Below are 54,600 nucleotides of genomic sequence, written 5' to 3' on the forward strand. Positions count from 1 at the left end.
ATAGGCGCTCGGCCATCTCCTTTTGAACCATCACTATTATGCTGGCAATATGCTGGCGGCAGTCTATCAGTTTTTCCAGGATGGGAACCGTTATATTATAAGGCAGGTTGGCCACTACCCTGAATGGCCTATCGGATTCTTTTATCATTTCATCAAGATCATATTGTAGGATATCATGATTGACGATCTTGATTTTTTCGTTTTGTCCGAACATTGTTGTCAGGGTTTCTACCAGCCGGGGATCTATCTCCACCGCCCAAACTTTGCGGCACCGGTCGGTCATTAGTGCTGTCAACACGCCCTTGCCTGGCCCGATCTCCAGCACCGTCTCGTTTGATCCCAGCTCGGCGGCATTTACGATTCTTTCGGCCACCGCCGGCGAGATCAGAAAATTTTGGCCGTATTTTTTCTGGGGAGATAAGCTTTTGTTAAATGATACGCTTCCCACTATCCCACCACATCGTAATGTCTGACGCGGATAGTGACCCCCAGCTTCTGGGCTGTCTGTTCAGCCAGTTCAAGATCCACCCCTGGCATATCCATCACCGTCACCGTGGTTTTTATTCCCACCATCCGGCAACCCCTGGCAAAATCAAGCAACGCCACAAAGGCTTTATCGGAGAACCGGCTGGGGCATATCCTGTCGTAGGTCTCCTGGTCCCCGGCATTAAGGCTGATGGAGACCTCATCTATCAATCCTTTTAATTCAGGAATTATATCACGTCCGGCGATCAGGTTGCCATGCCCGTTGGTGTTTATCCGCACCTGGGCATTTTTGCTTTTAAGCCAGCCGGCCACTTGTTTAACCAGATCCAGCCGTAACATCGGCTCGCCGTAGCCGCAGAAGACCACCTCCCGGTATTTTGACGGGTCACCGATGGCAGCTATCACCTCCTGAAAAGTTGGCTCCCTTTCCAGCCTTAGGTTATGCCCCTTGATGAAATCTGTCTTCTGCCGGATGCAAAACACACAGGCATTGGTGCAGCGGTTTGTGATATTCAGATAAAGCGAGTTCCTTATTTGATAAGCGATCTTGGCCGGGTCTATTCTTCCGATATTGAAGAACTTCTTGGCATTAAGAGTGGTAACGCGGCAGATATCATCATAAGTGAGTGGGGCCAGTAATTCCGTTATCTTTTGGGCGATGATGGGCAAATAAGCCGGTTCGTTACGCTGGCCGCGATGCGGGGCAGGAGCCAAATATGGGCAATCGGTCTCCAGCATCAGGTTCTCCAGCTCAACCGTTTTAAGCACTTCGGGAAGGTGTTTGGAATTCTTGAAGGTGACCGGACCTCCAACCGATAGAAGATATTCCCTTTGCTTGGCCTCTATAGCCATCTCGGCATCTCCGGCAAAGCAATGGAGAACAACCTTGAGATCAGAGTGTCCCTTCAGGATATCCATCGTCTCTTGATGAGCGTCGCGATCATGAACTACCACCGGCAAGTTCAGGGTCTCCGCCCAAACCAGCTGTTTATTGAAAGCTTCTATCTGGATTTCTTTGGGGGATAGGTTCCGGTGGAAATCCAGCCCCATCTCTCCGATGGCCACAACCTTGGGATTCTTGGCCAAAGACTCCAACTCTTTGAATGTTTTTTCATCCAACGTTTTGGCGTCATGGGGATGGATGCCCACCGCAGCATAGCAGCAATCATATTTCTCGGCCAGCTCCACCGAAGCGATACTGGTCTTCAGGTCGTAGCCGATGTTTATGATGTATTCAACGTCTGCATCCTGCGCTCTATTGATCACCTGATCCCGGTCGTTCTTGAAGTCGCTTTTGGTCAGGTGGGCGTGGGTGTCGATGATTTTTATTTTATCAGGCCCGTTCATCAAATCTCATTTTAATATTTCAATTGTCGCATCCCGGACATGCTTGAACCGGTCTGCTCCAAGGTGCACCCCGCCATACCAGCGGGTGACGACGACACAGAGGTTCTCGGCCTTCTTATTCCGCATGATCTCCAGCATCATCACCCCGGCCCCGGACTCCTTGGAGGGAGAGTTATATCCGTCGTTCTTATATTCCATGATCCCGCCATCGCCGTTCTTGATCCGGTAAGCAACGATATTATGATCAGCCTGCCGGAATCTTTTGTCTTTCATCAGAAGCTTGCTCTTTTGCTTGAAATCATCCTCCGAAACGACCGGAAAAGAGGTGACTGCGTATTTTGATCTTCGGTCCACTATAAAAGGATTTATCTGATTTAAACCTTGTATGTGCTTCATCTTCGAATGATGGAATTAATATATTGTAAAGATATCATTATACCACCAATGGTGTCAATAATTAATAATTATTTTGATCGGTCAACGGTCTGGCTGGAGGCCGGATATACAGATTATGAAAAGCTTACGAAGATGCCTTGAGATTATCGGCCGGCGCCGATTACCGGTTAAGCGATAGGATCTATGCCTTCGGGGAGTATCATTTCAACGGTTTCGGAGAACACCTTCCCTCTGCTTACGTGGAAAATCATACCAAGCCTGCCTACCGGGACAATATTGTCCATCTTATGGCTAAAAACTATCTTACGGTCGGCTTGAATTACCAGCTGACTCCCTTGTTGAACTCCGGCACCCAACCGATCCTGAATATTGACGATACCCATTGTTTTAAACCAGCAGTTCGATTATAACCTTACCCAGAACAGTTACTTGTCTTGCGGATTTTACAAGGGTTGGGGGAAAGCGCCCGAAACCATTCCCGGCAGTGCCGGGATAATTAGATCCGAATTTGGCACCTATTCGGACCTTTATTTCGCCTCATACAGAATTTATTTTTAGCAAACCAATGATAAAAAGGGACAGGCCCAGGCCTGTCCCTTTTTTGGTTTTAATAAAAAATCACCTGAGCAGGGTCAGTCGCTTCATGAAATTGGACTGGCCGATCTTTAGGTTGACAAAATATACCCCGGTGGACAGTTTTCGGCCATTATCATCGGACCCGTCCCAGCCGGCCTCATAGGAGCCGGAACCCTTGAGGCCCAAATTCCTGGTGTGGACGGCCTGCCCAACGATATTATAGACGGTCAGATTGACCTCGGCATTGCCTGGGCCCACCTGATAGCATATTCTGGCAGAGGAGCTGAACGGACTGGGGCCGCAGGAGATAAGCCTTGATAGCAAAGAAGCAGGAGTTCCGCTGGCCACCATCACCGGCCCATAATAAGCAATACTTCCGTCGTCATCGATCTGGGCCAGGCGGTAATAATATTGAGCATTATATCCGGCGTTGTTATCGATCCATTGATACTGGTGGGGCTGGCCGTAGGCTTCGATCTCGCCAGTTAAACGATAGGGGCCTGCCGAGAGGGTCGATCTCTCTATCCTCCAGCTATCGGTGGCGGATTCATAGGATGTGATCCATTTAAGCACCACCTTCCCGTTCTCCAATGCCCCGGCAAACGAAGCCAGCTGCACCGGCAGGGGGTTGGCGGCGTCGCTGACCGTCCAGGCCGAGAACGAGGTCACGTTTTCGGTGATGGACCTGCTGGAGGAAGCATCCTGGGGGCTGAAGGCTACGGTCCAGGTGCTCCCGCCGTCCAGGCTCTTCCACAGCTGTGCGGTGGTCAGATCCCGGCCGTTATCGTCGTCGGAAACCCAGGACAGCGTCAGGCTCCTTCCGCCGGATGGTGGGTTGTCGGAGGTGATGTTCCATTTGCGGGCGATGCTGGTGTCGGCGTCGGCTCCGGTTATGCTGGCCACCGCCTGGCCGGCCGTTCCCGAGATGCGGGTCAGGTTGACCGTCCCCAGATCATCGGCCCCCGAGTTTAGCGACACCCCTGCCCCGCCGAAGCTGGAGCTCCCGGTGCCCACCGCCCTTGAGGTCAGCAGTTTCCCGATCACGTAGCGGCCTGCCTGTTCCCCGCTTAGGGTGGCGCTGGAGCCCAGGATCAGCGAGTCGATCCCGGTGTTCAGGTTGCCGTTATTCAAAGTCAATGAACTTTCGACCGTAGTAGTGGTATCCATGGTAACGTTGTTCGAGTTGTTGATTCTGATGTTGGGCATCACTGTCAGCAGCTCCTGGCGGGTATGCTGGGCGGATGTCCCGGCATATTCCAGGGTGGCCCCGTTGGCATACTGCAGAACACCGGCCACGCCGTGCCCCAGATAATAGCTGCTCCTGAACACCGCTCCGTTGTTGACCAGTATGCTGTCCCCGGCGATGCTCGATCCGTAAAGTTCCAATATGCCGTCCACTGCTATTCTGCGGCAGGTGGCCGAGCCGGACGAGGTGCGGGATATGTTTCGGGCTATCAGCGAGGCTCCTGTCGCCACCGAGAGGGTCCCGGTGGAAACCAGGCCCGAGTCGGCCCGGACGTCCCCCCCCCTGAAAACGCCGGAGGACATGATGATATCGGCGGCCTTGATGTTCTTGGAGGACGTCCCGGTGTCACCGGGGGCCAGGGCCACCTCCATCCGCCACCTGGTGCCGTAGGCTCCCCAGTTGTCGCCGAACAGGATCCGGGCGCCGCCCACGAATCTGAGTCGTCCCGAGTTGCAGCGGATCAGATAATCGTTCAGGGTCACACCGTCGGCGTTGAGCATCCCATGGACCGCCAGGGTGTAATTGTCGATGTCCAGCCTGGTCCCGTAATTGGCCCCCAGAAAAGTGGCGTTTTTGCAGGAGCCATCGGCATCGACGGTGATGGTGTCGCTGCTCCGGATGATTATGTTATTGGTGGAACAGGGCGGCTGGCTGGCGGCTCCCCAGACGGTCCCGTTGTAAGTCTCCCATGACGAAAGGTCCGTCCAGGTCCCGGTCTTCAGCGACCGGTAATCCCCGGCATCGAAATGCTCGGTGGTCAGCTGGCTGTCGACCGCCGGGCTTAAGGTCAGGTAATTCTCCGTGCCCCCCGAGCCATTGTACTCATATATTGCAAAATGATAGGTGGTGTTGGGGGCCAACCCCAGGATTGTGTCGCAGTTCCCGCTACCGGAGTAAACGGTATAGTTCCCGGTGCCGATCTCCTGTCCCATCAGATATGTGGAGCTGGGGAAATAACTGTTGCCATCCACCGGATCGGCGTCCACCGGGCTGCCCTGCTGGATCAGCACTATCCGGGCGCTGCCATTGCCGTTGGTCCAGCTGATGATCAGCTGGTTCTCGGAGACTTCGCTGAAGACGATATTGCTGGCCTGAACGCTGGGCGCCCCGCCGATGGCTCCAAAGCTGATGGTGGTGTCCGGAGCCAGGCCGGAGGCCGAGGCCTCGATGGTCAGGCCGGACTCGGCCAGGTCGTACTGCAGGTCGCTCCAGGCCCTTAATCCCGAAGCCAGGCTCTGGGTCAGTCCGGCTGCCGAGGTCAGATTTCCCGTCCCGCCCAGCAGGGTCAGAGTGGTGCTATTGGTCGCATCCAGATCGCGGTTGCCGTTGCCGTCGGCTGCCTCAACCGATAACCCAAAGTCGACACTGACGTCAACTGAAGCTGGAGGTTCTGAAGAAATGTTGAGCCTGGTGGCTGTCACAGTGATGGCATTGTTGGAAGCGCCGGATTCCACCGCCGTGCCAGCGCCGCTGGCGAAGGGGGTGCCGGCGGCGTCCACCGTGAAGCTGGTTCGGTCCACCTTGAGGGCCAGGTTGTTGTTGTCGATGGTGGCCTTGAGCGCGCCCAGGTCGCCCTTAAGCCAAAGCTTCAATTGATATGTCTTGCTGCCGTTATCTGTCACTTCGCCCAGTTTGCCTGCTGAATGGTCGATGCCGGAGAAGACGATGCTGTCGGCATAGATCGTGCCCGAGGACGAATCGGCCGAACCGTCGAACAGCTTTACCCCGTCAATCACGCCCGACCAATTGATTATATCGTTCCCGGTCCCTTTGGCAATGATGATCTTTTCGATCAAAGTATTTAAGGCGTCGCCCCCGGTGGAATCATCCTTGACCCGGAAATCGAAATTAAGCACCTTCTCGGCATCGCTGTCCAACAGGGCCGAAATTGAGGCCGGCTCGGCGCCCGCACCGATGCTGACGTCGGAGCCTCCGGAGACGGCAGGAACAATATCCGTCCATGAGGTGCCGATCCGAATACCGTCCACCGTGATCCTCTGGGCGGCGTTATACTGCCGCAAAGCGATGGTACCCAGTTCGGCAGCATCGGCGCCCACGGCACCTATGGGGCCGATGGCGGGGGTGGCCGGCTCCGAGGACGGGACCCCCGATGATATCACATAAAGGCACAGGCTGTCGTTGGTGGTCGATCCAGTATAGAACGTGTACTTCAAGACAACCAGGTATGTGGTGCCGTAGGAATAATTGTTATCTGTGTAGACTGCCGTCTCGGTGGTTTTCTGCAACCCGAATTCGAGATTGCTTCCGGCATCGTTAGTCACGTTGACCCGTCCCAGAAAGGTCGTTCCAATCGGATTGGGACCCAAATGCAGGAAATATCCCGTTGGAGCGCCGCCCGACGCCACATTGACCAGAAATGACGCATAGACCGATCCGCTGGTTATCCCCGCATCAAAGGTGCGGCTCACATCTTCCCCAGTGCTGTCCACCGAGGCGGCGTTGCCGATGCCAGAGGAGGCGTAGTCGGTATAGCTAAGGCCCCCCGAAGACACCGTAATGGGGTTAGAACCAGCGCTGCTGTGAGCGGTCCATCCGTTATCGGTCAGATTGGTGCCGGCGGTATAATCGAAATTATCTACCAGCAATTGCCCTTGGGCATACGGGGTCAGCATCAAACCGCCCAATATGGCCATCAACACATATTTTTTCATCTCCCGGGCCTCCCAGTTATTGTATTTATCATTTTATAAGTATGACCCTGCCATGCTGTTCGCTGCCGCCGGCCGCCAGCCTGAAGAAATACACTCCTGCCGGACAGGCCTTCCCGTCCTCTCCCCGGCCGTTCCAGTTGAAATAATTCTGTCCGGCCGGTCCATTGTTTTCAGAGAAAGCCCTTACCAACCGTCCGGATACATTATAGATGTCCAGTTTTACAGAACCGGACTGAGGCAAATTATATCGAAAAGTTATATTGCTTTTAAAGGGGTTGGGGCTGCAGTTCACCCATCCGCCCGGATCATTTCCGGAAATACCCGGAGTTGCCGCGGCCCTCACTGGGCCATAAACAGCCGAGTCGCCGTTGATGTCCTTTTCCAGCAGACGATAGTAATAATCAACCCCCGTCAACACGTTCCTGTCGGTCCAACCGTAGTTGTGGATCTCGTTGCTGTTGCCGGCCGTCGGCAGGGAAACCATCAATTGGTAATAATTTAAAGAATCCAGAGACCGCCAGACCTGCCATTGGTAGCTGTTGATCTCGCTGGCGGTGACCCACTTAAGCGTGATCTGGCCCGGCTCGCCCAGGGCGGTGAAATAGGCCAGCTCCACGCCCAAAGGATCGTTGGGGTTGGCCCCGCCGGGAGTGCCATAGGTGGCAGTGGTGCCGTTGGCGGCGTCTCCGTACCAGCTGGCGGGCAGGGTCCCGCTGGAAAACGGACGGCTGCGGTACTGGCAATAGTAAGTTCCAAAGGTGATCGTTGAATCCACCAAAGCGTTGCCGGCATCCCGCAGACTGAAGGTTTCTCCGCCGTTCAATATCAAAGAGCCGACCAGGTTATAGGGAATACTGTAATAGTTGGACCAATTGCCGGTTGATGACCGAACCACGACGAAGTACCCGCCGGCTGTAATCTGGTCGCTTGCTCCAAAGGTGGTGGTATATGCGCTGCCATACTGCCTCAGTTGCCATCCGTTTAAACTGACCGTACCGGCAGTGTTGTTATATAATTCCACGTATTCATTCAAGTATCCGGGGATTGAACTGTTTTGTTCGTTCACTTCATTTATCACCACGGTGAACCCGCCGGCCGCCGTGGTGGCAAAGGTATTGTCCCCGGAATAGGTGGGTCCGTTGTTCATGGGATCGGTGGAGGAAACCTTGTAATGATAGGTGGTTGAAGCCGCAAGGCCGGAAAGTTCCACCGAATGGCTGGTGACATCGCTTTCGTTCTTTGCCGTGTCGGAGTAAGTGGTGGTCAGGCCGTAGTAGACCCAGGAATTGGAGGCCTCGTCGGTGGTCCAATTAACCGTGGCCGAGGAGGAGGTGATACCATTGACTGTGGGTCCGGAGGCGATTACCGGGGCGGTGACATCGTCATTGTCGCCCAGGGTCAGGGTGAGGACGCTGTCGGCGCCGATGGCGGCGCTGCTGCCGCCGGAAACGTTCCGCAGCTTGAATATCAGGGTCTCGGTGCCCTCCTCTAGGGCATCATCTGTGATGGTGATGCTTACGTTCTGGTTGGCCGAAGATCCCGCCGGAAAGCTTAGGGTCTGGGTGGTGTAACTGTTGATGTCTGCCGCGGTGCCGGATCCTCCGGTCAGTACAACTTGCACCGAGGTGGCGCTGCCGGCGCTGGGCGCGGAGATGGAGACCGCAATGTTGAAGGGGGCGTCCCCCTCTGCCTTGGTCACCGAAGTGGCGGCGAAATACACGCTGGTGTTCAGATATTCCGGGAAGTAGCAGCGGTCCACCAGCGAGCTGTCTATCACAAAGGGGTTGGGCTTGTTCTGCTGGTAGGCGGCTATCAGCCAAGTCCTCGTTTTTTCCAGGGCATCCGATGGGTCGGTAAGATGCCAATTCCGTAATGTATATTTCTGCCCTGTCCACCAAGCCAAGGTCGTATCGGGCAGTTGATACATAGTCAGCATGTAGAACATGGCTCGAGCTGTATTGCCTTTCTGAATTTCCCGCGGTTCGCAACTGGGCGTTCCAACGTTCAGGTTTACTTCAGCATAGCCGTCAATATTTGAAGACGGGATAGATGTGCTTCTTTCAATATTCTTGTAGTACCAGTACTGGGTGCTGGCGTCAGATATTTCGGCAAAAGGAGAAGCACCCCTGTCAGCATTGACCAGTTGCCTGGTGGGGAACAGATGATGCATATCACCTGTGGGATTTGGCGTCTGTGAAGTATTTAATAAACTCTGGGGCCACGTATGTTCACAATTTATATCATTGGCAAGCGCCTCATCATCCGGATCCTGCCCCGGTTGCATATAGATGATATAACCGCTGTAAACACATTCTAAACTGTCATTGGCGGTCAAGTATATTTCACCGAACAGGGTATCTCTAGGGTCTGGTGATCCTGCATATGCAAGTATTCTGGTGCTTTTGTAATATTTCCGCAATGAGTCTATCAGCGGGCGGCCGGTGACCCCAGGGAAAAGCTCGGCCGCCGATACCGAACCAAACGCCATCGCAAAAATAGCTATCGCTGTGAGTAATTTTTTCATTTTACTTTATTCATTGGATCAAATTTTAGGCGGCAGCCACGCTGGCTACCGCCTATTTATAACACAAAACCCTGCCCCTGTCAATTAAGATTGTATTAAATATTTTCGGGCTAGATCACGTCGGAGAAGCCCTCCAGACGCTTGCTGCGGGAGGGATGGCGCAGCTTGCGCAGGGCCTTGACCTCTATCTGGCGCACCCTCTCCCGGGTGACGTTGAAAATGGCCCCCACCTCCTCCAGGGTCCTTGGACAGCCGTCGTTGAGGCCGAACCTCAGGCGGATGATGGATTCCTCCCGCTTGGAGAGGGTGGCCAGCACCTTCTCGATCTGGTCCCGCAGCATCAGAAAGTTGGCGGTGCGGGCCGGGGACTTGGCCGAAGCGTCCTCGATGAAATCGCCGAAGACGGTGTCCTCGTCGTCCCCGATGGGCTTGTCCAGGGAGATCGGCTCCTGGGCCACTTTGATTATGGAGCGCACCTTGTCGAACGGCAGCTCCATGTGCTCGGCGATCTCGTGGCTGGTGGGCTCCCGGCCGTACTCCTGGACCAGCTTGCGGGAGGCCTTGGAGACCTTGTTGATGGCCTCGATCATGTGCACCGGAACCCGGATGGTACGGGCCTGGTCGGCGATGGCCCGGGTGATGGCCTGCCGGATCCACCAGGTGGCGTAGGTGGAGAACTTGTAGCCCTTGTGGTAGTCGAACTTCTCCACCGCCCGCATCAGCCCGGAGTTGCCCTCCTGGATCAGGTCCAGGAACTCCAGGCCCCGGTTGATGTAGCGTTTGGCGGTGGATATCACCAGCCTGACATTGGCCTCCACCATCTCCTTTTTGGCATAGTCCCGCTGGAACTGCATCTTTCTGACGCTGTCGGCCAGCTCCATCACCTGTTCCGGGGTGGTCCTGGCATCCTTGGCCAGGGCGGTCATTTGCTTCTGGGCAGCGTGGACCTCCTGCCAGTAGCAGAGCAGTTTGTCTTTGGGGACCTTCAGCCTGGCCTTTTCCTCTTTCTTCAGCTTCTTGCCCGATTTCAGGATCCGGGCCATCTTGTCCAGCTCCTGGACACTCAGTTTGCAATGGCCCAAAGCGCGGTCCCTCTCCTTCTGGTGGGTCTTTATCTGGAAGGACAGGCTCAGCAGGCGGTGGACCATGGAATTAAGCAATTCGTTGCTCAGCTTCAACGCCTGAAGGTTGGTCAGGATCTTCTCCCGGCGCTGGCTTATCTTTGGTCCGGCCTTCTCCTGATTCTTGAGGGCGGAGAGATACTCAACATCCTTGTAATCCCGGTGGATCCTCTTCAGCAATTGCAGGATCTTCTGCCTTTTGCGGCTGGAGGAATACTGCGGCATCCAGCCGTCGATATCGGTCTGCACCAGTTCCTCCATGGCCAGTTCATGCTTTTCGAACTGCTTGGAAAGGCGCATGAACTCCTTCATGTTGACCGGGGCCGAAAAAGACAGGCTCAGGATCTGCCTCTGGCATTCCTCTATCTTCTTGGCTATCTCGATCTCCTTCTCCCGGTCCAGCAGGGGGACCCGCCCGATCTCATGCAGGTACATCCTCACCGGATCGTCGAAGCGCAGCCCGACGGGCACTTCCGCCGCCTCCTCCTCTTTGCCCTTGGCCTTCTCCCGCGCCTCCTTGATCTGGTTCCACTCCTCTTCGGAATTGACCACCTCCACGCCGGTCTGGGCCAGCATCATGATGAAATTCTCCAGCTCCTCAGGAGAGACGATATCCTCGGGCAGCATTTCGTTCAGCTTCTGGTAGGTGATAAACCCCTGGGCCTTGCCGAAACTGATTATCTGCTTGATCTTCTTCTTGATGTTGCGGTCCTCCATGGCCTCTCCTAATAATTGGTTATATATACTTATTGCTTATTTTCGTCTGTTTTGAGTATTTTTCGCTTTGGGGTTAAATCCCTAAATTCATTTAATAGTTTGTTTTCCAAAATAACATCCCCGGTGTTTTTTACTTTTATCAATTCTTTCATTATAGCCTCTCGCCTGGGCTTAAGTTTCAACTGACGCATTGTATCTATACAATCAAACAACGATTTATCATCCACTTCTGCACTATCTAGCGAATCATCTTGCGTTTCTTTATCCGCCAGAGCATCTAAAAGAAGGGTTTGCTCTTCGTTGCTTTCAAATTTTAGAACAATGTTGGCACCATCTATCTTTCCCTTATCTTGGTAAATTGCCTCAAGTTTTTTAAGAAGGTTTGTCAATATTTCTGAAGTTAATTTTTGTTCTGATAATTCTTGTAAAATTATTACGATTTTTTCAGGCCTTCGTAATAAGATAGAGAGTATTTGTTTTTCATATTTATTTTCACTATTGACTTCTTGTCCTAAGCTCGTAAAGGATGGCTTTAGACCATCTTTCTTTTGAATAAGCTCAATCACAAAATTTTCTTCTATACCGGTAGATTCTGCAATTTCTTTTCTATAATAATTTTTCCTCACCGGGTCGGACACCAGGGCCAGCAGGTTCAAAAGATTGTTCACCAGGGCGCTCTTGTCGGCCACCTGGGACAGGTCGGACATCAGCCGGGCCCGCATCACCTTGAACTCGATGAAGGTGATGGCCGTTTCGATGATGGCGGCAAAGGCCTGTTCCCCCTCCCGGCGGATGGCCAGGTCCGGATCCATCTCATGAGGCAGCACCGCCACCTTGACGTCTATCCCGGCCTCCAGCAGCAGGGGGATGGCCCGGTCGGTGGCGTTCTGGCCGGCGGCATCGGGATCGTAGCATAACACCGCCTGCTTGGCGTAGCGGGATAGCAGCTTGGCCTGGTCGCTGCTTAAGGCCGTCCCCGAGGTGGCCAGAATGTTCCTGAAACCGTGCTGGTAGGGGATGATCAGGTCGAAATTGCCCTCCACCAGGATGGCCTTTCCGGCGTCCTGCACCGGGCTCTTGGCCTGGCAGAATCCGTAGAAGCCCCGCCCCTTGTGATAGATGGGCGTCTCCGGAGAGTTGAGGTATTTGGCCTGGGGATTCTGCTCCAGGCTGCGCCCGCCAAACCCGATCACCCGGCCGCTCAGGGAGAATATGGGAAATATTATCCGGTGCCGGAACCGGTCGTAGTATCCGTTGCTCTCATCGCGGGCGATTATAAGTCCGGCCTCCTTCAGCAGCTGCAGGCTTAAGCCCCCTTTGCCTGCCGCCCTGATCAGGTCCTCCCAGGCGTTGGGGGCGTATCCCAGCCGGAAAAATTCTATGGACTGGTCGCTGATGCCGCGGTTCTTGAGATATTCCCGGGCGGCGGTCCCGATGCCGGAGGCCAGTCGCTCCTGGAAGAATTTGGCGGCGAACTCGTTGGCCTGGTATAAAAGGTCGTGGGCCCCTTCCTTATAGTCGTCGGAGGTGGGCAAAGTTATGTTGGCCCGCTTGGCCAGGGTCCTTAAGGCCTCGATGAAGGAGACCTTGTCATGCTCCATCAGAAAGGAAATGACGTTGCCGCCCTTGCCGCAGCCGAAGCAATGCCAGATCTGCTTGACCGGGGTCACCACGAAGGAGGGGGTCCGTTCCTGATGGAAGGGGCACAGGGCCTTGTAGGTGCTGCCGGTCTTCTTAAGCGACAGATACTGCCCCAGCACCTCCACCACGTCGTTGGACTGCCGGACCTCGTCGATTATTTCCTCGGGGATGCGCGCCATTACGGTTTGAAAATATGAACGGTTGAGTTATTTTATATATCAGTCTTCTGAAGTGCGCACTTCAAGCACATATTTAACAAGTCCTTCAAGTGATTCACGCGGTAAGCCGTAGATTATTATTGGATTTTTGGGCAACCACATTTCATAAATAATATATTCATTAAGCATCCCTTTATTGACCGCCTCGATAAGTGTAATTGCCGCAGGATCTGTAACATTTGCTTTTGGCTTAAAATATCTTTGCTGGGAATCGCTGCTATCAATTTCTGCGTTTGCTGTAATAAAATTAAGTAAATATTCCTTTTCTTCACTTGTGTCTATTTTGACAGTTTTTTTATCGGCTTTATTTTTAGTAGAATATCCTGGCTCATATTCTCTAACTGCTTTTGCTACAGCATAGCCCAGCCAAGTCTCGTCGGTTTCTATATAAACCGTTTTCTTGTTTTTTCTGATATTGCATTGTGGTACAAATCGCCAAATGTTGTATTCTTTGTTGTATTTTTTGCATATTTTTTGATAATTTAATTCAAGAAATTTAAAACTTCGATTCAATAACATTGCTGTAGCATATTCCTCAATACACTTTTTCCCGTAACTATTATCAGCATTGGCCATATCTGAATAACACTTGCCAAGCGACATATGGGTTAACCAATTATTATAATTAGCTTTCAATGCTTTATTATACCAACCTATCGCTTCATTATATTTATTTTCCTTTTGATAAGTTTCCCCCAAATATGTCAATATCTTTGAATCCATCGAATCAATGGCCAGCATTTCGATGCACAAAGCACGCACCTTTTCATTATTTTTGTTTTTGTAATTTGCTTCAACCGCTTCTAACAATTTCTTGGATTCAGAACTTCGTTTATAGAATACAATCTCTATTCCATTTTTCTTCTCTATTGCTTTTGTATCAGCTGAAATAGGCAATGGGGGTGTTGCTGTATCTTGCACAGTTTCCTTAAGTTCGGAAATTGTATATGTAAATTTTGAGTTTTCCATAATGTCATAGAACTCTTTAAAACTGTGCTCTTGTTGTGTAAAAACTTGTGAAGTTATAGCACAAAGGACCCATATTGCTAATTTCATACTAGACTCCAAAATAGATATTAGATGTTTTATTTTTGGATCTGCTTAACAAACTCGTCCAGCCGGGCATCGCTCTCCGGCTTTCCGGCCTCGCGGGCCTTGACGGTCAATTTGGCCGCCGCCGTCTGGCCGGAAAGCGATTCCATCTCATTGAATGTGTTCTGGTCCCCGGAGCCGCCCAGGGTGCAGAACAGGGCCAGCTTTTTGATCCGGTCCTTGTTCCGGCCGATATAGGTCCGGATGGCGCAGGCCATGTTGCCGGCCCACACCGGGGTTCCTACGACCACCAGGTCGTATTGGGCCGGATCCTTTTTGGTTTCGGCGATATCAGCCGGGATCCGTTTCATGGCATCGCGCCCGGCCTTGAGGTATTCCCATGCCCCTTGGCGGTCCTTGAGGTCTATGATCTCTTCGGTGTCTGCCTGGATCTTTGAAGCGATGGCCTGGCCGATCTTTTTAGTGATGCCTGTGCGGGAGTAATAAATTACTAAGGTTTTCATATCAACCTGTGGTATTTATATTATCTGGTTACCTTCTTTTATTGCGATTCGAAGGACGATGACCCCCGTGGCCCTTTTCCTGGGGACGGGCTTCTTTGACGAATATGGCCTTGCCCTTGAGGGCCACCCGGCCGTTCAGATTGTCTATGGCCGCCAGGGCCTCGGATTTCACCGGCATCTCCACAAAGGCAAAGCCGCGGGGCTGGCCGCTGTATCGGTCCATCACAAAGGCCACTGATGTCACCTGGCCGAACTTCTCAAAGACCTCCTTCAGTTCGGCCTCGGTCATTTCCTTGGCCAGGTTTCCTGCAAATAAATTCATCGTCTCTCCTCAATATATAGTGATTGTGATTGGTTTGCATCCCCATAAGACATAATGCTAAATTTGTGGATTGTGGTTGGTTATAATTTCAATTATCATCCCCCGGACTGACCATTATCTCCTGCTTGCCGTACTTGGCGTGCACCTGCCATTTCTGGCCCAGGGCTTTCAGAATGCTGAGGCCCCCGGTGGTTATCAGCACCACCCCGCCGGCCAGCAGTATCCACAGCTTGCTGGTGGGCTCGGGAGAGGCAATGGAAGCGGCTATCAGCCAGATCCCCACTCCGGACAGGCCCATCCCGGTCAATATCTGGGAGATCTCCTTCCAGCTCGCCTTCCCGGTCCGCCCGGCCCGTCGGATAAGGGACACCGCCGACACCAGGTCGCTTTCGGTTATCCCCAGGTTGGCATCGTCGGTGAAATGAAAGGGCAGCCGGTCGCGGTAGGATTTTAAAGCCCTGTCCAGCCAGCCGGGATCGGAGGTGCGGATGATGGCCGGGCTATCCTCTTTTTTTATTATCGACAATCCCATCTTTCCAGTTCCACCATTTTAAAAGTTTCGGATCGTGTTTCCCGGCCGAGGCGTACTGGACCGCACAGCGGTAAACGTAGAGCAGGCAGCGGTCAAGCTGCTTCCCGGCCTGGTGGCAGGACTGCAGGTACAGCCTCTCCGGGTCCCGGCCCTTGAGGTCGGAGACTTTGCGGATCCCCAGCTGGTGCAGGTCCTGGGCGATGCTGGGTCCTACGCCGGGAATGGATTTTAAGTCTTTAATATTTATATTTGTCATATACATAACTATATAATATCCTCGGGAATAATAGCAGTATAAGGATTATCTCTTAAATATTTTTCTTGTTGCTTTGTAATATGCGCTACTCTTTGAACCAAAACATGATTAAGGATATCCTCTTTTGCCCTTTTATTTTGTATACCTCGAGCACCATTACCTTCATGTATTATTACCTCCCACTCACCTGGCCAATCACTACAATCAGGATGCAATTTCAAGACAACAGGCTTTTCATAGCTTTTTAAATAATGCTCATATAAAGAAAAGAAAGATTCATAATAGGCAAGGGCTTTCATTGCTAATTCTTCAACTTGAAATATTTTATATATACCATTTTTCTTTGAATTGAATAATCTCATCTCATCTTTATGAATTGTATAATCTGAATGATATGTTGCATTTCTTATATCCTGATCCCAAATATCTTTATATATTTTGACCGCATCAAAATATTTAGTGCCTGAAGCCCACTTTTTAATTTGAATTATTTTTTCATTAGGGGTTTGAGGTCTTGATTTATTATTATTTTTATTTATTATATTTGGGAATATATTAACACTATAGCGCTCCCCGTTGGCAACACAAATCAAATTGCCAATTACCTCATATATTGACGACGCTTCAAGAATTGAACAGTATGTCCAAAGTTTCAAATGAAATTTTATTAATTTATTTTCTATTTTGTTATGAACATCAACAATTTCAGGAATAATTATTTTGATTGTATCCATAGTATCCCAGCCGGGATCCATCTGCCCCTTAATATTAAAAATACTAAACAGAAATTCAAACTCACATTTATCTTTCGCTGAAGCAAATATAATATCAAGTAAGTTTATATATTTTAAAAAATACTCACAAAAACGCAAGTTATCTTTATCATTCTCGTTGTCAGTTATTGACCATAGACCATGACTATCTTTTTTTAAATTCATTTCAAATCACCATTTCTTGATATAACACCTTCTCCGCTTGTGCTGCCGGGATTCGAAATACTTCCAGTGGCTCTGCACCTTGACGTTCTCCTCCAACTCGATGTTGGTCTCGGCCGAGATCACCCCGTTCTTCATGGCCGAGCGGCACATCTCGGTCATCAGCAGGGCGTCGGCCCCCTTGCCCTGCAGATCTGGCCTTATGGCGCCCAGATAAAGATCGATCTGTTTGTTCTTTTTGCTGACCGCTTTGAGCAGATGGATGAACCCGAAGGGGAACAGCCGTCCCTTGGCCTTTTGCAGGGCTTTTGACAATGATGGCATGCCGATCACGAATCCGGCTACTTTATTGCTTGAGTCAAGCAGGATCTTGGTATAATCCGGCATGATGAACGAAAAATACTGCTTGATGTACATGGCGATCTGTTTCTCGTTCAGGGGGACGAAGGCATAGATGGGGGCAAAGGCGCTGTTCAATACCTCGAACATCTCATGGGCATAGGGCAGCAGATCCTTGGCTTTTTTAGCGTTTAAAACTTTGACCCCGGCTTTCTGCATCACGATCTTGGCTATGCGGTCGGCCTTCTCGGGTATCTCTTTGGGAACCTTGACCTCGAACTCCACCCAATCCACGTCCTTGACGTATCCCAGTTTTTCCAGCTGCCGGGGATAATAGGGGTGGTTGTAGATGGCCGCCAGGGTGCCCAGCTCGTCGAAACCCTCCACCAGCATGCCCTCGTGGTCCATGTCGGTGAAGCCCAGCGGTCCGTGGATGCCGGCCATTCCCTGTTCTTTGGCCCACTGCTCGGCGGTGCTGAAAAGAGCCCGGACCACCTCAGCGTCATCGATAAAATCCACCCAGCCGAAACGGGCATACTTGTTGCCCCATTTTTCGATGTAGCGGTGGTTGACTATCCCGGCGATCCGCCCGGCCAGTTGTCCGTCCTTGTAGGCCAGCCAGAATTTGGCGTCGCAATATTCGAAGGCGGGATTCTTCTCCTGGCGGAGGGTGTGATACTCGTCCATCAGCAGGGGGGGGATCCAGTTCCGGTTGCCTTGGTAGATGGAGAAGGGAAATTCTATGAATTTTTTCAGGTCCGCCTTGGTTGCGACCTCTTTGATCTGTACCGGCATAGCTGCCTTCGATTAGGTTTTCTATCTTGGTATTTAACTATCGTGATAAATGCGGATGATTTAATATTTTTGGACACGGATAAACACGGATCTAAAACAACTTTTTATTTCCGCCTAGATTCTCCGCTTCACAACATCTGTTTTTCATCTAAGTTCCACCACCGTCACCCCGTCCTGGCCCTCGTTCCACTCCCCCAGCCGGAAGGATCTCACCCGGGGATCCTTGGTCAGCGCCTCCTTGACCACCTGGCGCAGCACCCCGGCGCCCTTGCCGTGCACGATCCTGACCGAATTTATCCCCAGCAGCACCGCCTCGTCAAGATAGCGGTCCACCAGTTCCAGCGATTCCTCGGCCCGCATTCCCAGCAGGTGCAGCTCGGAATTGAAATGCCTCTCCTCTTCCAGCGACATTTTTACCGATCCCGAACTTTCCTCCCTGCCCCGTTGCAGGGACCTCAGCTGGCCGCTCTTCAGGGTCATCCGGATGCCGCCCACCTGAACCTTGACCTTGCCCCCGGAATCGGGCAGGGCCACCACTTCGCCCTCTTTTTGAACAGAGGGCACGTATACCGTCTGGCCCATCTCCAAAGGCTCCTTTATGGCCAGGTGGTCGTCCTTGTCCCCGGCCTCGGCGGAGGATCCCAGATCCAGCCGGGCCTCGGTGTCGCTTAGAATATTGCGGGCCTGCTTGATGCTGTCCTTGGATGCCTGTTCTTTTTTGATGCCGGCCACCGCCATCTCCGAGGCGCTGCGGGCCTGGGCCAGAATATCCCTGGCCTCCTGCTTGGCCTGCTGTTTAAGCTCCTTGAGCTCGTCCTTCAGCCCCTGTATCTTGGACTGGTATTCCTGTGACATTTTCCTGGCGGCGTCCAGTTCGTCGGCCGCCTCCCGCTCCCGCTGTTCCATCCGACGCTTGGTATCCTCGATGTCGGAGATCAGCTCCTCCAGTTTGATGGACTTGGAGTCCAGCCTGGTCCGGGCCTCGGCCACGATGCTCTCCGGCAGGCCCAACCGCGAGGCTATCTCCAGCCCGTAGCTGGCGCCGGGCAGGCCCATCATCAGGCGGTAGGTGGGCTTCAATGCCTGGCGGTCGAATTCCATGGCGGCGTTGATCATCCCCTCCCGGCTCTGGACGAAGCTCTTCAGCGCCCCGTAATGGGTGGTGGAGAGGGTCAGGCAGCCCTTGTCGGTCAGGTCCGACAGGATGGCGATGGCCAGCGACGATCCCTCGGAGGGCTCGGTGCCGGCCCCGATCTCGTCCAGCAATACCAGCGATCGCTCTCCGGCCTCCCGGACGATATTGCCTATCTGCCGCATGTGCGAGGAGAAGGTGGACAGCGACTGGGAGATGGACTGCTCGTCGCCGATGTCGGCGAACACCTCGTCGAATACCGGCAAAGCGCTGCCCTCTGCGGCCGGGACCTGCAGGCCGGACTGGTTCATCAGCACCAGCAGGCCGACCGTTTTCAGCACCACCGTCTTGCCGCCGGTGTTGGGCCCGGTGATCACCATGGTCAGCTTGCCGTCGCCCAGCTCCATGTCCAGCGGCACCGGACTTTCCAGGGCCGGGTGCCGGGCGGCAGCCACCTTCAGGTAGTTTCCCTGCGAACGCAGGGCCTGGGAGCACTGCCATTCTGAAGCCAGGCGGGCCTTGGCGATTATCAGGTCGAACTGCGATATCAGTTCCAGGTTCTGCTGGATGGGTTCGATCTCGTCCAATATTTCTTTGGAGAATTCCTGCAGGATCCTCTCCACCTCGCGCTTTTCGGCCAGGATCACCTGCCGCATCTTGTTGTTCAGTTCAACGGACACCAACGGTTCGACGAACACCGTGGCACCGGATGATGAGGTGTCGTGGACGATGCCCTTGACCTGCGATTTGGCATCGGATTTGACCGGGATCACATAGCGCCCCTCCCGAATGGTGACCACCGATTCCTGGATGGAGCCGGAGGAGGCGTTCATGATACTTTCCAGCTTGTCATAGATCCTGACCCGCAGGGCCTCCTGGTCGCGCCGCAGGTGGTACAGGGTGTCGCTGGCCCGGTCGGCCACCCGCCCGTCCGGCTCGATGGATCTGGTGATCCGATCCTCCAGCACCTTGTAGGCCCGGAAGCCTGAGGCCAGAGCGTCTAAAAGCGGGTAATCCTCCTTGCGCAGGCTCAGGGTGGACTTGATCCGGCGGGCCACCTCCAGATGGCGCCCCAGCTGCAGCAGCTCCAACGGCTCGATGATGGCCCCCTCGGCCGCCAGGGCGCCCAGGGCCGGGCGGATGTCCTGAACATTCCCGAAATCCAGCCCGATCCCGGCCTCCAGCATCTTCCTGGCCTCGGCGGTGACGGCCTGCTGTTCGGCGATCACCGCTGGGGAGGTGGACGGGGTTATGACCAAAGCCTCGGCCCGGCCATAGGGCGTTCCGGTCTTGCGGGCCAGGGCCTCCAGAACAAAGTTGAATTCTAATATTTTTAAACTATGGGCGTTCATAAAAAATAAAATACCAAATATAAAATATAAAAACTACTGTTTGCCTTTCATGGTGATTATGCTGGCGGCCAGAATATTGGCGATTTCCTTAGCCTCTTTCAAAAGTCTTTCCCCGGCAGCTTTATCGCATTTATTCGAATCGATAAGTATATCCAGCCAAAAGCTGGTCTCGTTGGCGGACTTCAGCGAGTAGCCGAAGAAATTTATAAAATCCTTTTTCGAACTTGCGGCAATCGCTTCGAAATGATTTGCCCCTATGCTGGTCCCGCTTCGCAACAATTGATTTCCTATGATTTTACATGATTGTGTTTTGGGAAGATCGTCCACGAATGCAATAACATCAAGCACAAATCTCTTAATCCTTTTCCTGAACTCCTCCCTTTGTTGCCTTTTATCCATTTTTTATATTTGCCCTTTTATTTTTGATTTTTAAATCACCTGCTCCACCTTCTTCGGCTCCGGGGTCTTCTGCCATTCCTGGTAGAACTCCTGGGCCTTGGGCCACAGCCCCTTGGTCTTTTCATACACCCACGGCGCCACCTTGCGGATGGAGCGGATCATCCCCGAACGGTCCAGCTTGTGGTTGAATTCCCTGGGCAGCGGCGCCAGGGCCAGCAGCAACAGGATCACCGATATTATCAGCGCCCCCTTGACCAGCCCGATAGCCATGCCGCCTATCTTGTCGGCAAAATCCAGCGGAGTGGCTTTTATGATCTTGGACAGCAGCCAGCCCGCGATGGTGATGGCCAAGAAGGCTGCCAGGAACATCACCACGAATCCGATGGTCGGCGCCAGGTGCGGCGGTATCCCCTTGAACATCTTCTGCAGGCCGCCGGCCGCGGCCGGGTGCAGTTTTAAGGCCAAGAAGAACGCGACGACCAAGGCGAGGATGCCCACGATCTCCTGCACCAGGCCCTTCTTGAAGCCGATCCCCACCGCCAGGGCCAGCAGGATCAGGATGATGATGTCTATCCAGTTCATATCTTTCCTGTCTTAGAAATTTTCTTTGTTATCCAACGAAGATCACATTGAACGGATTATTTTATGCCACACTTCAACCTGCCGCTCATGATCGTTTCCTCAGTGTGACAAAACTCGATCTCCCTCTCCTAATTTATTAGGAGAGGGCAGGGGTGAGGTCGCTACCCCAGCTCCCCCAGCCGGTCCAGCACCACGGTGGACAGCACCAGCCCGGCGGTCTCCGCCCGCAGGCGTCTTGAGCCCAAAGTTATGATATGGCCCCTGGCTTCGGCAATGATCCTCTTTTCATTGGCAGAGAACCCGCCCTCCGGCCCCACCAGGCACAGTACTTTGCGGATATCCCTGTTCTCCGGCAGTCCGGCGAAGACGTCGGCCAGGTTCACTTTTTTCTCCTCCTCGTCGGCCATCAACAGCAGATCGTAGTTGACGAAGGTCTCGGACAGTTTCTTGAGATCCGCCGGCTCGCCGATGGCCGGCAGCACCGAGCGCAGGGACTGCTTCATGGCGGCGATGGCGATCCTCTGCCAGCGGGCGGCCTTGCCGCCCCCGGAATCGTCGTCCAACTGCGGCAGGCTGAAGCCCGGCTTGTCGTCGGCCGGCTTGACCACCGAATTCTCGGTGATCAGCGGGATGATGGCATGCAGGCCGATCTCGGTGCCCTTCTCGATGACAAAGTCCATCCGCTGCCCTTTGGGCACCGCCTGGGCCAGGCTTACCTGCTTGATGGTCTCGTTGCTCTTGCGCCTCCGGTTGAAGATGTTGGCCGTAACGGCTCCGTCGGAGATGGCCGCGATGGTGCACTCGTATTCCCCGCCCTGCCCGTCGACCACCGTGATCTGTTCGCCCTTCTTGTGGCGCAGGGCTTTGGAGATATGCCGGGCCTCCTCCCCGGTGATCACTATCTGCCGGGCATCGATGGAGGACGGCGGAACATAAAAAAATTCAAACATATATTTTACCGAACATGATTTGTTTATCCAATGTCATTGCTAGACGATAATTACGGATTTCTAACGAGGCAATCTATTTTTGATGAAGTTCATCCACTTTGTTATATAACTTTTAAGTTTAGGTCCCTTGGGGGTCCGGGGGCTTTGACGGCTTGACACCAGGGACAATAAGCGCATATATTGATATTGCTAAATTATATAATCCAAAAAGCAATTTGATGATGTTAGTTCCAAAGCCCCCGGCGCTTCTTTGGTTCTTTCTTGGCGACAAGAAAGAACAGAAAGCAAAATTTTTATTCCTCAAACTGACTCAGATCCACCTTGTGCGGGCTGGGCACCCTGCCGTTCTGAACCTCGCCCAGCTGCTTCAGCAGTTTCTTCTCCTCGGAGGAAAGCTTATTGGGAATGTATATCTCCACTCGGATCAGCTGGTCGCCGCTGCCGCTGGAATTCAATCGCGGCAGGCCCTTGCCCCGCATCCGGAATATCTTGCCGGATCTGGTGCCCGAGGGAATGGACAGCTCGGCCCTGCCGGACAGCATCGGCACCGTCACCTTGGCCCCCAGGGCGGCCTGGGCGTAGGAGATGGGCAGGGCCAGTACCAGGTCGTCGCCGTGGCGGTGGAACAGCGGATGCTCCTTTTCTTCGATGTAGACCAGGATGTCTCCGGCCGGGCCCAGCTTGGGCCCGATGTTGCCCTGGCTGCGCAGGGGGATGTAATTGCCGTTGGACACCCCGGCCGGAACCTTGACCCTGATGGTGGCTTCCTTCTTGACCCGGCCCTCGCCCTTGCAGGAGGGGCAGGGATTGCTGATGATCTTGCCCTCGCCGCCGCACTGCGGACAGGCTCCCACGTTGATGAACTGCCCGAACATGGAGCGCGACACCTGCCGCACCTCGCCCGCCCCTTTGCAGGCCGGGCACTCCTTGATGTCGGCCCCGGACTTGGCCCCCTCGCCGTGGCACTCGGAACAGCTCTCGAATCTCTTCAGCTGAATGGTCTTCTCCACCCCGGTGGCGATCTCCTCCAGGGTCAGGGACAGACGGACATTCAGGTCGCCGCCCCGTCGCACCTGCCGGCCGCCCCGGGTGCGGGTGGACCCGCCCATCCCGCCGCCGAACAGCATGTCGAAGATGGATCCACCCCCACCACCGCCGAACATTGAGCCGAATATATCCTGGATGTCATCGCTGTGGGTGAAGTCGCGGCGGAAGTCGAAGCCGCCGGCCCCGAAGCTGGGATCCACCCCGGCATGGCCGAACTGGTCGTAGTTGGCCCGCTTCTTCTTGTCCATCAGCACCTCGTAGGCCTCGGACAGCTCCTTGAACTTCTCCTCGGCCGCCTTGGGGTCCTCCCGGTTCATATCGGGATGGTGCTTCTTGGCCAAGGCCCGGTAGGCCTGCTTGACCTGGCTCTCATCAGCGCTCTTGGGAACGCCCAGTATTTCGTAATAGTCGCGTTTGGTGGGGGTCATAGTTTAGTTATGCTTAGTAAAATTTTATGGTGCATAAATGCAAACGAATTGATTTATTTTCGGATAATATGTCCACAAACCAGGATCTGCTTGTATGGGCTTTCCTGCAAAAAAAGAATAGCCTATTATCGGTTTGTTGCTATAAAATGACCAAAGTGAATCATAATCAATTGTTATCTCTTTTAAATCAATTGTTTCCGTTTTCATAACACCATTGCGCAAACGTTTCCAATCTACTCTTGTTCTTTTGTTAGATACTTCAATTGTGTCACAAAGATATTCTGCAATGCGTGTTAAATACCAAAATTTCTTAGCACGCAAATAATCTAAAGTATCATCAACAAATCCTGCTATATAACTTTTATCATTAAAAAAAGTATCTATCTCGACTTCATTTGAAATAACTGCAAACAAAGTATCTTTACCTTTAATAAATTCATAAGTCCATTCAACAGGTTTCTTCCAATCTATCACTTTCAGATGGTAATTGATTGTCGCCCAGTCGCCATCAACAGTCAGTGGAATCTGTTTGGTAATTACAGTATCCAGTAAATATTTTGCTGTTTTTTCCGGTGTTTGTTTTTGCTGGGTTGTTTGAGTTGCTTGCCTTGGCCCGCATTGGAAGAATACGAATCCGGAAAATATTACCAAAATAAAAGCGATGATTTTTCTCATCAATCCTCCAAAACAACTTTCTCCCTCTCCAAATTTATTTGGAGAGGGTTGGGGTGAGGTCAACTTCTGGATCGCTTCGTTTGCCAGGCTTCATGGTCTTCTGGCGATGACAGAAATCCTTGGGGTCTTCGTGCCTTGGTGGTCAAAGGGCATTGATTCCTGTCTTCACAGGAATGACAATTTGGATTGCTTCGTTAGCAAATCCAACGCTGTCATCACGCAATGACCCAAAGAAATCCGAAATATCCGTGCGGATCCGTGTTCCATTACCCCCATATAAAAGCACAAATAGGGGAGAAGTATTTACCTTCTCCCCTTTTGCCGTTCACGAAAATTTATTTCTTATCTTCGTCAACGACCTTATAATCGGCTTCCTCCGGTCCTTCCGGTTTGGGCGCCTCGCCTTGTCCGGGCTGTTGACCTCCGCCCGTCTCCGGACCGGCTTGGGTCTGCTGTCCGGCCTTGGCGTAAACCGCCTCGCCTATCTTCCGGGCGGCCGCCGCCAGCTCGTCGGAGGCATCCTTGATGGCCTCGGTATTGTCCTTGCCCAGGGCTATCCTCAGCTTGCCCATGGCGTCGTCAATGGCCTTGCGGTCCTCGGAAGAGACCTGCGAGCCGTACTCCTTGAGGGTCTTCTCGGTCTGGTAGACCATGGCGTCGGCATTGTTCCTGACCTCGATATCGCTGCGCTTCTTGCGGTCCTCGTCGGCGTGGGCCTCGGCGTCCTTGGCCATCTTGTCGATCTCATCTTTGCTCAGGCCGGAGGAAGCGGTGATCTTGATGCTCTGGGCCTTTCCGGTCCCCAGGTCCTTGGCCGAAACGTGCAGGATGCCGTTGGCGTCTATGTCGAAGGTGACCTCTATCTGCGGTATGCCGCGGGGGGCCGGCGGGATGCCCACCAAGTCGAACCTGGCCAGCGTCCGGTTGTCCACCGCCATCTCCCGCTCGCCCTGCATCACGTGGATGGAGACCGCCGGCTGGTTGTCGGCCGCGGTGGAGAAAACCTGGCTCTTGCGGGTGGGGATGGTGGTGTTGCGCTCGATCAGACGGGTCATCACCCCGCCCAGGGTCTCGATGCCCAGCGACAGCGGGGTCACGTCCAGTAACAGGACATCCTTGACCTCGCCCACCAGCACCCCGGCCTGGATGGCGGCGCCGATGGCCACCACCTCGTCGGGATTGACGCCGCGGTGGGGCTCCCGGCCGAAGAACTGCTTTACCATCTCCTGGACCTTGGGCATCCGGGTCATGCCGCCCACCATCACCACTTCGTCGATCTCGGTAAGCTTCAGGCCGGCGTCGTCCAGGGCTCGGCGGCAGGGGCCGATGGTCCTCTGCACCAGGTCATCCACCAGCTGTTCCATCTTGGCCCGGGTCAGGGTCAGATCCAGGTGCTTGGCCCCGGAGGCGTCGGCGGTGATGAACGGCAGGTTGATGTTGGTCTGCATGGTGGAGGACAGCTCGCACTTGGCCTTCTCGGCCGCCTCCTTCAGGCGCTGCAGGGCCATCTTGTCCTTGCGCAGGTCGATGCCGTTGGTTTTCTGGAATTCCTCGGCCATCCAGTCGATGATCTTCTGGTCGAAGTCGTCGCCCCCCAGGTGGGTGTCGCCGTTGGTGGAGCGCACCTCGAAGACCCCCTCGCCCAGCTCCAGGATGGAGATATCAAAGGTCCCGCCGCCCAGATCGTAGACCGCGATCTTGTGCGATTTGCCCTTGTCCAGCCCGTAGGACAGCGCGGCGGCGGTGGGTTCGTTGATGATCCGCAGCACTTCCAGCCCGGCCACCTGCCCGGCATCCTTGGTGGCCTGGCGCTGGGCGTCGTTGAAGTAGGCCGGAACGGTGATCACCGCCTGGGTGACCTTCTCGCCCAGATAGGCCTCGGCCGCCTCCTTGAGGTAGCGCAATATCTTGGCGGCTATCTCCGGCGGCGAAAAAACGCTTTCGTTGACCTTGACCCGGGCGTCTCCGTGGGGCCCTTCGATGACCTTGTAGGGCACCAGCTTCATCTCCGAACCGACCTCGCCGTGGCGCCGGCCCATGAAGCGCTTGACCGAATATACCGTATTCTCGGGGTTGGTGATGGCCTGGCGTTTGGCCGCCTGGCCCACCACCTCCTCGCCCGATTTAAGGAACCCCACCACCGAGGGTGTGGTCCTCAGGCCTTCCTGGTTGGGAATTACCGTGGGGTTCCCGCCCTCCATCACCGCTATGCAGGAATTTGTGGTCCCCAGATCGATCCCGATTACTTTGCCCATTTATTCTCTCCTGATTTTCAATTGATTCTAAAGATTCTATTCCGTGGTCTCTTGATTCTGGTCCGCCTCCTCCGGATATTCTTCATTCGGCTCCTCCGGCTCCCCGCCCGGACGCTTGGATACCGTCACCCGGGCATGCCTTAGGACCTTGCCCCGAAAGACGAAGCCCTTCTCCACCTCGTCCAGCACCTGGTTGGGTTCATGCTCGGCGGTCTCGATGGACAGAACGGCATCATGCCGGGCCGGGTCGAATTCCTCCCCTTTGCTGCTGAACGGCTTCAGCCCCTCGTTCTCCAGGATCTTGTGGATCTGCTGGTCTATCATCTGGACCCCCTGGTGGAACGATCTCAAGGCTTCGTCGTTCTCGGCCCCGCTCCGTGATGCCTCTATGGCCCGGTCGAAATTGTCCAGCACCGGCAGAAGCTTGGCAATTATGTTGCGGTTGGCTTCGGCCTCCTTCTCCAGATATTCCTTGGCCACCCTCTTGCGATAGTTGTCGAAATCGGCCATGGCCCGGACATACTTGTCAAAATTCTCATCGGACAACTGTTTGTAATAGCTGCCCTGAGTGATCAGCTCCTTAAGCCTGGCCTTCAATTTTCTGTACAGACCGCTGTTTTTCTTTAACTCCACTAAACCGGCTCCTTACAATGCTTTGGAGGAAAATCGGCCCGGCTATCTTTCCCTGATAATTTTGGGACCGAATAAATATAATCATTAAACCTGGCTTTGTCAATAATTCCGGCTGTAAAAAACAGCTTGCCCCTTCCTTATTTTCCCAGCTGGTTGAGGTGATCGGCTATCCTTTTTGCCGCCCGATCCGAAGTAAGCCCGAATTTCTCCGCCAGGTCCGATTCCGGTGCCGAGGCTCCGAAATCCTCCAGGCCGATGAACAGGCCGTCCCGGCCCAGCAGGCCCCGCCATAACGCCCCCCTGCCGGCCTCGATGGCCACCTTTACCGCCCGAGGGGGAACCACCGAATCCCGGTAATCCTCCGGCTGTCTTAAAAAATCTTCCAGGCAGGGCAGGGACACCACCGCGGCGGACAGACCATCTTTTTGCAGGGACTGGGCGGCCGACAGGGCCAGCCAGACCTCGGATCCCGAGGCCATAATGCAGATCTCCGGTGTGTGCCCCAATGTCTCAAGCACATAACCGCCCCGGCGGAATTGTTCGGCATCGATGCTCAGGCGGGGCAGGACCGGCAGTTTCTGCCGGGTCAGGATCAGGGCGGTGGGACCGCCGGTATTTTTAAGGGCCGCGGCCCAGGCCAGGGCCGTCTCCGGGCCGTCGGCCGGGCGGATCACTTTCAGGTTGGGGATCAGTCTTAAGGCCGAAACCTGTTCTATCGGCTGATGGGTGGGCCCGTCCTCGCCCACCAAGATGGAATCGTGGGTGAAGACATAGATGGCCTGCTGCTTCATCAACGCTGCCAGTCGTATCGATGGCCGGCAGTAATCGGAGAAAACCAGAAAGGTCGAGCCCATCGGGATAAAACAGCCGTAGAGCGCCAGTCCGTTCATCACCCCCGCCATGGCGTGCTCCCTGATCCCGAAATGGAAATTCCGTCCGGCGAAGTTTTCCGGGCTTATCGCCGGAGAGCCCTTGATCTCGGTGTTGGTGGATGGCCCCAGGTCGGCCGACCCGCCGACCAAGGCCGGCACCAGCTCGGCCGCTTTCTGGATTATCCGGCCGGAATGGCTCCTGGTGGCGGCGGCCTCGGCGGATAAAGACCCCAGCAATTGTTCCTCGATATCATCCGGCAGGCGCTTTGACCACATGCCGTCCCACAGTTCGGTCTTTTGTGGATTGCGGTTTTTCCAGGCTTTGAATCCCTTCTGCCACTTGGTGTATGTTCTTTTCAGTTTCTTCACCCTGGCATCGCAGGCCTGTCGGACATCGGCCGGTACGTAAAATGTCTCCTCCGGCCAGCCCAGGTTTTTTCTGGTGGCCAGCGCTTCCTGGGCTCCCAGCGGCGAGCCGTGGGCCGACGAGCTGTCGTGCTTGTTGGGACTGCCGTAGGCTATATGGGTCTTGGCAATGATAAGGGACGGCCTTTTGGCATCTCTGACGGCCGATTTTAGAGCCTTGACCGCCTGGGCCTGATCATGCCCGTCAATCGTCTGGACGCCCCAGCCCAGGGCCTTGAACTTGGCCTTGATGTCTTCGGAAAATGATAGATCCGTCTTGCCGTCGATGGTGATGCCGTTGTCGTCATAGAGGCAGATCAGATTGCCCAGCTTAAGGTGTCCGGCGATGGAGGCCGCCTCGGTGGAGATGCCCTCCATCAGATCGCCATCGGACACCAGGGCATATACCTTATGGTCTATGATATTGAACTCTTCATCGTTGAACCTCCGGGCGGCCATTTTGGCGGCGATGGCCATGCCCACCCCGCTGGCAAAGCCCTGGCCCAGCGGCCCGGTGCTTATCTCCACCCCTGGTGTATGCCCGTGTTCGGGATGTCCCGGGGTCCGGCTGTCCAGCTGGCGGAACCTTTTCAGCTCTTCCAGCGGCAGGTCGTACCCGAAAAGATGCAGCAACCCGTACAAAAGCATGGAGCCGTGCCCGGCCGAAAGGATGAAGCGGTCCCGGTTGGGCCACTGGGGATCCCCGGGATTGAAGGACAGGAAATTGTGCCACAGGGCAAAGCTGAAATCGGCCGCCCCCATGGGCAGCCCGGGATGCCCGGAGTTGGCTTTTTCCACCGCATCCACCGCCAGCATCCTCAGGGTATCGGCGCACTTTTTAGACAGCTTTTGGTCCATCTTGAGCCTATCGCTTTTATCTTGATATTTGGAGGTTTATTTAAACGGTAATGATACCATTTATCGGCCTGTTTTGCAAATGATAAATAAAGACAGGGCCTGTTGCTCCAGGCCCTGTCCAGTGGCTGTCTTATCTATGCAACCTTCCTGAATTCAACCACATACCTGGTGCCTTTCTTCTGATGCACGGCAACCTTGTCGCCAAGCTGCTCGGCCAAAATAGTGATCAACTGCAGCCCCAGGGTGGCCGGGTCTGACAGCGGGGCTGATTTATCGGCAAACCCGGCCCCGTTGTCGGCCACCTCCAGGCGGTAAAGGATATCGTCCTCCAATTTTAGCCGGACGGTTATCTCCCATTTCTTGCCCCCGGGCGGAGGCTCCTTAAAAGCATGCTTAAGACTGTTGGACACCATCTCGTTTATCATCAGCCCGCAGGGGATGGCCACATCCACCCCCAATTCTATGTCGTTTATATCCAGGACCAGCACTATCTGGTCGCTGATGATGCCGTATGACCTGATCAAATCGCTTACCAGGTTCCGGGCATAATGGCCGAAGTCTATCCTGGCCAGATTGGAGGATTTATACAGGTTCTCGTGCACCAGGGACATGGAGCGTATCCGGTTCTGGCTCTCTAAAAAGATCTCCCTGTCCCGGGGATCGTGGACATAGCCCGACTGGAGGCTTAACAGGCTGGAGACCACCTGCAGATTGTTCTTCACCCGGTGGTATATCTCCCGCAGCAGCACCTCCTTTTCCCGGAGAGCGGCCCGGATCTGAAGTTCTACCGATTTTCTCTTGGTTATATCCAGCAGCGAGACCACGCTCTTCTCTGTTCCGGGAACCATGTCGCTGGTCAGGTATATGTCCTTTATCTTGCCGATCCGGTCGATGAAGCGGAATTCGTACTGGGGGGGTGCGCCCTGTTTAGCGTCTTGGAGCAGCCGGTGGTATTCCTGCATCCGCTCCAGGTCGGGCTTTCAGACGAACTCGGTCCACTTCTTCCGTCCTTCGATCTGACTGCGGTCAAAGCCGGAGAGCTTCTCGAACTCTTGATTGGCCAGGGATATGGTCAGGTCGCTTTCGATGATGGCCATGGCCGTGCCGGTGTTCTCAAATATATTGCGGTATCTTTGTTCCGAGGCCAGCAAGGCATCCCGGCTGGCCTGCAATTCCGCCAGTTGCTGCTTGAGCTCCTCGTCAGAGGCCTGAAGCTCCTCATCGGCTACTGTCAATCTCTGGTTGAGCATCAGCAAAGCTTGGTGTTTTTCCAGCAGGGCCCGTTCGGCCTGTTTTTGGTCGGTGATATCCCTCAAATGCTCCACCACCTTGGTCACCTGGCCCCCTTCGTCCAGCACCGGGTAGGAACGGGCGTCGATCCATACCCCCAGGTTCTCAAAATATTTCTCCACCCGGGCGGGTTTTTTTGTATCTATGGCTATGGCCGTGGCGCAATTATCGCAGGGCTTTTCGCGGTTGATAAGCTGAAAACACCTCTTTCCCTTGATGTCGATATGAGAGCATTTCAAAAATTCATAGCCGGCCCGGTTGTATTTTTCCACCCCATGCGCTGCATCCTGGATTCCCAGTATATCGGGGATGACGTCAAACACCGCCCCCAGCAGGACAGACGATTCCTTGAGTTCCTGGCTGTACTGCAAAATTTCCGCGGTCCTGGCCTTTACCTGGCTTCTCAGCACAAGGCCGAAGATGGCCATTAATGCCAGCCCTCCGATCAAGGCCCCCAAAACCCATTTCACATAGCGGGGAATAATAACACGGGGCCGTTCTCCCAGCCATTTGTCAAGAGACCTGTAGTATACCGAACCGGGGTCGTTCTTCATGCCGGAAAGGTTGCGGTCGATGCGGTTGACGATCGGATCGTCCCGGCCCTTGGGAAAGGCAAAATAAACCAGCTCCGGCCGGAACATTACCGAGGTGGGCAGAATATCCTTGCCCCGCAGATCGGAAAAATAAAAGAACCGGCTGGCGATAATGACGTCGGCCTGGCCCTTTCGCAGGGCCTCCACGGTGCCGGAATAATCGGGGCAGGGCAGCAGCGTAAAATCGATATTCAACAGCCCCTTGATCTCCTGGGGCAGGTATTCCTCCTGGATCGCCCCTTTAAGCACCGCTATCCTTTTTCCGTCAAGATCCTTGGCGCTCTCCAGCTTGACACCCTTGCCGGCAAAGGCCTGCAGCCAGGATTCTATCACCGAAATTTTATTGAAAGAGAATTTTTCGGCCCTGTCTTGTGAATATGTGACATCCAACACCAGGTCAAGTTCGCCCTTCTCCAGCCTTTCCAGGTTCTGGCTCCAGGTGCCCGGTGCATACTCGATCGTCCACCCCTCATTCCTGGCGATCTGGTTCATTATGTCAACAAATATCCCCTGGGGTTTTCCCCTCCCGTTCCAGAAGACCTTGGGAGGGTTCTGGTAGATCCCCACCCGGACGGTCTCGGCGCCGGCCGGCGGCCGGCAAAAGGCCGCAGCTAAAATAAAAAACACCACGACCAACCGCCATGGCATTCTGAGGGGCTTTGCCCCCAAGCTTCTCATTTTTTCACCTCGCTTCAAATGATAAAACAAACATAAGCCAGCGGCATTGACCTTACAGCCGGATCGTTATTTCCTCCATCACCTCCGCCAGGAAGGGATCGAACTGGGTGCCGGCGCACCTTTTGATCTCCTTGATGGCCTGTTCCGGCCCGACTGCCCTTCGATAGGGCCTCTTCTGGGTCAGGGCGTCATAGGCGTTAAGTATGGAAACCATTCGGGCATATAGGGGGATGTCCTCGCCCTTCAGGTTTCGGGGATATCCGCTGCCGTCCCACCACTCATGGTGGGCCAGGATGGGCTCGGCCAGGTCGGCGGTCTCCGGCGTGTTCTGGACGATGTGATAGCCTATCTCCGGATGCCGGTGCATCATCTTCCATTCCTCGGCGGTCAGTCGATCCTTCTTATTGAACAGTTTTTGCTCTATTGCTATATTGCCGAGGTCGCAGTATTCCAGCACCTGCTGCAATTTTAAGGTTTCGGGCGGGGTCAGCCCCCGGGCCGATGCCATCTCCCGGGCCAGGCCCTGCAATACCCCCAACTGCTCCTTGGTCCGCTGTCCTTTTTGGTAATACAATCCCAGCAGATGAGACATGATGTCGGTCCGGACCTTTTTGCTGGTCATCATCTTGCTGCGGTACATGTTTTCTTCGGCTTCCTTCAGGATGTCCTTGATGTTCTGCTCCATCTTTTTCTTGGTGGCATGACCCATGGCCAGGCTCAAAGCAACCGGGCCCTTGACCTTTTCCCGGCACAGTTGGTTTATCCTCTGGCAAAGTTCGTCGGCCTTGTAGCCCGGAGTGTTCAACAACAGCAGGGCGAACTCGTCGCCGCCCCACCGGGCGATGATATCCTCGCGCCGGCAGCACAGCTTAAGGATCTGGGCCATCCGGTTGAGCAGCTCGTCGCCCTCGACGTGCCCAAAGGCATCATTGACCAGCTTGAGGCCATTGACATCGGCCACAAACATGGTTATCGGCAGATGGCGGTTGGTATCTATCCTTAAAATCTCCTCCTCGAAAAATGCCCGGTTATGCAGTCCGGTGAGCCGGTCGTAAAAGCTCAAATATTCTATCTGCTGCTGGGCTTTCCTTTTCTCCGTCACATCCTTGATGGTAGCCATTATTCCGTTCACCGCCGGCAGATCCAGCATATTGCGGGATAGGGCCTCGATGGTTCGATAACTTCCGTCTTTATGCCTTATCTTGAAATCCATGCAGCGAACCTCCCCCACCCTGGACAGCAACTCTCCGAAGACCTTTTTCACCTCTACCGCATCATCGGGAAAGATATAATCATATACCTCTGCTCCGAGGACATCCTTTCCGTCGTAACCCAGCATTATTTTTACCATGGGATTTACATAGGTCAGCCGGCCCTCTCTGTTCACTATGGCGATAAGATCCAGGCTGTTCTCGATCAGCGAACGAAAATGCTTCTCGCTGGTGCTGAGTATTTCCTCGATCATCACCCTTTGGCTGATCTCGTGCTTCAAATTCTGATTGGTCGTCAGCAGTTCTTTGGTTCGTTCCCTTATTTCGGCTTCCAGGTTCTGCTGGTTTTTCTCCAGAAGGTGCTGGATATGCTTGCTGGTGGTGATATCCTGGAAAGTGATCTGGGCGGCCGGCTGGCCGGCGAAGACGATTGGTGAGCTAATGGTTTTGACATCCAGCTCCACCCCGTCCCGTCGGACCACTTTTTGCTCCAGCAGGCCGGCATTGATGCGATTATTTACCACCCTTTCGATCCGATTCTGTTCTATCTGCCGGTAATCTGGATGCATGAACTCACCTATGGTCTGGCCAATTAATTGATCCGGCTTTTCTATCCCCAGCAAACGGGCAAAGGCCTGATTGGAATATAAAAATCCCTGGAGGTTAGCCACGGCGATCGGCACCGGGCTGTTCTCAATCAGCCGCTGGAACCGGGCCTCGCTTTTTTCCAGCTGTTTTTGATGTTCGGTCGAAAGATGGCTTATCTTGCGGTGGCCCAAGAAGACCGCGCCGACAAAGGCGCCCAACAAGAGCAGCATCGTTCCGCTTCCGGCTAAAATCAGCCAATATAAGTTTCCATTGTTCATAATAAAATCAAATAATTATTCAATCTGCCACCTCCCAGACCGCTTCTTTCCCACTTACGGTCAACCGCGGTGCCGACCTATCGGTCCATTTGAGGCTTATGAAGCCTATGGCGTAAATCCCATTGACCAAAAAGCTGATGACCCAGTTGATCCTCCACAATGGCGCGGCCTGGGTAAAAACAAAATTAAGGTTGGAATATATAAGTATGTTTCCGGTGAAGTTGAGAAGCAGGCCCAGGCAGATCCAAAAGCGATGATCATCGAATATAGAAGTCTTTCCCCATATTGACATATATATCATAAAATGGGTTGCCGCCAGCATAAAAACAATGCTCTCTATCAACAGGGGCATTTTAGCAAAACCATCCTTGGAGGGGGCGATAACATTGAAATAAATCCAAACTATCGCCATCAGAGCGCACCCCGCCGCTATTATCGCCCTAATAAGAGATCTCTCGTTCCACCAGCAGAAAATTATTGCAATTATTACCGTTTCAATAAAAAAATAGATTTGATACACCAAATAGTTATTTGTTTTCCTCAGGGCCATCGACAAAGCAATTGTTTCCGCTATAAAGGCGATAACTGTCAGCAAAAAAAATATTTTTGTTGCTTTGGGCATTTTTTTTAAAAAGAACGCCCCGCCTGCGATCGGAAACAGCAGCGATAGATAATATCCGGCACCCAAAACGTAATCAGCGATATGCATGACGATTACAAACCTTCTGCGTTATATTATGCTTTTATCCGGCGGACAATATGGCGGACAGGGAAATCCAAACTCGGCCAAAAGCCCTTTGGCAATATCATTCCCCTTTTTATCCACCCCGGTCATGACCAGGGTATTGGCCCCGGTGGGTTTTTTAGCATAATATATGCGCAGGCCGAGGCAGCCCTTCTGTTTTAATATTTTGCCAATGGCATCCCTGCTGAAATAAAGCGCTTTCACTTTTTTCTTGGCCTGGTTTTTTTGATAGGCCTTGACCAGAGCCTGCGCTTTCTTAAAACTAATCTTATGCTCCTCTTTTCCGGTGAACATATTCTGACTCCTCAATTGCATTTGCCGCGCCAGCGGGTTTCTTTTCTCCCGCTATTGACATTTACCTATCTATCAATTACTATTAAAAAGCTTTGGGACCGTTTGCGGTGGCCCAAAAACAGTATTTACTATATCACCAACCGCTGTGGTTATGATAACTCCACTATTTTATCCTGTCAAGGACATTTTTTATTTATTTTGAATCCTTTAACCATACTCGACATCTAAATACATGAAGCAGCCCATCGACGAACATATTTTGTTACAGCAGGCTCGGGACGGAGATTCAGGTTCTTTCAATCAGCTGGTGAAGCTCCACCAATCGAGGGTATATTCGGTGGCCCTGCGGCTGCTGGGCAGCCCAAGTGAGGCCGAGGACGTACTGCAGGAGACTTTCATCGCCCTGTATCAGAAGCTCCATCATTTCAGGGGTGGATCCAAGCTTTCCACCTACCTGTTCCGCCTGGCCACCAACTTCAGCCTGATGAAACTGCGCCGCAGCAAACGCCGGGGCCGCGATGCCGGCCACCTGCCGCTTAACGTGGTCGAGGAGCTGCCGGACAAGGCCGCCTCGCCCCTGGAATCGCTGCTGAGCAGAGAATTCCGGGCGGTGCTGGATCAGCAGCTGCAGAAGCTGCCTGCTAAGGACCGGGCGGTGGTGGTTTTAAGGGACATCGAGGGGCTGGATGGCGGCCAGGTGGCCAAAATACTGGGGCTCACCTTGCCGGCCATGAAATCCAAGCTTCACCGCTCCCGGGAATTTTTGAGAAAAAACCTGTCGGGTTATTTAAAGGATAGTTGACATGCCGAAAATAATTTCTAAAAAGGCCCAGCACCACTGCCACCGGATGACGGCGGCCTTCTCCGAGTATCTGGATAAGGACCTCAGGAAACAGCTGTGCCGCAAACTGGAGGGTCATCTGGCCGAGTGCCCCGACTGCCGGATGTATTTTGACACCCTGAAAAGGACCGTAACCCTGTACCGCTCTCTGGAGCAGGAGCCCCTGCCCAAAGACGCCGAAAAACGCCTGTTCGCCACCATCCAACTGGCCCGGAGCAAAAGCCAAAAATAAACTTTGAATCCTTTGGCGGATTGCGGCATCTAAATTAACAGAAACCAAATTATTTTGATAACACAAAGGAGCTAAAATGTCCGTAGCGCATTTGACCGACGGAAATTTCGACCAAGAGGTCTTGAAATCCGACATCCCGGTTCTGGTGGACTTCTGGGCGGCCTGGTGCGGCCCCTGCCGGATGGTGGGGCCCATCATCGAGGAATTGTCCAACGATTACCAGGGGAAGATAAAGATGACCAAGCTGGATGTCGATGCCAATCCCCAAAAATCTTCCCAGTTCGGCATCCGCAGCATTCCCACCATGCTGATCTTCAAGAACGGCCAGATAGTTGACACCCTGGTGGGCGCCATGCCCAAACCGGCCATCGCCGCCAGGCTGGATGCCGCGATAAATAAATAAGGAGGATCCCCATGAAAACCAACGAAAGCGTTCTTGACCGGATCATCCGAGCCGTATTGGGCATCGCCCTGCTGGCTGCAGGTCTGTTGATGGCCGGTCCGATAAAATGGGTCCTGCTGGTGCTGGCTGCCATCGCTTTGATAACCGCCGTCACCGGCTTCTGTCTGCTTTACAGGGTCCTGGGGATCAACACCAATAAAAAAACAAAGGAATAACATCTAAAATGCCGATCTACGAATATCAGTGCCCCCAGTGCGGAGTGAAGACCGAAGAGCTGGTGGCATCATTCTCCGCCCCGGCCCCCAAATGCCCCCAGTGCGGGGTAAAGACCGAGAAGATGCTCTCCACCTTCGCCGCCTCGGTCGGCGGCTCGGATTCATTTTCCAGTGGAGATATGGGCGGTTCCTGCCCTTCCGGAAACTGCGGATGTTCCTCCGGCTCCTGCGGGCTTTAGCCTCTGAATGATGCGCAAACCTGCCCGCTATCTGATAATAATATTTTCACTGCTGGCCCTGTTGGCTTTCGGGGCCCAGGTGGTCCGGGGAATAATCACCGGAACAGCATCTCAGTGCAGCGTCTCCGGGAACTGCCGCTGAGAAGGCGATAAATGAAAGGAGGGTTATAACATGGGAATGTTGAAGGAAGATGATCAGAACCATCTGCGCCATGAATTCTCCGAAAAACTGGTTGACCCGGTAAAGATATTGTTCTTCACCCAAAAGCTGGAATGCCTGTACTGTCAGCCCACCGAGGAGATCTTGACCGAGATCGCCGCCCTTTCGGACAAGCTGTCGCTGGAAAGATACGACCTTTTGGAGGATAAATCCCTGGCCGACCAGTACGGCATCGACAAGATCCCCGGCATCGCTCTGATAGGCGGCAGGGATTACGGAGTGCGGTTCTTCGGGGTCCCCTCCGGCTTTGAGTTCACATCATTGATAGAGGACATCATAGACGTATCCCGGGGCACCACCGGACTGACCCTCGACTCCCGGGAAAAACTAAAGAAGATAGCCAAGCCGGTCAGGATCCAAGTGTTCATCACCCCCACCTGCCCCTACTGTCCGGCCGCGGTCCGGATGGCCCATCAGGCGGCCATCGAGAGCGACATGATCACCGCCCACATGGTGGAATCGGCGGAGTTCCCACAGCTGGTCCAGAAATACGGGGTGATGGGCGTCCCCAAGGTGATCATCAACGAGACCATCCAGTTCGAGGGAGCCCAGCCCGAGCCGGTCTTTATCAATCACATATTGAAGGCGGCCGAATAATTTAATGGAAAGGAAAACACGGGGATTTAAAAATCTAACGCAGGATCTGTGAAAATCCCCGTCCCATACATATAAAATGATAATTGTTAAATCCGAATACTGTCCCCAAAATCACCGCTGTCCGTCACTAAGAGTTTGCCCGGTCGGTGCCATCAAGCAGGACGGCTTTAAGGCTCCTTACATCGATCAGGATAGATGCACCAATTGCGGACACTGTCTGCAAAGCTGCCGGGTTTTTCAAGAGGCCCCTGTCCCGGCTAATTCGATAAATTGATCGCAAAATATGGAAAACATTAAAAATTACGACATCGCCATCTTGGGCGCCGGCCCGGCCGGGCTGACCGCCGGACTTTACGCCGGCCGGGGCGGCCTGAAGGCGGCCATAATCGAAAAGATGATGCCCGGCGGCTTGGTGGCCAACACCGAGCGGATAGACAACTATCCCGGGTTCCCCGAAGGCATCTCGGGTTATGAGCTGGCCCAGAGGATGGAACAGCAGGCCAAAAAATTCGGGGCCGAGATTCTTTCGGCCCAGGCCGACAGCGTTTCGGCGCATGATAAGTTTCAGCTGATAGCCTTGTCCGACGGCAGCACCGTCAAATCCCGGGCCCTGATCATCGCCACCGGCGCCTTTCCAAAAACCTTGGGAGTGCCGGGTGAAAAGGAATTGCTGGGCAAAGGGGTCTCCTACTGCGCGGTATGCGACGGGGCCTTCTTTAAAAACCAGCCGGTAGCGGTGCTGGGCGGCGGTGATTCGGCTGTGCAGGAGGCCATCTACCTGGCCGGGCTGGCCTCAAAAGTGACTGTTATCCACCGCCGCAATGCCTTACGGGCGGCCGATTCCATCCAGAAGATCGCCTTCGCCAACGATAAGATAGAGTTTGCCTGGAACAAGGAAATCCTGGCCATCGCGGGCAGCACCGGGGTGACGGGCATCAAAGTCATGGACAAACAAACGCTGGCGGAAGAGGTGATCCCGGTCACCGGAGCATTCATCTACGTGGGCTATAAGCCCAACAGCGATCTGGTAAAGGATGCCGTCAAGACCGACCAGCAGGGATACATCATCACCGATGAAAATATGGCCGCTTCGGCCCCGGGCATATTTGCCTGCGGCGACATCCGTAAAAAGCTGGTCCGGCAGATCTCCGGCGCGGTGGGCGACGGCGCCACCGCGGCCATCGCCGCCCAGCAGTACCTGGAATTACAGTAAGGACATGGCATGCCGTGTCCCAACGATAAAACAAGGAGAATCATCATGGCCGAGAGAAATCAGATCTACAAATGCGAGATTTGCGGCAATATCGTGGAGGTGCTGCACGGAGGCAAGGGAGAGCTGGTCTGCTGCGGCAAGCCCATGAAGCTCTATGCCGAAAACACGGTCGACGACGCCAGGGAGAAGCACCTGCCGGTGATCGAGAAGACAGCAGATGGATACAAGGTCAAGGTCGGCTCGGTGGCGCATCCCATGGAGGAGAAGCATTATATAGAGTGGATCGCCCTGTATGCCGACGGCCGGGTCCTTCGCAAATATCTGAAGCCCGGGGATGCTCCGGAGGCGGAATTTTTATGCCAGGCCAAGGAAGTGACGGCCAAGGAATTCTGCAACCTGCACGGTTTATGGTTGGCTCAGGGGTAACAATCATTAGGAAGACACGGATCCAGGATCGGCTGTTTGCAGTATTCCTGGTTTCCTTATTAAAATAATTTCAGGAGGGAAAATGAAAAGCTTAAAAGGAACCCGCACCGAAAAGAACCTGCTCAAATCCTTCGCCGGGGAATCCCAGGCCCGCAACCGCTACACCTATTTTGCCTCGGTGGCCAAGAAGGAGGGCTATGAGCAGATATCATGGTTCTTTACCGAAACGGCCGAGAACGAAAAGGAGCATGCCAAGAGATTCTTCAAATTCCTGGAGGGCGGCGGAGTTGAGGTCACCGCCATGTATCCGGCCGGCAAGATCGGCACCACGCCTGAGAACCTGAAGGCCTCCGCCGAGGGCGAGAACGAGGAGCACACCAAGCTGTATCCGGAGTTCGCCGCCATCGCCGACGAGGAGGGATTTTCCGAGATCGCCAAGATATACCTGTTCATCGCCGAGGTGGAGCGGGAGCATGAGGCCCGTTATCTTAAACTGCTGGCCAACCTCGAGAAAAAACAGGTGTTCAAAAAGGACCAGCCCATCAAGTGGCGCTGCCGCAACTGCGGTTACGTCTACCAGGGCAATGAGGCTCCCCAATCCTGCCCGGCCTGCGCCCATCCCCAGAGCTATTACGAAGCAATGGCTGAAAATTATTAATCACACACACATTATTTAAGATAAAAGAGATATATGCCATTGACATTGGATTGGGTCAGGGACCTGCAGTTCACCGCCAGCGACGACGCCGGCCACGGCCTGGTGTTGGAATCGAAAAAGGACGGCATCCCCTCCGGGTTCTCCCCCATGCAGCTGCTGTTGATCTCCCAGGCCGGATGCATGGCCATGGACGTGGTCTCCATACTCAAGAAGAAACGGGTGGACCTGGCCGGCTTCCGGGTGCTGATGGACGGAACCAGGGCCGGGGAGCATCCCAAAAGATTCACCGATATGAACTTTGTCTTCGAGGCCCGGGGCAAGGTCCCGCCGGAGGCTCTGGAGGAGGCCATCCAGCTGTCCAAGGAAAAATACTGCTCGGTATCGGCCACCATCCAGAACGGGGTCAAGATGAATATTGAGAGCCGGGTGATTTCCTGATGAACCATATCTTAAAAATAGCCATAGGTGCCGTCGGCGGAGGAGCCATGGGTTTTCTGTACTATAGATTCATCGGCTGCCGCACCGGGGCCTGTCCCATGGCCGCCAACCCCTGGATAAGCACCCTGGTGTGGGCGGTTATCGGCGGACTGATGATGGCCGGCCTCAAAAAATAGTTTACAAATCTACAACCATAGGAGTGACCAATGAAGAGATACCTCCCCCTGATGATCCTGTCTTTATCGCTGACCGCCGGAATTTCCTGCGCGGGCAATAAGAAGGCCGAAAACAACGAGGCCAAGGTGGTTCCGGCCAAGGCCGAGTGGCTGGCCTTCGACCAGGCGATGGAAAAGGCCGCCGCCGACAAGAAATACGTGGTGGTTGACTTCTATACCGACTGGTGCAAGTGGTGCAAGGTGATGGACGATAAAACCTATTCCGATTCTTCGGTTACGGCGGCCCTGAAGCAAAATTTCGTCATCGCCAAAATAAACGGCGAGAGCTCGGACCAGATCACATACCTGGGAAAGGTCATGGCTCAGTCGGACTTTACCATGGGCATGAAGGTCAGCGGCTTTCCCTCCACCATGTTCATGGACAGCGATGGAAAGGTGATCGGCATTCTGCCTGGATATATCGAGGCCCCGGTGTATTTAAAGATCCTGGCCTATGTCTCCACCCAGGCCTATAAGACCAAAAAGCTGGACGACTACCTTTCCGGGAAATAGCCATGAAAAAAACCGCCGGGATAATTATCCTGATAGTCTCCATCGCCGCCATAACGGCAGGCGTTTTTAGAAAAGAACTGAAACCCCTGTACATTAATGCCATGGCCATCTGCTATTCCTGCATCGGTCTGCAATAGAACCTGTCCGGTGTCATTCCGGTCCGATCCGGGATCCAGCATCTCATATTAAGGAAGGATATATCATGTCCGTTACCAAGACCGGCCAAAAGGCGCACGATTTTATTCTTCGGGACCAGCACAATATCGAATTCAGGTTGAGCGCTTTCAGGGGGCGCAAGGTGCTGCTGTCATTCCACCCCCTGGCCTGGACCAAGGTCTGCGCCAGGCAGATGCAGTCCCTGGAGAAGAATCTCAAGACCTTCGACCTGCTCAACACCATGCCGGTTGGGATGAGCGTGGATGCCATTCCCTCCAAACACGCCTGGGCCAGGGAGCTAAAGATAAGATCCCTCCGGATGCTGGCTGATTTTTGGCCGCACGGAAAGGTGGCCCAGGCCTACGGCCTGTTCCGGAAGAAGGAGGGCTTTTCCGAAAGGGCTAATGTTATTGTTGATGAATTCGGCCAGGTGGTCTGGGTGAAGGTTTACCCTATAAAAGAACTGCCGGATATAAAAGAAATTATCAAATTTTTATCTAACTAAGCTTGAGGATCTTTAAAAACCGCCTTTTTATGGCGGTTTTTAATTTTATATATCATTTATTTACCCTAATATACAAATATTATTAAAATATTTTTTCGCTTTTTATAAAAAAGGGCTTGACAAAATGACAATTCGATGATATAATACAAACGTTTGATTAATACAGGGAGAAAATAATGACCAAAAAAAATAATGGAAATACCGATCCCAAGAGGCGCATCTTCGAAGCTGCCGCCGCTTTGTTCGTGAACAAAGGATATTCGGCCATTGGGGTTCGCGAGATCGCCAAGGAGGCCGGTGTCAACATTGCCATGATCAACTATTACTTCGGCGGCAAATCCGGAATATTAAAGGATATCCTGGAGGATGCCTTCGGCAAGTATTACCAGGCCCAGGCCTCGGCCGGGGACAACAGCACCCCCCCCGAGGAGCGGGTACGCAACCTGGTGACCAATGTAGTGCACTTCTTCCGGGAGAACACCACCGAAGCCCTGATCTTCTTTAATTGCGCAGTATTGGATATCCCCGAACTAAAGGGCCTAAAGGAAAAGTGGCGCAAGATGTACAGTGAGCTGATGCTCGATCTGTTCCTTCAAATGGGTGTCGACCTGAAGGATCCGGTCCATGCCAACATCTACAACGGGTTTTTGGGAGGGATGATCAAGAACCATTTTCAATTTAGGCACGAGTTGGAAAAAAACAAAAAGACCGCCGAGGCATGTAACGAGGAAGATTGCCAGGAAACAAAGCACATTGAATTTGACGATCTTTTTTATCAAAGATATGTTGATCTGCTGGTCAACCAGTATTTTCATGGGGTTATTTATGCCACCCAGAAGGATAAAATGAAATACGGGCCCAAATAGGTGAAACAAAACCAGCGCCTTTCACGTATATACCATTAGATACATATATTATCGCCGCTTATTTACGCCCAAGCCCGAGAAGGCTATATTTTTTAAAACCACACTAAACAAACGTTTGCCCGCATATAAATTCAATTAACCTTTAAAAAGCGAGGTTACCATGAAAAAGATCCTGCTAACAACCGCCACCCTCCTGGGGTTGGTGCTTGCCGGCAATGCAATGTCTGCCACCGATCGGATAATTGTATCCAAAACCGTTGAAACTGCCGCACCTTTCTTGATCAATGAAATCACCGATAATGCATTTCTAAGCATCGCTCTAGACCGCAGGACTATTTGCAACGGCTGCGAATTAAATCAAGTGGCGGGCGCCGAGCGCCTGGCGCTAAAAGCCCTGAAAAATGTCAGCAGTTTTTTGATCAAAGAATTTTGCCGCATGGCCAAGGCTGAAAATCCAAGCCGGCATAAAATATCCTATAGCGAAAGAAATAATCCTGAGGCCCTGATCACGGCTCGTTCAAACTTAACGGCCCTGGTTCGCTAATTATCGGTCTTGCAGATAACCATAAATATCAGCCCTAACAAAAAACTTATTTTCAGGAGAACCCCCATGAAAAAGGTTTTAGACTTGAGGTCATTATTCGTCATTTCATTGCTGCTGACCGCTCCTTCCGCCCTGTTATCCCAGGAGACGGTGCTGGAAAAATCCATCTCGATAAAGCGGACAACGGCGGTCCCCGAAATAGACGGGGTCATCGAAGAGATATGGCAGCAGGCCGATTCGGTCAGCGACTTTGTCCAGAACCGGCCCTATGAGAATGCCCAGCCTAGCGAGCGGACTGTAGCCTATCTGATGCAGGACGACGAGAACCTGTATGTCGCCTTCCGCTGTTATTCGCAGAAGAATCCCCCCACCAAAAGCTATACCAAGGATGAGGATTATGTGCTCATCGGGATAGATCCCATGGGCAGCCGGACCGGCGGTTATTTCTTCTGGCAGTATGCCAGCGGCATTTTCTGGGATGGGATGTACACCGACGACGGACGCAGCATGGACCTAGCATGGGAGGGCGTCTGGTACCAGGCGGTGAAGGTCCACCCCGACCGGATGGATATGGAGTTCAAGATACCGTTCAAGACCATCCGCTATAAAAAAGGGCTTTCGGAATGGGGGCTGCAGCTGCGGCGGCACATAGCCGAGAACTTCGAGGATGACTCCTGGGTCCCGGTGCCGCAGCGCGACAACGACCTGATCTCCCGCTGGGGGAAGCTGGCCGGCATCGAACCCCGTTCATCGGGCTATTACTTCGAGCTTTACCCCGAGGGATTCATGCGCAACGACAAGTTCGCCGGCCTCAAGGACCAGGCCCAGCCCAGCGGCAGCCTGACCATGAAATGGGACATCACCCCGCAGACCACCCTGAACGCCACCGCCTACCCCGACTTTGCCCAGATCGAGTCCGACCAGTTCTCCCTGAACCTTTCCCGGTACCCCCGCTACCTCCAGGAACAGCGGCCGTTTTTTGTAGACGGGCAGGATGTGTTCCGGCTTTCCAGCTTCGGCGACGGGGGCGGGTTCTCGCCTCTGAACATATTTTACTCCCGGGCGGTGGGCCGTTCCATCGGCGGAGAGGCGGTCCAGATAATGGGCGGAGCCAAGCTGACCCATAAGACCTCAGCTTGGAACCTGGGGGTGCTGGCGGCCATGACCGATCAGTACTCCGACCAACAGTTGGGCATCGCCGAGCCCCAGCGTCGTTTCGGCGCCCTAAGGGCCAGGCGGCGGATACTGGCCAACTCCGAGATCGGCATTCTGGCCAGCGGAACCATGGTCGACGGCGGAAACTACAACTACTCCTCGGCCCTGGAGACTGTGCTGAGAAGCGGCCCCAACCAGCTGATCATGCAGGGGGCATTCTCGGACCGCAGCGGCAAGACCGGCTGGGCCGGCACCGCGGGATTCCGGGGCTTCACCGGGCCGCTGCTGACCATGGCCACCGCCGAGGTGGTGAACGATTCCTTCGATGTTTCGGACATCGGATTTGTGCCCTGGGCCGGCCGCAGTAAGCTGGCAATAGGCAGTGGACCATACTGGACCTACAAGCAGGGCGCCCTGCGCAACCTGATCATCAACCTGGGCGGAACATTGGAAAAACAGCCGGGCAGCAGCCAATGGTCGAAGATCGGATCGCTGATCATAAACCCCACCTTCCGCCGCAACCGGGGCGGAAGCCTGGAGCTGAACGCCGGGCGGGGATACGAGGCCGACACCAGCTACCTGTTCCGCAGCCTCGATCTGAGCGCCTGGAGCATGCTGTTCGGCAATAATTTCAACGCCGGCTGCCGCTACGCATACGAATACAACTACAACCGGGGCTACCTGGCCTACAACGGCTCCAACTACATGGTGGCCAGCTATTCCTTCATCTCGCCGCTGAGCATGACCCTGCTCACCAACCTGTGGATGGAATGGGACACCACCAAAAGCATCCTGGCCAGCTGGTCGGTCATCCGGCCCAGAATGGATTTCCGGATCACACCCACCATGACCCTTTCGGCCTTCAATGAGATGGTGTTCCTAGCCCCTAAGACCCAACTGACCTCGTCCCAGCACCTGTCCAACCGTATGGGAGCCCTGTTCTCTTGGAACTTCGCCCCCAAAAGCTGGATCTATATCGCTCTCAACGATTATCAGGCCCAGGACCTCAACGGCTTCATGCAGCCCCAGTACACCATCAGCGCCGTCAAGGCCAAATACCTGCTGTATTTTTAACAGAAAGGATCTCGAGATGAACCCCGCCCTTTTAATCATAGATTTTCAAAAGACGTTCTTATCCGGCGATCCCCATACCGTCCGGTCGCTGGAACAGGCCAAGGCCTACATAAACAGCGCCATAGAGCTGTTCCGGGAGCGGAACCTGCCGGTGGTCTGCGTCCAGCATCTTTCCCCCAAGGACGGCCTGGCGCCCGGGGATCCGGGATATGAGATACCGGAGGGCTTGAAGATATTGCCCACCGATATCCATCTCCAAAAGGAGCATGGCAATTCGTTCCATCAGACCAAGCTCTGCCAGGTCCTCAAGGATCTGAGGGTGGATACCATCTTTCTGGCCGGATTCCGGGCCGAGTACTGCGTGCTCTCGACCTACCGGGGGGCCCAGGACGAAGGTTTCGCCGCCATCATGATCCGGAATGCCCTGGCCAGCCCCAGCCACGAGAATATCCGGTTTGTGGAATGCATCAGCGATGTGGTGTCGGTAAGCAACCTGAAGTACCTGCTGTCGGAGGACGCCTTGCCGGCTGTCAGCAATAACATATCTCACGAGGCACAATGAATTCGAAGAACGAACTAAGCCGGGGGGCTATCCTTCAGGCGCTGAGGCAGGCCCTGGAGCCTAAAAAATACCTTATAGCCATGTGGGAGGGCGGCGCCGCAGCTTTTGGCCGGGTGGACCGCTGGTCGGATATCGATCTGATGGTGGCTGTCAAAGACGGACAGGCAGACAAGGCGGCCCAAGAGGTGGAAGCAATCCTGAAAAAACTCTCTCCCATCACAGCCCGGCTGTCTGCCAGCCACCCCAACTGGCCGGACATGATCCACACTTTTTACAAGCTGGCCCGGGCCGGAGAATTCTTAATAGTGGACGTGGGGGTGATGCCCCAAAGCAGCCAGGACAAGCTTTTGGAGACGGAGATCCACGGGAAAGCCCTGGTTCACTTCGACAAGGCCGGGGTCTGCCAGCCGCCCCGGCTGGACCGGAATAAGTTCCTGGCCGGCATGAAAGAGCGAAAAGCCAGGCTGATCAACATGTTTGAACTGTTCTCCAATTATGTGGCCAAGGAGCTTAACCGAAAGAATTACATCGAGGCCCAGTATAATCATTTCATGAACCTGAACATGCTGGTGGAAGCCTTGCGAATGAAGCACTACCCTTTCCATTATGATTTCCGGGGGCGGTATCTGCACTATGAAATTCCGTCCCGGGAGGCGGCCAAACTCCAAACATTGTTCTATGTAAAGGATACGGCTGACCTACGCCGCAAGGATGCCCGGGCCAGAAGGTGGTTCAAAGAGGCAATCGAAGAATTACGTTAAGGGACTCAAGCAAAAGCCCTCCCGTTTTCGGGAGGGCTTTTGCTTGACCGGATATCATCAAATCCTGGGGCCTGCGATTCTACCCGTAGAACCTCAACAGCACCACCACGAACAAAGAAGTGACCGCGGTCAGGATCAGCGAAAAGACGAAGGCGATCTTGATGACCTTGGTCTCCTCCCCTATCCTGTCTATCGAGGCCGCCGCGTTCTGCAGCTTGGCCGGCGAAACCACGCTGGCCAGCCCGCCGCCGAAGGCCAGCCCGGCGGTGACAATGATCAGCCCATTTAGCGACAGGCCCAGGTTCTGGGCGGTGGTCATGGTGTACTTGGCGAACATGGCGATGGCCGAGGCCTCGCTGCCGGTCAGAAACCCGCCGAACAGGCCGATGAAGGACACCACCGCGCCGTAGGCCCCGCCGAATATCTGGGTGGAGTAGTCGGCCAGCACCCTGATCATGCTGGGCACGGCAAACTGCTTCAGGGCCATGTCATAGCCCGACATATTCATGATCTCGCCGATGGCGAAGAAGATGGCGGCGGCGAACACCGGCCGGGGCGCCCGCTTGAGCCATATCCTCATGGTGTCCTTCATCTGGACCTTGTTGGGTTTCAGGAACGGCAGGGCCAGAACTGTGCTGGCCAGTATCCAGGTGTAGGCCTGCCACAGGGCCCGGGTGTCCAGGGGCTTGCCGTCGGCAGCCAGCCCGTTGATCGGCAGCCGGAGGGTGCGGTACAGGAAATTGAAACTGTCCTTGGGGATGTTCAGGGCCAGGATCAGCCCGATCAGGATCAGCCAGGGCATGAAGGCCCTCCACAGGGGATAGGTCTTCTCGAAATCCAGCTCCTCGGAATTGAGCAGGCTGCGATCGATGATCTTGTTGCCGGAGGCCTTGAGGTACAGGGCCATGGCGGCGATCACCGCCAGCCCGCACAGCACCCCGGTCAGCACCACCAGATTCTCGAAGCGGTTGGTGAAGTAAGCCACCAGCCCGATCACTCCGCCGGTCAGCAGGCAGGGCAGCCAGCCCTGCCGCACCGCCTGCCACTTGCCCACGATCCAGAGCATGCAGAAGCCGATCATGGTGGAGACCAGCGGCAGGAACATGAAGAACACCTGCCCGGCCTGCCTCAGCCCGATCTCGTTGCCCTTGCCCAGAAAACTGTTGGCGATGTCCACGAACACCACGATGGGCGCCCCCAGCAGGGCGTAGGTGCACAGCGAGTCGTAGCCGATGGAGGGCAGGGCGATGGCCACGTATGATGAATAGCCCATGGCCAGCAAGATGGGCGGCAATATGGAGACCGGGGTGGCCCCCACCGCCACCATCAGCGTGCCGAATCCGATGTTGATCATCATGATCTGCACCGCCCGGTGCCCCCCGGCCAGGGTCTTGATGAAGATGATGATCCTTTTTAAGGCCCCGGTCTTCTCCATCAGGGCCATCTGCAGCAGCGAGGTGGCCACTATCAGCGAGACCGACAGGGAGCGCACTATGCCGGCCCCGGTGGAGCGCAGGATGACCTCGGCCGAGGTGTGAAAGAAGAAGAAGGCCGCCAGCGAGATGGCCAGCCAGCCGGCCAGGCCGCTCTGGTCGGCCGGACGTTTGAAGGCTATCAGCATCACCAGTATGACGACGATGGGCAGCAGTGTCAACAGCAGTTGCCAGATGGGCATTTTGTTCTCCTATTGTGTTTGACAGACTTAACAGTGGCTGGTGCCTGTATCTGTCCCGAAACAGATCATGGTGATTTTAAAACAATCCCACGGTACTGTCAACAAAAAATCTCTGGTCGTCTTGAAAAAGGCCCCTGCATGGAGTATATTTAATTAGGTAATGTTGGTGAAAGGAGTCGCACATGGATGTATCTACCGCCATCCAGGCCCGGCGGGCATACCGCTCGCTGGCGCCGGTGGAAATAAACCAGGAGATGATAAAGGAGCTGGCCAAGGCGGCTTCTTTGGCCGCCTCCTGTTTCAACAAACAACCCTGGCGTTTCGTTTTCGTTTATGAGAAGGAAGCGTTGAAAAAAATGCACGGGGCTTTATCCAAGGGGAATGAATGGGCCTACGATGCCTCGATGATCATCGCCGTGGCCGCCAAAAAGGAGGACGACTGTGTGATCAAGGACGGGCGGGAGTATTATCTTTTCGACACCGGCATGGCCGCGGCCCATCTGATCCTGCGGGCCACCGAGCTGGGGCTGGTGGCCCACCCCATCGCCGGGTTCGACCCGGAAAAGGTCCGGGCTATCTTGGGGATACCAGCCGACCTGACCGTGATCACCCTGATCAATGTGGGAAAACATTCGGAGAAGATAAGCCCCAGATTAAGTTCCGAACAGGCCAAGGGTGAGAAGGAGCGTCCTCCCCGGAAACCGCTGGGGGAATTCGCTTTTCATAATAGATATGGCCGGGGAGCATAGCTCTCAAGTCATGGATTATGCCTAAAACAAAGGACTAAAAATTGAACTCGGTTACTTTCTTGTGACCAAGAAAGTAACCAAAGAAGTCTTTACCGCCCAGTTGCGCGGTAGGTAAGGCGTTTGCTCCGGCATTCACTGAACCAGAACCTGTCATAGGCCAATAACACACTGAATGCTTTTTCGGAGCTGCAGTAATGCCGCTCCACTGATGGCGGGGAACCTGAAAGCAGATTAGGAGGGTTACCCTGATCCGCCAAAGGCGGATAGACGGGGTCCGGGGGATTTGACGGAAAAGGTGCAAGAATAAAATGTTGGCCATAAATAACTATTAAGTACTGATATGCCTATTTTAAAAATTTACGCCCGTTCCAAATCCCCCGGCGCTTCTTTGGTTCTTTCTTGGTCACAAGAAAGAACAGATATATTCATATACTGCTGGTAATTTCCTTCGAGATATTCACGGAGAGAAGCCGACCTGAAATTATGCAACGCGACGAGACAGGCAATTTTGCTCATCTTGACATATTTGCTGATTGACAAAACGGCCGCTATCCCTTATCATTACACTATGTTCAGCAAACTTACCACCAGAACCAAACGGCTCTATGTCCAGATAGCGGCCACCGTCCTCACCTTTTCGTATTTTCTGGCGCCGGTCCTGAAGTATATCCCCTGCCCGACCCTGACCTGCTATGCCTGTCCCCTGTCGGTGTTCGCCTGCCCCATCGGAACCCTGCAGCACTTCGTGATCCTCGGGGTGTTCCCTTTCTTCCTGCTGGGCATCCTTTTCCTGGTCGGGACCTTGGTGGGCCGCTGGGCCTGCGGGTACCTGTGCCCCTTCGGGCTGTTCCAGGACATTCTGGCCAGGATCCGGAAGCAGAAATTCGACCCGCCCTCCTGGCTGGGCTGGGGGCGCTATGTGTCGCTGTTCGGGGCGGCCGTCATCATCCCGGCGTTGACCCATGAGCCCTGGTTCTCCAAGCTCTGCCCGGTGGGGACCCTCGAGGCCGGGATCCCGATAGTGGTCACGGCCTTCATCAAGGTCAAATTACTGGGCAGGTTCGCCACCGAACTGTCGATGCTGGGCTGGCTGTTCTGGCTGAAGATCCTCCTTCTGGCCCTGACCGTCGGCGCCGCCATTTACATCAAAAGGCCGTTCTGCCGTTTCATCTGCCCGCTGGGGGGCATCTTCGGAATGTTCAGCCGGGTCTCCCTGCTGCAGATAAAAGTGGACCAATACGAGACCTCGGATAAGGCCGACTGCAAAAAGCTGTGCCCGGTGGACATTGACATCACCCGGGACCCGGCCTCGTCCGACTGCATCCGCTGCCTGCAATGCACCAAATGCCCCGGAGTAAAACTGGAAAAACCCATCAAAACCATTAACCGAACAAAGGCCTCCGTAAAAACAATTTTACCACGGAAACACTGAATTACCCAAACAAAAGCACCAGATTTACCATGCCTCATTCCGTGTTTTTCAGAATTTTCAAGTTTCAGTAGTTAGCTGCTCTGAGTTCTCAACCCATCAAATTAAAGAAAGAATCTATGCCCTTAAGAAAATTATTATCCCTGTTCAAAGGAAAGAAAAAAGAAACTGTCGCGCCAGAGAAGACCGATCATAAACCGGTCGCCCGGCATCAGGTCCCGGAGCGGAACCCCGCCCGCCATTCCGGCGGGCAAAACCAGCGGCCCCATCAACAGCCTCCCCGGACGGCGACCTATCGCAAGCCGGAGCAGCCCAAGCCGCATCATCAGCCCCGGGCCGAAACTCCCCGGACGGCGACCTATCGCAAACCGGAGCAACCCAAAACCCAATTTCAGCCCCGGACAGAGATCCACCGTCCCGCGGCAGTGGTTAGCCGGCCGCCCCAGGTTCATAAAAAACCGGCCGCGCCCACCGGCCCCCAGCTTAAGTTCGACCAGCTGGGACTGGCGCCGTTTCTGTTGAAGGCCATACACGAGGAGGGCTACTCCGATCCCACCCCCATCCAGCAGCAGACCATCCCGCTGGCCCTGTCCGGCAAGGATCTTCTGGGCTGCGCCCAGACCGGCACCGGCAAGACCGCCGCCTTCGCCCTGCCCATCCTGCAGAAGCTCTCCCGCCCGGAGGTGGTGGGACAGCAGTTCCGGGACATCAAGGCCCTGATCGTCACCCCCACCCGGGAGCTGGCGGCCCAGATCGGCCAGAGCTTCGCCGCCTACGGCCGCCACAGCGGCCTGCGCTATGCGGTGATCTACGGCGGGGTCTTTCAGGGACATCAGCAGAAGGCCATGAAAGGCGGGGTGGACATATTGGTGGCCACCCCCGGCAGGCTTTTGGACATGATGAACCAGCGGCTGATCCTGCTGCACAAGGTGGAGATTCTGGTGCTGGACGAGGCCGACCGGATGCTGGACATGGGCTTCATAAATGATATCCGCAAGATCGTGGCCAAGGTGCCCATCCGGAGGCAGACCCTGTTCTTCTCGGCCACTATGCCCCCGGAGATCCGCCATCTGGCCGGCAGCATTTTAGATAATCCGGTATCAGTATCAGTAACGCCCGACACCACCGCCGCCGAGACGGTGGAACAGTCGCTGTATTTTGTGGAGCGGAACGACAAGCCCGATCTGCTGAAGCACCTGCTGTCGGATGAACTTTTCACCCGGGCGCTGGTGTTCACCCGCACCAAGGTCCGGGCCGACCGGGTGGCCCGCAAGCTGACCTCCGACGGCATTCCGGCCTCGGCCATCCACGGGGACAAGTCCCAGGGGGCCCGGGAACGGGTGCTGGCCGGGTTCAAGGACGGCTCCATCCGGGTGCTGGTGGCCTCGGATATCGTCTCCCGGGGGATAGACATCGAGAACATCTCCCACGTGGTGAATTTTGACGTGCCCCAGCAGGCCGACTCCTACATCCACCGCATCGGGCGGACCGGCCGGGCCGGGGCGGTGGGGTCGGCCATCACCTTCTGCGACGCCGAGGAGCGCCAGGATGTGCGGGAGATAGAAAAGCTTTTGGACAAAAGCATTCCGGTGGTGGAGGATCACCCCTACCATTCCCGGATGCCGGTGCATGAGGCCATCAGCGAGCACCGCCGCCGCACCGGACGGAAGCCCCAGCAGGGGCGCTCCGGGCAGCGTCCGCCGCGGGCATCGCAATCCGGCCAGCGGCCCAGGCAGGGTCCGCCGACCGCCCCCAAGACCACCCACAGCAGCCACAAGCCGGGCAGCGGCCGGCCGGGCCGGAGAGGATAGAAATTATATACCATACAGCGATAGCCTGATTTATCCGCCGCAGCTTTAGCGCAGGTGGAAGGCTATCGCTGGTTATCATCAAAGGCCGACATTTCGGCCTTGTTGAATGCGCCAGCGATGTTATTCATAGCATCGCTGTGTTTACAAGAAGCCCCGCCAATCGGCGGGGCTTTAGTATTTGGGGCAGGACACCTATCGTCACCCGTTCAATCTGCCAGGCAAGTTTGTTTTCTCAGAGCTTGCACTGAGTTTTGCCACTATATTACTGACGAAGTGGTGACAAAAACCCTTTCCAGGGGGAATACGGGGCAAGCAAAAAATAATCTTTGCGTTCTAAGCGTCTTAGCAGTTCAAAGTACCTGGATTCCTGCTCCCCGCCTTCGCGAGGACAAGCTTCGCAGGAATGACAAAGAGATTGCTTCGTATATAAACAGAATAGTCTCCTCGCAATGACTATTCAACCAAGGGAATGTACTTTGTGTTCCCTTCGACAGGCTCAGCCAACGGGCTCAGGACATCCCTCTAGTTCTCCCCTTCTTAGGGGAGATACGGGCCAAGCAAGAAAAAGTCTTTGTGTCTTGGTGTCTTAGTGGCAAAAACCCCTACGGAGCGAAGTCCGCCAATATCGTATCCGACAGCAGCAGCCCTTCGATATTCAGTCGCACCCGGCCGCCCTCCTTCTCCAGGTAATAATTCTCCTCCAGCTTCCGCCACACCTTGGGCAAATATTTGGCCGGCGCCATCCCCCACTTCTTTTCAAACTCCCCGACGGCGATCCCATCGACCATCCTTAACCCCAGAAATATGGCTTCAAAGATCCGCTGATCGCGGGTAAGGGTCTCCTCCATCTCCACCGGGCTGTTTCCATTTTTCAGCGCAGCGATGTACTGGGCGGGATCCTTTTGGTTGGCCCAGCGTTTTCCGTCCAGATGGGAATGGGCCCCGGCCCCGAAACCCAGATAATCCCCGCCCATCCAGTAATTGAGGTTATGCCGTGACCGGAAATTTTTTCTGGCGAAGTTTGACACCTCGTAATGCTGATACCCGGCAGAGCCCATGGTCTCGATGGCCGCCAGGTACATCTCCTCCTCCAGCTCCTCGGATGCCGGAGTGAACCGGCCCTGCTCTTTCTGGCGGGTGAACTCGGTGTCCGGCTCGTAGGTCAGCGAATACAAAGAGATATGCTCCGGCCCTAGGTCTAAGGCCCTAGCCAGGTCAGTTTCCCAATTTTCCAAAGACTGGCCCGGCAAAGCGAAGATCAGGTCCAGGCTGATGTTCCCAAAGCCCGTCTGCCGGGCATCGCGGAAGGCCGCCAAGGCCTGCTCGGCGGTATGGCGGCGGCCCATCAGTTTTAAAAGATCGGGGTCGAAGGACTGCACTCCCAGGCTTAAGCGATCGAAGCCGGCCTCGCGCAGGTCGGATAGTTTGTAGATGTCCACCGTCCCGGGATTGGCCTCGATGGTCGTCTCGCAGTCATCGCCGATCGGGCCGATATTTTCCCTGACCGTCCCCAGAATATCCTTGAGCTGTCTGACTGAAAGCAGGCTGGGCGTTCCCCCGCCGAAGTAAATGGTTTTCAGAATATCGATCCCCGATTTCCGATTTCCGATTTCCTTTAAGATGGCCTGACAGTATCTCTCAGCCTCGACATCTGAAGCCAGCGGTCGGGAGTTGAACCCGCAGTACCCGCATTTGGCCAGGCAGAAGGGAATATGGATGTAAACGCTGTTCATATTTGGATATGATAGCACACCGAAATATCAAAGGCAACTTTCATTTTACTGCCCGGTGGCCGCAAAAGGATATTTTGCCGATATGCGACCCGGGCTTTAACGCAATTACTGATTGACAAAACCGGCTTCTTTTGCTATCCTTAGGCATCTCTTGGGCCGGTGTGGTGAAACTGGTAGACGCAGTGGACTCAAAATCCACCGGTAGCAATACCATGGGGGTTCGATTCCCTCCACCGGCACCAGTTTGGCTCCACCGGCTAGCGGTAGCCCGCCGCAGGCAGACACCATCTTGATCGTGCTGGGCTGTTGTTCATCGCATTAGGATACCATAGCGCCCACGGTGGAAAACACTGAACTTCTGGGGGTTCTGCGCCGGCAGTTTTAATGACAGTCCCGCGACGGCGCATCCGCCGCCGAATGATTCAA

At 54.3% G+C, this 54,600-nt stretch carries 51 protein-coding genes and 1 tRNA gene (1 of these 52 running past the window's edge); 21 read left to right on the forward strand and 31 right to left on the reverse strand.

The window, feature by feature from the left end; all coding sequences use genetic code 11:
* The 29 genes from A2273_02395 to A2273_02535 form a co-directional block, all read right to left on the reverse strand.
* A protein-coding gene (locus A2273_02395; GenBank protein OGF07340.1) for a ribosomal RNA small subunit methyltransferase A crosses the window boundary here: on the reverse strand, window positions 1-451 show its 5' portion. The gene continues 374 nt to the left of window position 1, outside the view; 451 of the gene's 825 nt are visible here — the first part of the coding sequence; the start codon lies at window positions 449-451; the stop codon falls past the left edge of the window.
* Window positions 448-1,833 carry a hypothetical protein gene (locus A2273_02400; protein ID OGF07341.1) on the reverse strand — a complete coding sequence of 462 codons (1,386 nt, stop codon included), beginning with the start codon at window positions 1,831-1,833 and terminating at the stop codon, window positions 448-450. The genes A2273_02395 and A2273_02400 overlap by 4 nt, the downstream gene beginning before the upstream one ends.
* A 6-nt stretch (window positions 1,834-1,839) precedes the next feature.
* A complete protein-coding gene (locus A2273_02405; protein OGF07342.1) occupies window positions 1,840-2,229 on the reverse strand; it encodes a hypothetical protein in 390 nt (129 codons plus the stop codon).
* A gap of 167 nt (window positions 2,230-2,396) precedes the next feature.
* On the reverse strand, window positions 2,397-2,612 hold the full coding sequence (locus A2273_02410) for a hypothetical protein (GenBank protein OGF07343.1): 216 nt from the start codon (window positions 2,610-2,612) through the stop codon (window positions 2,397-2,399).
* A gap of 235 nt (window positions 2,613-2,847) precedes the next feature.
* Window positions 2,848-6,723 carry a hypothetical protein gene (locus A2273_02415; protein ID OGF07344.1) on the reverse strand — a complete coding sequence of 1,292 codons (3,876 nt, stop codon included), beginning with the start codon at window positions 6,721-6,723 and terminating at the stop codon, window positions 2,848-2,850.
* 28 nt (window positions 6,724-6,751) lie between these two features.
* Window positions 6,752-8,668: a hypothetical protein gene (locus tag A2273_02420; GenBank protein ID OGF07345.1), complete on the reverse strand. Its 1,917-nt coding sequence runs from the start codon at window positions 8,666-8,668 to the stop codon at window positions 6,752-6,754.
* A gap of 689 nt (window positions 8,669-9,357) precedes the next feature.
* Complete coding sequence (locus A2273_02425; protein OGF07346.1) at window positions 9,358-11,085, reverse strand: RNA polymerase sigma factor RpoD; 1,728 nt, start codon at window positions 11,083-11,085, stop codon at window positions 9,358-9,360.
* Between the two features lie 29 nt (window positions 11,086-11,114).
* Entirely contained in the window at window positions 11,115-12,905 is a 1,791-nt protein-coding gene (locus A2273_02430; GenBank protein ID OGF07347.1) for a DNA primase, read from the reverse strand.
* A 39-nt stretch (window positions 12,906-12,944) separates the two neighbouring features.
* The gene (locus A2273_02435; protein OGF07348.1) at window positions 12,945-14,000 is read right to left on the reverse strand and encodes a hypothetical protein; all 1,056 of its coding nucleotides are present in this window, start codon (window positions 13,998-14,000) and stop codon (window positions 12,945-12,947) included.
* Between the two features lie 29 nt (window positions 14,001-14,029).
* Window positions 14,030-14,500 (reverse strand): hypothetical protein, encoded by a 471-nt coding sequence (locus A2273_02440; GenBank protein ID OGF07349.1) that lies wholly within the window; start codon window positions 14,498-14,500, stop codon window positions 14,030-14,032.
* Window positions 14,501-14,528: 28 nt separating this feature from the next.
* Window positions 14,529-14,822, reverse strand: coding sequence for a hypothetical protein (locus tag A2273_02445; GenBank protein ID OGF07350.1), 294 nt, complete (start codon window positions 14,820-14,822; stop codon window positions 14,529-14,531).
* An 88-nt stretch (window positions 14,823-14,910) separates the two neighbouring features.
* Entirely contained in the window at window positions 14,911-15,348 is a 438-nt protein-coding gene (locus A2273_02450; GenBank protein ID OGF07351.1) for a hypothetical protein, read from the reverse strand.
* Window positions 15,323-15,595, reverse strand: coding sequence for a pathogenicity locus (locus tag A2273_02455; GenBank protein OGF08000.1), 273 nt, complete (start codon window positions 15,593-15,595; stop codon window positions 15,323-15,325). The genes A2273_02450 and A2273_02455 overlap by 26 nt, the downstream gene beginning before the upstream one ends.
* 23 nt (window positions 15,596-15,618) lie before the next feature.
* Window positions 15,619-16,548, reverse strand: a complete 930-nt coding sequence (locus tag A2273_02460) for a hypothetical protein (protein OGF07352.1) — start codon at window positions 16,546-16,548, stop codon at window positions 15,619-15,621.
* A gap of 6 nt (window positions 16,549-16,554) precedes the next feature.
* Window positions 16,555-17,679 (reverse strand): hypothetical protein, encoded by a 1,125-nt coding sequence (locus A2273_02465; GenBank protein ID OGF07353.1) that lies wholly within the window; start codon window positions 17,677-17,679, stop codon window positions 16,555-16,557.
* Window positions 17,680-17,823: 144 nt separating this feature from the next.
* Window positions 17,824-20,163, reverse strand: a complete 2,340-nt coding sequence (locus tag A2273_02470; protein ID OGF07354.1) for a hypothetical protein — start codon at window positions 20,161-20,163, stop codon at window positions 17,824-17,826.
* A gap of 33 nt (window positions 20,164-20,196) precedes the next feature.
* Entirely contained in the window at window positions 20,197-20,562 is a 366-nt protein-coding gene (locus A2273_02475; protein ID OGF07355.1) for a hypothetical protein, read from the reverse strand.
* Window positions 20,563-20,592: 30 nt separating this feature from the next.
* Window positions 20,593-21,144: a hypothetical protein gene (locus A2273_02480; GenBank protein OGF07356.1), complete on the reverse strand. Its 552-nt coding sequence runs from the start codon at window positions 21,142-21,144 to the stop codon at window positions 20,593-20,595.
* Between the two features lie 161 nt (window positions 21,145-21,305).
* Window positions 21,306-22,094: a hypothetical protein gene (locus A2273_02485; protein OGF07357.1), complete on the reverse strand. Its 789-nt coding sequence runs from the start codon at window positions 22,092-22,094 to the stop codon at window positions 21,306-21,308.
* 293 nt (window positions 22,095-22,387) lie between these two features.
* Window positions 22,388-23,569 carry a molecular chaperone DnaJ gene (locus A2273_02490; GenBank protein ID OGF07358.1) on the reverse strand — a complete coding sequence of 394 codons (1,182 nt, stop codon included), beginning with the start codon at window positions 23,567-23,569 and terminating at the stop codon, window positions 22,388-22,390.
* A 24-nt stretch (window positions 23,570-23,593) separates the two neighbouring features.
* Window positions 23,594-24,244 carry a hypothetical protein gene (locus A2273_02495; protein OGF07359.1) on the reverse strand — a complete coding sequence of 217 codons (651 nt, stop codon included), beginning with the start codon at window positions 24,242-24,244 and terminating at the stop codon, window positions 23,594-23,596.
* Window positions 24,245-24,579: 335 nt separating this feature from the next.
* Window positions 24,580-26,499: a molecular chaperone DnaK gene (locus tag A2273_02500; protein OGF07360.1), complete on the reverse strand. Its 1,920-nt coding sequence runs from the start codon at window positions 26,497-26,499 to the stop codon at window positions 24,580-24,582.
* Window positions 26,500-26,535: 36 nt separating this feature from the next.
* Window positions 26,536-27,132, reverse strand: coding sequence for a nucleotide exchange factor GrpE (locus tag A2273_02505; protein ID OGF07361.1), 597 nt, complete (start codon window positions 27,130-27,132; stop codon window positions 26,536-26,538).
* A gap of 137 nt (window positions 27,133-27,269) precedes the next feature.
* Window positions 27,270-29,267 carry a transketolase gene (locus A2273_02510; GenBank protein OGF07362.1) on the reverse strand — a complete coding sequence of 666 codons (1,998 nt, stop codon included), beginning with the start codon at window positions 29,265-29,267 and terminating at the stop codon, window positions 27,270-27,272.
* A 134-nt stretch (window positions 29,268-29,401) separates the two neighbouring features.
* Window positions 29,402-30,229, reverse strand: a complete 828-nt coding sequence (locus A2273_02515; protein OGF07363.1) for a hypothetical protein — start codon at window positions 30,227-30,229, stop codon at window positions 29,402-29,404.
* 18 nt (window positions 30,230-30,247) lie between these two features.
* Window positions 30,248-31,798, reverse strand: a complete 1,551-nt coding sequence (locus tag A2273_02520) for a hypothetical protein (protein OGF07364.1) — start codon at window positions 31,796-31,798, stop codon at window positions 30,248-30,250.
* 82 nt (window positions 31,799-31,880) lie between these two features.
* Entirely contained in the window at window positions 31,881-33,857 is a 1,977-nt protein-coding gene (locus A2273_02525; protein OGF07365.1) for a hypothetical protein, read from the reverse strand.
* Window positions 33,858-33,924: 67 nt separating this feature from the next.
* Complete coding sequence (locus A2273_02530) at window positions 33,925-34,614, reverse strand: hypothetical protein (GenBank protein ID OGF07366.1); 690 nt, start codon at window positions 34,612-34,614, stop codon at window positions 33,925-33,927.
* Between the two features lie 21 nt (window positions 34,615-34,635).
* Window positions 34,636-34,944 carry a hypothetical protein gene (locus tag A2273_02535; protein OGF07367.1) on the reverse strand — a complete coding sequence of 103 codons (309 nt, stop codon included), beginning with the start codon at window positions 34,942-34,944 and terminating at the stop codon, window positions 34,636-34,638.
* A 232-nt stretch (window positions 34,945-35,176) separates the two neighbouring features.
* Here A2273_02535 and A2273_02540 point away from each other — a divergent pair, with 232 nt between their 5' ends.
* The 17 genes from A2273_02540 to A2273_02620 all read left to right on the forward strand — a co-directional run bounded on the left by A2273_02540 (window position 35,177) and on the right by A2273_02620 (window position 46,777).
* A complete protein-coding gene (locus tag A2273_02540; protein OGF07368.1) occupies window positions 35,177-35,746 on the forward strand; it encodes a hypothetical protein in 570 nt (189 codons plus the stop codon).
* Between the two features lies 1 nt (window position 35,747).
* Complete coding sequence (locus A2273_02545; protein ID OGF07369.1) at window positions 35,748-36,017, forward strand: hypothetical protein; 270 nt, start codon at window positions 35,748-35,750, stop codon at window positions 36,015-36,017.
* A gap of 76 nt (window positions 36,018-36,093) precedes the next feature.
* Window positions 36,094-36,420: a thioredoxin gene (locus A2273_02550; GenBank protein ID OGF07370.1), complete on the forward strand. Its 327-nt coding sequence runs from the start codon at window positions 36,094-36,096 to the stop codon at window positions 36,418-36,420.
* An 11-nt stretch (window positions 36,421-36,431) separates the two neighbouring features.
* Window positions 36,432-36,635, forward strand: a complete 204-nt coding sequence (locus A2273_02555) for a hypothetical protein (GenBank protein OGF07371.1) — start codon at window positions 36,432-36,434, stop codon at window positions 36,633-36,635.
* Window positions 36,636-36,643: 8 nt separating this feature from the next.
* Window positions 36,644-36,874: a hypothetical protein gene (locus A2273_02560; protein ID OGF07372.1), complete on the forward strand. Its 231-nt coding sequence runs from the start codon at window positions 36,644-36,646 to the stop codon at window positions 36,872-36,874.
* Window positions 36,875-37,046: 172 nt separating this feature from the next.
* Window positions 37,047-37,691 carry a glutaredoxin gene (locus A2273_02565; protein ID OGF07373.1) on the forward strand — a complete coding sequence of 215 codons (645 nt, stop codon included), beginning with the start codon at window positions 37,047-37,049 and terminating at the stop codon, window positions 37,689-37,691.
* 292 nt (window positions 37,692-37,983) lie between these two features.
* Window positions 37,984-38,904, forward strand: coding sequence for a thioredoxin-disulfide reductase (locus tag A2273_02570; GenBank protein ID OGF08001.1), 921 nt, complete (start codon window positions 37,984-37,986; stop codon window positions 38,902-38,904).
* 45 nt (window positions 38,905-38,949) lie between these two features.
* Window positions 38,950-39,330 (forward strand): desulfoferrodoxin, encoded by a 381-nt coding sequence (locus A2273_02575; GenBank protein ID OGF07374.1) that lies wholly within the window; start codon window positions 38,950-38,952, stop codon window positions 39,328-39,330.
* Between the two features lie 82 nt (window positions 39,331-39,412).
* Window positions 39,413-39,988, forward strand: a complete 576-nt coding sequence (locus tag A2273_02580) for a rubrerythrin (GenBank protein OGF07375.1) — start codon at window positions 39,413-39,415, stop codon at window positions 39,986-39,988.
* A gap of 33 nt (window positions 39,989-40,021) precedes the next feature.
* Window positions 40,022-40,426, forward strand: coding sequence for a hypothetical protein (locus A2273_02585; protein ID OGF07376.1), 405 nt, complete (start codon window positions 40,022-40,024; stop codon window positions 40,424-40,426).
* Between the two features lie 206 nt (window positions 40,427-40,632).
* On the forward strand, window positions 40,633-41,154 hold the full coding sequence (locus A2273_02590; protein OGF07377.1) for a hypothetical protein: 522 nt from the start codon (window positions 40,633-40,635) through the stop codon (window positions 41,152-41,154).
* Between the two features lie 202 nt (window positions 41,155-41,356).
* The gene (locus A2273_02595) at window positions 41,357-41,815 is read left to right on the forward strand and encodes a thioredoxin peroxidase (GenBank protein OGF07378.1); all 459 of its coding nucleotides are present in this window, start codon (window positions 41,357-41,359) and stop codon (window positions 41,813-41,815) included.
* Window positions 41,816-41,991: 176 nt separating this feature from the next.
* The gene (locus tag A2273_02600; GenBank protein ID OGF07379.1) at window positions 41,992-42,681 is read left to right on the forward strand and encodes a hypothetical protein; all 690 of its coding nucleotides are present in this window, start codon (window positions 41,992-41,994) and stop codon (window positions 42,679-42,681) included.
* A 160-nt stretch (window positions 42,682-42,841) separates the two neighbouring features.
* On the forward strand, window positions 42,842-43,225 hold the full coding sequence (locus A2273_02605; GenBank protein OGF07380.1) for a hypothetical protein: 384 nt from the start codon (window positions 42,842-42,844) through the stop codon (window positions 43,223-43,225).
* Between the two features lie 66 nt (window positions 43,226-43,291).
* On the forward strand, window positions 43,292-45,454 hold the full coding sequence (locus A2273_02610; protein ID OGF07381.1) for a hypothetical protein: 2,163 nt from the start codon (window positions 43,292-43,294) through the stop codon (window positions 45,452-45,454).
* Between the two features lie 16 nt (window positions 45,455-45,470).
* On the forward strand, window positions 45,471-46,016 hold the full coding sequence (locus A2273_02615) for a hypothetical protein (GenBank protein ID OGF07382.1): 546 nt from the start codon (window positions 45,471-45,473) through the stop codon (window positions 46,014-46,016).
* Entirely contained in the window at window positions 46,013-46,777 is a 765-nt protein-coding gene (locus A2273_02620) for a hypothetical protein (GenBank protein OGF07383.1), read from the forward strand. The genes A2273_02615 and A2273_02620 overlap by 4 nt, the downstream gene beginning before the upstream one ends.
* A gap of 79 nt (window positions 46,778-46,856) precedes the next feature.
* On the opposite strand, the gene A2273_02625 is transcribed toward A2273_02620, so the two are convergent.
* Window positions 46,857-48,452: a lactate permease gene (locus A2273_02625; GenBank protein ID OGF07384.1), complete on the reverse strand. Its 1,596-nt coding sequence runs from the start codon at window positions 48,450-48,452 to the stop codon at window positions 46,857-46,859.
* A gap of 182 nt (window positions 48,453-48,634) precedes the next feature.
* On the opposite strand from A2273_02625, the gene A2273_02630 reads away from it, so the two are divergent.
* The 3 genes from A2273_02630 (at window position 48,635) to A2273_02640 (ending at window position 52,441) form a co-directional block, all read left to right on the forward strand.
* The gene (locus A2273_02630; protein ID OGF07385.1) at window positions 48,635-49,201 is read left to right on the forward strand and encodes a nitroreductase; all 567 of its coding nucleotides are present in this window, start codon (window positions 48,635-48,637) and stop codon (window positions 49,199-49,201) included.
* Between the two features lie 568 nt (window positions 49,202-49,769).
* The gene (locus A2273_02635) at window positions 49,770-50,633 is read left to right on the forward strand and encodes a hypothetical protein (protein ID OGF07386.1); all 864 of its coding nucleotides are present in this window, start codon (window positions 49,770-49,772) and stop codon (window positions 50,631-50,633) included.
* A gap of 116 nt (window positions 50,634-50,749) precedes the next feature.
* On the forward strand, window positions 50,750-52,441 hold the full coding sequence (locus A2273_02640; GenBank protein OGF07387.1) for a hypothetical protein: 1,692 nt from the start codon (window positions 50,750-50,752) through the stop codon (window positions 52,439-52,441).
* A gap of 602 nt (window positions 52,442-53,043) precedes the next feature.
* Here the strand turns inward: A2273_02640 and A2273_02645 are convergent.
* Window positions 53,044-54,174, reverse strand: a complete 1,131-nt coding sequence (locus tag A2273_02645; protein OGF07388.1) for a hypothetical protein — start codon at window positions 54,172-54,174, stop codon at window positions 53,044-53,046.
* Window positions 54,175-54,329: 155 nt separating this feature from the next.
* On the opposite strand from A2273_02645, the gene A2273_02650 reads away from it, so the two are divergent.
* A tRNA-Leu gene (locus A2273_02650) sits at window positions 54,330-54,416 on the forward strand.
* The last annotated feature ends 184 nt before the right edge of the window (window positions 54,417-54,600 follow it).

This window comes from Candidatus Edwardsbacteria bacterium RifOxyA12_full_54_48, from assembly GCA_001777915.1.
In the GTDB taxonomy this organism is placed as follows: Bacteria; Edwardsbacteria; AC1; order AC1; family EtOH8; genus UBA2226.

What these genes read in the sequence shown, in the direction of transcription:
- A2273_02435 (OGF07348.1), bottom strand. Translation starts at nt 14,000, where the DNA reads ATGAAATTAGCAATATGGGTCCTTTGTGCTATAACTTCACAAGTTTTT.
- A2273_02555 (OGF07371.1), top strand. Translation starts at nt 36,432, where the DNA reads ATGAAAACCAACGAAAGCGTTCTTGACCGGATCATCCGAGCCGTATTG.
- A2273_02490 (OGF07358.1), bottom strand. Translation starts at nt 23,569, where the DNA reads ATGACCCCCACCAAACGCGACTATTACGAAATACTGGGCGTTCCCAAG.
- A2273_02485 (OGF07357.1), bottom strand. Translation starts at nt 22,094, where the DNA reads ATGTTTGAATTTTTTTATGTTCCGCCGTCCTCCATCGATGCCCGGCAG.
- A2273_02620 (OGF07383.1), top strand. Translation starts at nt 46,013, where the DNA reads ATGAATTCGAAGAACGAACTAAGCCGGGGGGCTATCCTTCAGGCGCTG.
- A2273_02475 (OGF07355.1), bottom strand. Translation starts at nt 20,562, where the DNA reads ATGGATAAAAGGCAACAAAGGGAGGAGTTCAGGAAAAGGATTAAGAGA.
- A2273_02415 (OGF07344.1), bottom strand. Translation starts at nt 6,723, where the DNA reads ATGAAAAAATATGTGTTGATGGCCATATTGGGCGGTTTGATGCTGACC.
- A2273_02465 (OGF07353.1), bottom strand. Translation starts at nt 17,679, where the DNA reads ATGCCGGTACAGATCAAAGAGGTCGCAACCAAGGCGGACCTGAAAAAA.
- A2273_02590 (OGF07377.1), top strand. Translation starts at nt 40,633, where the DNA reads ATGAAGAGATACCTCCCCCTGATGATCCTGTCTTTATCGCTGACCGCC.
- A2273_02625 (OGF07384.1), bottom strand. Translation starts at nt 48,452, where the DNA reads ATGCCCATCTGGCAACTGCTGTTGACACTGCTGCCCATCGTCGTCATA.
- A2273_02530 (OGF07366.1), bottom strand. Translation starts at nt 34,614, where the DNA reads ATGCATATCGCTGATTACGTTTTGGGTGCCGGATATTATCTATCGCTG.
- A2273_02520 (OGF07364.1), bottom strand. Translation starts at nt 31,798, where the DNA reads ATGCCATGGCGGTTGGTCGTGGTGTTTTTTATTTTAGCTGCGGCCTTT.
- A2273_02400 (OGF07341.1), bottom strand. Translation starts at nt 1,833, where the DNA reads ATGAACGGGCCTGATAAAATAAAAATCATCGACACCCACGCCCACCTG.
- A2273_02580 (OGF07375.1), top strand. Translation starts at nt 39,413, where the DNA reads ATGAAAAGCTTAAAAGGAACCCGCACCGAAAAGAACCTGCTCAAATCC.
- A2273_02495 (OGF07359.1), bottom strand. Translation starts at nt 24,244, where the DNA reads ATGAGAAAAATCATCGCTTTTATTTTGGTAATATTTTCCGGATTCGTA.
- A2273_02430 (OGF07347.1), bottom strand. Translation starts at nt 12,905, where the DNA reads ATGGCGCGCATCCCCGAGGAAATAATCGACGAGGTCCGGCAGTCCAAC.
- A2273_02510 (OGF07362.1), bottom strand. Translation starts at nt 29,267, where the DNA reads ATGGACCAAAAGCTGTCTAAAAAGTGCGCCGATACCCTGAGGATGCTG.
- A2273_02575 (OGF07374.1), top strand. Translation starts at nt 38,950, where the DNA reads ATGGCCGAGAGAAATCAGATCTACAAATGCGAGATTTGCGGCAATATC.
- A2273_02560 (OGF07372.1), top strand. Translation starts at nt 36,644, where the DNA reads ATGCCGATCTACGAATATCAGTGCCCCCAGTGCGGAGTGAAGACCGAA.
- A2273_02540 (OGF07368.1), top strand. Translation starts at nt 35,177, where the DNA reads ATGAAGCAGCCCATCGACGAACATATTTTGTTACAGCAGGCTCGGGAC.
- A2273_02605 (OGF07380.1), top strand. Translation starts at nt 42,842, where the DNA reads ATGAAAAAGATCCTGCTAACAACCGCCACCCTCCTGGGGTTGGTGCTT.
- A2273_02410 (OGF07343.1), bottom strand. Translation starts at nt 2,612, where the DNA reads ATGGGTATCGTCAATATTCAGGATCGGTTGGGTGCCGGAGTTCAACAA.
- A2273_02470 (OGF07354.1), bottom strand. Translation starts at nt 20,163, where the DNA reads ATGAACGCCCATAGTTTAAAAATATTAGAATTCAACTTTGTTCTGGAG.
- A2273_02545 (OGF07369.1), top strand. Translation starts at nt 35,748, where the DNA reads ATGCCGAAAATAATTTCTAAAAAGGCCCAGCACCACTGCCACCGGATG.
- A2273_02630 (OGF07385.1), top strand. Translation starts at nt 48,635, where the DNA reads ATGGATGTATCTACCGCCATCCAGGCCCGGCGGGCATACCGCTCGCTG.
- A2273_02645 (OGF07388.1), bottom strand. Translation starts at nt 54,174, where the DNA reads ATGAACAGCGTTTACATCCATATTCCCTTCTGCCTGGCCAAATGCGGG.
- A2273_02595 (OGF07378.1), top strand. Translation starts at nt 41,357, where the DNA reads ATGTCCGTTACCAAGACCGGCCAAAAGGCGCACGATTTTATTCTTCGG.
- A2273_02460 (OGF07352.1), bottom strand. Translation starts at nt 16,548, where the DNA reads ATGAATTTAAAAAAAGATAGTCATGGTCTATGGTCAATAACTGACAAC.
- A2273_02480 (OGF07356.1), bottom strand. Translation starts at nt 21,144, where the DNA reads ATGAACTGGATAGACATCATCATCCTGATCCTGCTGGCCCTGGCGGTG.
- A2273_02600 (OGF07379.1), top strand. Translation starts at nt 41,992, where the DNA reads ATGACCAAAAAAAATAATGGAAATACCGATCCCAAGAGGCGCATCTTC.
- A2273_02440 (OGF07349.1), bottom strand. Translation starts at nt 14,500, where the DNA reads ATGAAAACCTTAGTAATTTATTACTCCCGCACAGGCATCACTAAAAAG.
- A2273_02535 (OGF07367.1), bottom strand. Translation starts at nt 34,944, where the DNA reads ATGTTCACCGGAAAAGAGGAGCATAAGATTAGTTTTAAGAAAGCGCAG.
- A2273_02635 (OGF07386.1), top strand. Translation starts at nt 49,770, where the DNA reads ATGTTCAGCAAACTTACCACCAGAACCAAACGGCTCTATGTCCAGATA.
- A2273_02500 (OGF07360.1), bottom strand. Translation starts at nt 26,499, where the DNA reads ATGGGCAAAGTAATCGGGATCGATCTGGGGACCACAAATTCCTGCATA.
- A2273_02550 (OGF07370.1), top strand. Translation starts at nt 36,094, where the DNA reads ATGTCCGTAGCGCATTTGACCGACGGAAATTTCGACCAAGAGGTCTTG.
- A2273_02445 (OGF07350.1), bottom strand. Translation starts at nt 14,822, where the DNA reads ATGAATTTATTTGCAGGAAACCTGGCCAAGGAAATGACCGAGGCCGAA.
- A2273_02610 (OGF07381.1), top strand. Translation starts at nt 43,292, where the DNA reads ATGAAAAAGGTTTTAGACTTGAGGTCATTATTCGTCATTTCATTGCTG.
- A2273_02515 (OGF07363.1), bottom strand. Translation starts at nt 30,229, where the DNA reads ATGCAGGAATACCACCGGCTGCTCCAAGACGCTAAACAGGGCGCACCC.
- A2273_02585 (OGF07376.1), top strand. Translation starts at nt 40,022, where the DNA reads ATGCCATTGACATTGGATTGGGTCAGGGACCTGCAGTTCACCGCCAGC.
- A2273_02615 (OGF07382.1), top strand. Translation starts at nt 45,471, where the DNA reads ATGAACCCCGCCCTTTTAATCATAGATTTTCAAAAGACGTTCTTATCC.
- A2273_02420 (OGF07345.1), bottom strand. Translation starts at nt 8,668, where the DNA reads ATGTTCTACATGCTGACTATGTATCAACTGCCCGATACGACCTTGGCT.
- A2273_02565 (OGF07373.1), top strand. Translation starts at nt 37,047, where the DNA reads ATGGGAATGTTGAAGGAAGATGATCAGAACCATCTGCGCCATGAATTC.
- A2273_02405 (OGF07342.1), bottom strand. Translation starts at nt 2,229, where the DNA reads ATGAAGCACATACAAGGTTTAAATCAGATAAATCCTTTTATAGTGGAC.
- A2273_02525 (OGF07365.1), bottom strand. Translation starts at nt 33,857, where the DNA reads ATGCTGCTCTTGTTGGGCGCCTTTGTCGGCGCGGTCTTCTTGGGCCAC.
- A2273_02425 (OGF07346.1), bottom strand. Translation starts at nt 11,085, where the DNA reads ATGGAGGACCGCAACATCAAGAAGAAGATCAAGCAGATAATCAGTTTC.
- A2273_02640 (OGF07387.1), top strand. Translation starts at nt 50,750, where the DNA reads ATGCCCTTAAGAAAATTATTATCCCTGTTCAAAGGAAAGAAAAAAGAA.